Below are 56,731 nucleotides of genomic sequence, written 5' to 3'. Positions count from 1 at the left end.
TAAGGCGTCGTGTCCCCGCGAAGGCGGGGACCCATCTCCGATGGGTTCGAATTTGCACCGGCGGGAGATGGACCCCCGCCTTCGCGGGGGAAGGGGACAGGATTTGAAAGGTAGCTCTGAGCCAAGCCCTTCGCATCATTGGACACCACCCGCGCGCCCATCGCGGCAAAGGTCTCGCGCTCCAGTTCGGCGGCGCACCCGGTGACCACAACCTCGGCGCCCGGCCGCTCGCGCAGCGCGCGGCGTACCGCCTGCCGCGCCTGGCGCACCGCTTCGTCGGTCACCGCGCAGCTGTTGAAGACGATCGTGTCGCGCGCGCCCGCAGCCTTGACGGCCGCACGAACCCCTTCGCCCTCGGCGATGTTCAGCCGGCAACCGAAATTGACGACCTCTTGCCGGTCGGCGAGGGAAGCGCTCATCCGAACTGCGCCCAGTCGGTCTCGCCCTCATAGACGCGCGTCGCGGCGCCGCTCATCACGATCGGCTCGCCGGGCGCCCAGCGGATGACGAGGTCGCCGCCGGGCAGCGACACCGTCACCGGCGACTGGACGAGTCCGGCGCGGATCGCCGCGACCGCAGTCGCGCACGCGCCGGTGCCGCACGCCTGCGTCAGCCCGACGCCGCGCTCCCAGACGCGCAGCTGCAGCTGGTTTTCGCCGTCGAGGCTTGCGACATTGACGTTGACGCGCTCGGGGAACAGCGGGTCGGTCTCGATCCGCGGGCCGAGCTCGTCGAGCGCGACGGCGTCGGCCTCGGGCACGAAAAAGACGATGTGCGGATTGCCGACATTGACCCCGGCGCCATGCTCCAGCTCGTCCCACGCGACGGGCATGTCGCGCGTGTCCATCGGCATCGCGAGCGGGATATGCTCCCAGTCGAATTCGGGCTCGCCGAGCACGACCTCGGCGCCGCCATCGGCCGGAGTGACGCGCAGCATCCCGCCCAGCGTCTCGATCACCGCGGGTTTGCCGATCAGCGTCGCGACGCAGCGCGTTGCATTGCCGCACGCCTCGACCTCGCCGCCGTCGGCGTTGAAGATGCGCATCTTCACGTCCGCACTATTTGACGGTTCGAGCAGGATCAGCTGGTCGCACCCGATGCCATGGCGGCGGTCGGCGATCGCGTGCGCGCGCGCCGGCGTCATCTCGACGCTATGCTCGCGCGCGTCGATCACGACGAAGTCGTTGCCGAGGCCGTGCATCTTGGTGAAGCGGTCTGCCATAGTCCGCGCATGTAAGGGCGCGCGGGCGCGAAGTCTAGCGATGCGGCGGGATCAGGCCGTCTTGCGCAGCGGCGCGTCTTCGCGGGCGTCGGGGCCGGCGGGCGGCGCCATCGGCGTGCGCAGCAGGCCGCGGTCGGCGAGCAGCCGTTCGGTGTCGGCGGCCGACGAGGCGCGGCCGAAATACCAGCCCTGCCCCTTCGAACAGCCGAGGCGTGTCAGCTCGATCGCGGTCGCCTCATCCTCGACCCCCTCGGCGGTGATCGGCATCGCGAGGCTTTCGCCCAGCCGCACGATCGCGACGACGATCGCCTGCGCATCGGGGCTGCCGCGCATCGCGGCGACAAAGCTGCGGTCGATCTTGATCCGGTCGAACGGCAGCGCGCGCAGGTGCGACAGCGAGCTGTAGCCGGTGCCGAAATCGTCGAGGCTCAATGATACGCCCTGATTCTTGAGGCTGGTGACGATCGAGCGCACCAGCGGCAGATTTTCGAAGAGCGAGCTTTCGGTGATCTCGACCTCGAGCTGGCTGGCAGGAAAACCGACCTCGATCAGCAATTTGGTGAGCTTCTGGCTGAACCACGGATCCTTCAGCTGCTGCGGCGAGATGTTGACCGCGAGCATGATCGACGGGTCCCAGCGTTTGGCGGTCTCCATCGCCTCGCGGATCACCTGCAGCGACAATTCGCCGATCAGGCCGCTTTCCTCGGCGACGGGGATGAAACGTTCGGGCGGGATCATGCCATATTCGGGCGATTCCCAGCGCATCAGCATTTCGAAGCCGATCAGGCGCCCGCTGGCGATGTCGACCTGCGGTTCGAAATGCGGGACGAACTCGCCGCGCGGCATGCCGTCGCGAATGCCGGTTTCGATCTGGTTGCGCACCTGCACCGCCATCTCCATCCCGGCTTCGAACCAGCAGAAGCGGTTCCGGCCCTCGTCCTTGCAATTATACATCGCGATGTCGGCCTGACGGACCATCGTTTCCATCGTCACGCTGGCATCGCTGGCGAGCGATATGCCGAGCGACGCGCCGACGCGGATCTGCTGCCCATCGTGCGTGACGCTATTGTCGAGCGCCATGACGAGTTCGGCGGCGAGCGCATCGACGTCGGCGCGCGCCGCGGGTTCGAACACCAGCATCGCGACGAACTCGTCGCCGCCAAGCCGCGCCTTGGTCGCGTTGGGCGGCAGCACGGCCGAGATGCGCTCGGCGGCGACCTGCAGCACGCGGTCGCCCGCGGCATGGCCGTGGATGTCGTTGACGGTCTTGAAATGGTCGAGATCGAGCAGGAACAGGGCGACCTGGCGCTTTTCGGCGATCGCGCCCGCGATCTGCCGCTGCCCCGTCGCGAGCAGCGCCCGGCGGTTGAGAAAGCCCGTCAGCGGGTCGGTATCGGCGAGGTAGCGCGCGCGCTGCTCGGCCTCGGTACGCTCGAGGATTTCGCGGTTGAGGTCCTTGTAGCGGCGCCAGCCGAACAGGATCAGCGCGACATTGAGGATGACCGCCGTCGCCAGCGCGCGGTCGGGGCCGCCGCCGATGCCGATGAGGGCGCGAACGGCCGCCTGCATCACATTGCTGCCCGTCCCCACGAACAACAGGATCGCGGCGACGACGATGCCGCCGGCGATGATGTCGCGTTTGGCGCCCTCGCTGCGGTCGAATGGCTTCGGCGTCGATGTCATATGAATTTGTCCCACCCTTAGGGGCTCTATGCGGGCAAAGCGGTGAAATTTGGGTTAAGTGCGCCGCGGCCGTGCCCTTCGCGCGCGCAGGGCGCCCCACCGCTTGCTTTCGGCGGGGCTTTTGCGTAAAGGCCGCCGCGTCCGCGCGCATTTTGCGTTCGGGCATATCGACATCCGCGACGGAAACTCTGTCCACGGATACCGCTGGTTGGCGAGGTTTCGCTCACCGGCGTGTTTTGCGTTGCGGGCGTTGTAGGCAAGGATTTTGGCTGTGTTCGATAGTCTGAGCAACCGGCTTGGCGATGTTTTCGGGAAGCTCCGCGGCCGCGGCGCGCTGACCGAGGCCGACGTGCGCGCCGCGATGCGCGAAGTGCGAATCGCCTTGCTCGAGGCCGACGTCGCGCTGCCCGTCGTGCGCAGCTTCATCGATCAGGTCACCGACCTCGCGATCGGCGCCAATGTCCTGCGCTCGGTTACCCCGGGGCAGCAGGTCGTCAAGATCGTCAGCGACGCGCTGACCGAAATGCTCGGCTCCGAAACCGCCGAGCTCGACCTTGCCGTCACCCCGCCCGCCGTGATCATGATGGTCGGCCTGCAAGGGTCGGGTAAAACGACGACGACCGCGAAGATCGCGAAGCGGCTCAAGGAAAAAGAGCGCAAGAAGGTGTTGATGGCGTCGCTCGACGTCAATCGCCCCGCCGCGCAGGAACAGCTCGCCGTCCTCGGCACGCAGATCGACGTCGCGACCTTGCCGATCGTCGCGGGGCAGGGCCCGGTCGAGATCGCCCAGCGCGCGCTGCAGGCGGCGAAGCTCCAGGGCTTCGACGTCCTGATGCTCGACACCGCGGGCCGCCTCCACGTCGACCAGCAGCTGATGGACGAGATGCAGGCGGTGTCGCGCACCGCCAATCCCGCCGAAACCCTGCTCGTCGTCGACAGCCTGACGGGTCAGGACGCGGTGCAGGTCGCGCAGCGCTTCACCGATCAGGTGCCGCTGACCGGCGTCGTGCTCACCCGCATGGACGGCGACGCGCGCGGCGGCGCCGCGCTCTCGATGCGCGCCGTCACCGGCAAGCCGATCAAATTCGCGGGCACGGGTGAAAAGCTCGACGGGCTCGAACTCTTCCAGCCCTCGCGCATCGCGGGCCGCATCCTCGGCATGGGCGACGTCGTCAGCCTCGTCGAACGCGCCGCCGAGACGATCCAGGCCGAAGAGGCCGAGGCGATGGCGGCGAAGATGGCCAAGGGCATCTTCGACCTCAACGATTTGCGCACGCAGCTCAACCAGATGCGCCGCATGGGCGGCCTCGGTGCGCTCGCCGGCATGATCCCGGGGATCAAGAAGGCGCAGGCGCAGATGGCCGCGGGCGCCGCCGACGACAAGATGCTCATTCATTTCGACGCGATCATGGGCTCGATGACCCCGAAAGAGCGCGCGAAGCCCGAAATCCTGACCGCGAAGCGCAAGATCCGCATCGCCAACGGCTCGGGCACGACGGTGCAGCAGGTCAACAAGGTGCTGAAGATGCACCAGGAAATGGCCAGCGCGATGAAGAAAATCCGCAAGATGGGCGGGCTCAAGGGGCTCGGCGCGCTGTTCGGCAAGGGCGGCGGCATTCCCGGAATGGGCGGTATGGGCGGCGGCGGTGGTCTCCCCGGCCTTGGCGGGGGTGGATCGATCCCGCCTGAACTCGCCAATTTGATGAATAAAAAGAAGTGACGGCCCCGACAGGCCGTCATCCCGGCGAAGGCCGGGATCCAGTCAATTCAAGACCCAACTTTAAACGTTAAACTCTGAAGGAAAATATCATGGCAACCTCCATTCGCCTCGCACGCGGCGGTTCGAAAAAGCGTCCTTATTACAAGATCGTCGTCGCCGATTCGCGCAGCCCGCGCGACGGCCGCTTCATCGAACGTATCGGCAGCTACAACCCGCTGCTCGCCAAGGACAATCCCGAGCGCATCAAGCTCGACGCCGACCGTGCGAAGCATTGGGTTTCGGTTGGCGCGCAGCCTACCGACCGCGTCGCCCGCTTCCTCGACGCCGCGGGCGTCCTTGAACGCGCTGCGCGCAACAACCCGAACAAGGCGGTTCCGGGCGAAAAGGCCAAGGAACGCGCCGAAGAAAAGGCCCAGAAGCTGGCTGACGCCGAAGAAGCCGCAGCCGCCGCAGCCGCCGCTCCGGCACCCGAACCCGAAGTGGTCGAAGAAGCCGCTCCGGAAGTGGTCGCTGAAGAAGCGCCTGCTGCTGAAGAAGCTGCTGCTCCCGAAGCTGCTGAATCGGACGCAACCGGTTCGGTGAAGAGCGAAGCGACCGCCGAAGCGGTTGCCGAAGCCGTCGCCGACGAAACCCCCGCCGACGCGACCGCCGAAGACGCGACCGCGATCGCCGAGGAAGTCGCCGAAGGCGGCCCGGTTGCCGAAGCCGCCGAAGAAGCTCCGGCTGCTGAAGAAGCGCCCGCTGAAGAAGCCGGCGAAGAAAAGGCCGAAGGCTAAGCCTTGGCCGACGCGTCGCGCCCCGTCACCCTCGCCGCCATCGCCGGCGCGCATGGGGTACGGGGCGAGGTGCGCCTCAAATTATTTGGCGAAGGCGCGGAGGCTCTCCGCGCCTTTTCCGTTTTTGAGGCGGGGGGTCGCAAGCTGACCCTCAAATCGGTGCGTCCCGCCAATCAGGGCGCGGTCGCGACCTTTGCCGAGGTCACCGACCGCAGCGCCGCCGAAGCGCTGCGTGGCACCCTCCTCACCGTCCCGCGCTCGGCGCTGCCGCCCTTGGGCGAGGGCGAATATTATCACCACGACCTGCTCGGCCTGCCGTGCGTGTCGACCGATGGCACGGCGATCGGCCATGTCGCCGCGATCGAGAATTTCGGCGCGGGCGACATTCTCGAAATCGAGAAGGCGGCCGAGCCCGGCAAAAAGGCCGCGCGCTTCATGGTGCCGATGACCGCACGGGCGGTGCCGGCATGGAACGACGACGGCGTGACGATCGACGCGGCGTTCGTCGAGTAACGGATAGTCCCATCCTTCCATCGTCACCCCGGGCTTGACCCGGGGTCCCGCTTCTTCGGCACATCCGTGACCGAAGCGGGTTGACCTCAAGAGCGGGACCCCGGATCAAGTCCGGGGTGACGGACAAGGAAATGTCGCGTCAGCTTGTCCAGGGAGGATCGTCATGCGCTTGAAATCGGGTCTCGTTTTTGCCGTCATTCTTGGCGTTTCCGTACCCTCCACCGCGCAAGAACCAACTCCCAAAACCCTCGACCAGCTCGCCCCCGAAATCGACGCGCTTTTCGCCCGATTCCAGACCGAGCAGCATGTCCCCGGGGTGGTCTATGGCGTCGTCAAGGACGGCAAGCTGGCCTATGTGAAGGGCCTGGGCGTCCAGAACATCACTGATAAGCGCCCGGTCACCCCCGACAGCCTGTTCCGCATCGCCTCGATGACCAAGGCGTTCACCGCGCTCTCGATCCTCAAGCTGCGCGACGACGGCAAGCTCCGCCTCGACGACCTTGCCGAACAATATGTGCCCGAAATGAAGGGCTGGACCTATCCGACGAAGGACAGCCCGCGCATCCGGGTGCGCGACCTGCTCCAGCATGTCGGCGGTTTCGTCACCGACGATCCATGGGGCGACCGCCAGCAGGTGCTGCCGCAGGAGGACTTCACCCGGATGATCGCGGCGGGGGTGCCGTTCAGCCGCGTGCCGCAGAGCAGCCACGAATATTCGAACTTCGGCTACGCGCTGCTCGGGCGGATCGTGACCAACGCCTCGGGCATGCCTTACACCGACTATGTCCAGCGGACGATCCTGACCCCGCTCGGCATGACGAGCAGCGGCTTCGACGCGCCCAAAGCGCCCAAGGCGCGCTACGCGCTCGGTTATCGCTGGGAGAATGAGCGCTGGACCGCCGAGCCCGAGATGGTCGACGGCGCGTTCAACAGCATGGGCGGGTTGCAGGTCAGCGCGAACGACTATGCCAAATGGGTGGCCTTCCTGCTTTCTGCGTGGCCCGCGCGCGACGATGCGGACAATGGCCCGGTCAAGCGCGCTACCGTTCGCGAGATCGCACAGGGGTTGAACTTCGTTTCGGTCGTCAACCGCACCGGCGCGAGCGGTGCCGACGCGTGCAAGCTGTCGAGCGCCTATGGCATGGGCTGGCGCGTCGCGCAGGATTGCGATCTCGGCCTGACGCTCGCGCACGGCGGCGGTTATCCGGGTTATGGCAGCCATGTGATGCTGATGCCCGATCACGGCGTCGGGGTGTTCGCGCTGTCGAACCGCACTTATGCCGGCCCGTCGGGCCCCGCATGGGACACCGCGGTCGCAATGGACAAGGCGGGGCTGCTCGAAACGCGCGCCGTGCCGTTGTCGCCCGCGGTGGCGGACGCCTATGCGGCGGCAAGGGCGGCTTATGCCGCGGGCGATCTTGGCCCGCTGCAGGGCAAGCTCGCGATGAACTTCCTGCTCGACCGCTCGGCCGACAATTGGAGGGCCGAATTTGCGAAATTGAAGGCGGAGGTGGGCGCGTGCCCGACCGACGAACCGCCCATGCCAACCGGCGCGATGTCGACCACCTTCCGCCTCAATTGCGCGAAGGGCAAGCTCGACGGAATTTTGCTGCTCGCGCCCACGACGCCCGCCACGATCCAGGCGCTGCGTTTTCGCGTGGTGCCGCCCGAGGCGCGCTGATGTCGACGGGGTGGGGCCTTTAGCAAGGGACGGCCCCACCCCGTTTCGCCCTGGACCTTGAGGGGAGGGGCAGGGATTCTTATCGCGCCCGGCGCGGACGCACGCCGCAGCGTGCGGCGACGCGGGTGAAGACGCTGTCTTCGCCCGGCGCGCTCGGCACCGCGATCCATTCGCCGAGGCGGCGGAACGGGGTCGCGAGCCAGTGGAGGCCGCGGGCGATATCGGCGCTGAAATGATCATGACCGTCATTCCAAACGCGCATGAACTGCTCGTCTTTCATCGTTCATCTCCTTTCGCTTGATGTTGCCTAGATGCACTTCCCGGCATCGCTCCGCCAACAAAAGGCGTAGACCATATTATAAGCTGAGCTTATAAGGTGGCATGTCCCGCCTGCCGCCCCTCGCCGCCGTACGCACCTTCGAAGCCGCCGGTCGGCTGCAGAATTTCTCGCGCGCCGCCGAGGAGCTGGGGCTGACGCAGGCCGCGGTGAGTTATCAAATCCGCCAATTGGAGGACCGCCTCGGCCGCGCGCTGTTCGTGCGCGAGAAAGGCCGCGTGCGGCTCTCCGAAACGGGCCAGCGGCTGCTCCCCGCGATCAGCAACGCCTTCGCGACGATGGGCGACGCCTTCGCCGCGCTCGGCAGCGACGAGGCGGACGTGCTGACGATCAACGCCGCGACCAGTTTCGGCGGCACCTGGCTCAGCGCGCGCATCGGCAGCTTCCAGCTCCAATATCCCGAACTCGCGGTGCGCATGGCGATGAGCAACGATCTCATCGACTTCGATGCCTCGAACGTCGACGTCGCGATCCGCATCGGCAAGGGCGTCTGGCCCGGGCTGCGTGCCGATTTCCTGATGCGCCAATATCTCGCGCCGATCGCCTCGCCGGCCTTTATCGAAGAACATGACATTCGCGAGCCCGCCGATCTGCTGCGCGTCCAGCGGCTGGCGCCGAACGACAGCTGGTGGGCCGAATGGTTCGCCTTGGCCGGCGTGGCGAGGCCGCCGGCGTCGACACGGCGCGGGATCGAACTCGACAGCCAGTTGCAGGAAGGCAGCGCGGTACAGGCGGGCTTCGGCGTCGCGATGATGACCCCGCTCTATTGGCAGGGCGAACTCGCGAGCAGGCGGATGGTCCAGCCCTTCGACACGCTCTATGTCTCGGCCTCGTCGGGCATGTGGCTCGTCCATCGCGACAATCGCGTCGGGGTGCGTAAGATCGAGCGCTTCCGCGAATGGCTGCACGCCGAAATCGAGAAGGATCGCCACCTGCTCACCGACGCGCTATTGGAGCCGCCGTCGCCGCCCGAACTGCGCTAGCGCCTCGCGCGGCGTTTCAACATGCTCGGCGCCCGGCGATAGACCTGCTGGAAAGCCGCGTTGAACGACCGCACGCTGCCAAAACCCGCTGCCAGCGCGATGTCGGTCATGCCCAGGTCGGTGGTATCGATCAGTCGCTTCGCGCGCTGAATGCGCGCGGTGCGCGCGGCGGCCAGCGGTGTCGTGTCGAGATGGCGGCGGAACAGCCGCGTCAGGTGGCGGGCGCCGATGCCGAGCCGCCCGGCCAGCGCCTCGACGTCGGCCTCGTCGAGCGCGCCGTCCTCGATCAGCCGCAGCGCGCGATCGACGGTCGCGCGGGTGCCGTTCCACGCCGGCGAGCGCGGCGCCGTTTCCGGCCGGCAGCGGAGGCAGGGGCGAAAGCCCGCGCGCTCGGCCGCCGCCGCGCTGCGATAATAGCTGACGTTGCGCGAGAGCGGCTGGCGCACCGGGCAGACCGGGCGGCAATAGATGCCGGTCGATTTGACCCCGATGAAGACAACCCCGTCATAGGCCGGATCGCGCGCATAGCGGACCCGTTCGCACAGCGCGAAATCGAGGTCGGGTTCGTCGGGCGGCGTCATGTGCCCTCTATACGGGAATCGGCCGCGTTTGTCCGGGGGGTGTCGGTGATCGCGTCCGATTCCTGCCAGCGATGGTGCGGCGACGCCGCTATCATCGGCGGCATATCCAGAGCAGGAGCAAGCCAGATGGCCTCGATCCACCACGAAATCTTCATTGCCGCCGATCCCGGCACGATCTGGGACGCCGCGCGCGACGTCGGCCGGCTTCACGACCGGCTCGTCCCCGGGTTCGTCGCCGCCACCGAAATGATCGAAGGCGACGGCGCGCCGGTACGCCGCGTCACCTTTGCGAACGGCGCGACGGCCGACGAAACGATCGTCTCGGTCGACGATGACCGCCGCCGCCTCGTCTGGGCGATCAAGGCGTTTGACCATCATAATGGCGCGCTCGAAGTCGCCGGGGCCGAAGGCGGCGCGCGGGTGCGCTGGACCGCCGACATCCTGCCCGATGCGCTCGCGCAGCAGGTCGCACCGATGATGGCAGAGGGGCTGGCGCGCATGAAGGCGCATATGGAGCGCGTGCGCGTCGACAGCTGACGCTTGCCAAGCGGGGGCAGTGGGCGGCATGGGGTAGCATGACCTTCACTGCCGTCCCCCTGACGCTTTACCCAGGCATGTTTCCCGGCCCGCTGGGGCACAGCATGGCGGGGCGCGCGCTCGAGAGTGGAACGTGGCAATGCGCGCCGGTACAGATTCGCGACTTTGCGACCGACAGGCACCGCACCGTCGACGACACGCCCGCAGGCGGCGGCGCGGGCATGGTGCTCAAGGCCGACGTCCTCGGCGCCGCGATCGACCATGCGGTGACGGCGCATCCGGACCTTCCGATTCTTGCGATGACCCCGCGCGGCACCCCGATCACGCAGGCGCGCGTGCGCCAGCTTTCGGCGGGCCCGGGCGCGATCATCCTCTGCGGCCGGTTCGAGGGATATGACGAACGCATCTTCGACGCGCGGCCGATCGAAGAGGTGTCGATGGGCGACCTCATCCTGTCGGGCGGCGAGATGGGAGCGCTGTTGCTGCTCGACGCTTGCATTCGGCTGCTTCCCGGCGTAATGGGCGCGGCTTCAAGCGGTGACGACGAATCGTTCGAAAACGGTTTGCTCGAATATCCGCACTATACCCGGCCCGTAAATTGGGAAGGGCGCACGATCCCCGAAGTGCTGCGATCGGGGGATCATGCGAAGATCGCAGCCTGGCGGAAACAACAGGCGGAAGATCATACACGGTTACGCAGGCCGGACCTTTGGGAGCGTCATATCGATGCTCGGGCCCGACCTGCCTCTGGCGCGCGGCGAAAAGAAAAGGACTAGAGGACATGAACCTCATCCAGACGATCGAAGCCGAAGAAATCGCCAAAGCGGCGAAGACGATTCCGACCTTCCGTCCCGGCGACACGCTGAAAGTCGGCGTGAAGGTGGTCGAAGGCGAACGCACCCGCGTCCAGAATTTCGAAGGCGTGTGCATCGCACGCTCGAACAAGGGCATGGGCTCCAACTTCACCGTGCGCAAAATGTCGTTCGGCGAAGGCGTCGAGCGCGTGTTCCCGCTCTATTCGCCCAACATCGACTCGATTACCGTCATCCGCAAGGGTGCCGTGCGTCGTGCGAAGCTTTACTATCTTCGTGGCCGCACTGGTAAATCGGCGCGTATTGCGGAGCGCCGCGAATACCGGTCGGAAGCCGGCGAAGGCTAAGGAGAGCTTCTCTCACCCAAAGCCGAAACAGCTTTCAAAAACGACCGGTTCCGCCAACAGGCAGAGCCGGTCGTTTTCTTTTGGGCAAAGCGAATTTCATGCAGCAGTCCGTCCTCCCGTTCCAGCCGACGCGGCGCGCCTTTCTTGGCGCGGTGCTCGCATTCGGCGTGTCGGGCGAGGCGGTGGCGCTCACCAATGCGCAGCGCATCGTCGCGGCGGCGCGGCGGCAGGTCGGTGTGACGCTGTCCTATGATCCGGCGTACAGTGTCCTTCGCTTTCCGAACGGCGATGTCGACCGCGCGAAGGGCGTTTGCACCGATGTCGTGATCCGCGCCTTCCGCGATGCGCTCGGCGCCGACCTGCAGGCGCTTGTAAATGCCGACATGAGGGCCAATTTTGCAGCCTATCCGAAGAATTGGGGATTGGGGCGCCCCGACCGCAACATCGACCATCGCCGGGTGCCCAACCTCGCGACCTATTGGCGGCGGCAGGGCGCCTCGCTGCCCGTAACGACCAACCCCGCCGACTGGCGCCCGGGCGACATCTTCACCGCGATGGTGGGTGGCCGTCTGCCGCACACCGGCATCGTGTCCGACCGCAAGGATACGACCGGCGTGCCGCTCGTCCTCCACAATATCGGTGGCGGGACGCGCGAGGAGGATGCGCTGTTCGACCACAAGCTGACCGGCCATTTCCGCTGGAAAGTCTGAATTATCGTAACGTTTTCAACCGAGTTCTTGCCTTGAGGAGTGAGTAAATGGGTTATCGTATCGTTGTCGCCGGAGCCACGGGCAATGTCGGGCGCGAAGTGCTCGCCATTCTCGCCGAGCGCGAATTTCCGATCGACGAACTGGCAGCGGTCGCATCGTCGCGCAGCCAGGGCACCGACGTCGAAATCGGCGACAGCGGCCGCACCGTCAAATGCCAGAATATCGACAATTTCGACTGGGCCGGCTGGGACATGGCGATTTTCGCGATCGGCAGCGACGCGACCGCGATCCACGCGCCGAAGGCCGCTGCGGCGGGCTGCGTCGTGATCGACAATAGTTCGCTCTATCGCATGGATCCCGACGTGCCGCTGATCGTGCCCGAGGTGAACCCCGATGCGATCGACGGCTATACGAAGCGCAACATCATCGCGAACCCGAACTGCTCGACCGCGCAGATGGTCGTCGCGCTGAAGCCGCTCCACGACGCTGCCAAGATCAAGCGCGTCGTCGTCTCGACCTATCAGTCGGTGTCGGGTGCGGGCAAGTCGGGCATGGACGAACTGTGGAACCAGACGCGTCAGATCTTCGTCGGCGACGAGAAGGACATCCAGAAGTTCACCAAGCAGATCGCCTTCAATGTCATTCCGCACATCGACAAATTCCTCGACGACGGCTCGACCAAGGAAGAGTGGAAGATGGTCGTCGAAACGAAGAAGATCCTCGATCCGAAGATCAAGGTCACCGCGACCTGCGTCCGCGTGCCGGTGTTCGTCGGCCATTCGGAAGCGATCAACATCGAGATGGAAGACGAGCTGTCGGCCGAGGATGCGCAGCGCATCCTGCGCGAAGCCCCCGGCGTCGTGCTCCACGACAAGCGCGAGGACGGCGGTTACATTACCCCCGTCGAATGCGTCGGCGATTTCGCGACCTTCGTCAGCCGCGTGCGCGAAGACTCGACGGTCGAAAACGGCCTCAACCTCTGGTGCGTCAGCGACAACCTCCGCAAGGGCGCGGCGCTGAACGCGGTGCAAATCGCCGAATTGCTCGGCCGCCGGCACCTCAAGAAGGGGTAAGTCCTGGTCCTCCCCGTCGCGAAGCGATGGGGAGGGGGACCGTTCGCGAAGCGAATGGTGGAGGGGCCGCGACCTTGCGCCAAAGCCCCTCCGTCAGCGCTCCGCGCTGCCACCTCCCCATGCCTGCGGCACAGGGAGGATTGCCTTGGCGAGATCGAGGCATCCAAGCTATGCCCTCGGTATGACCAGCCCCTACGCCTTCACCCACGCCCTCTGCCGCGCCCCCGCCCGTTCGGCGGTCAAGGGTATCCGCGCCAACGGCGGTCCCGACCCCGACTTCGCCGTCCTCGCCGCCGAACATGAATCCTATGTTAGCGCGCTCCGCGACCTCGGCCTCGCCGTCGAAGTCCTGCCGCCGCTTGACGATTTCCCCGACGCGCTGTTCACCGAAGACGTCGCGCTGACCTTTCCCGAGGGCGCGATCCTGCTTCGCCCCGGCGCACCGAGCCGCGCGGGCGAAGTGGCGCATATCCGCGAGGCGCTCGCGGCGCGCCACGCCACTGTGCTCGAAATGACCGGCCCCGGCCATGTCGACGGCGGCGATGTGCTGCGCCTTGCCGACCGCGTGATTATCGGCCTGTCCGATCGCACCGACCGCGCGGGCGCCACCGAACTCGCGGCTTTGCTCGCGCGGCTCGGTTATCGCGCCCAGATCGCGGTCACGCCCGCGGGCGTGCTCCATTTCAAGACCGGCTGCAGCCTGATCGACGAAAGCACGATCCTCGCCGTACCCGCGATGCGCGATTGCCCCGAATTTGCGGGCCTCGAAGTCGTGCTGACCCCGCCCGGCGAGGGAGGGGCGGCGAATATCCTGCGCGTGCGCGATACCGTCCTCATCGGCGCGCGCTGGCTGGCGACGCAGGCGATGCTGGCGGCGCGCGGCGTATCTTTCCGCCCGATGGCGACCGACCAGATCGCGCGCATCGACGCGGGGCTCAGCTGCATGTCGCTGCGCTGGTGACGCATCGAAAATCGCTGTCCTACAATATCTTGCTGCATTAGGTCTTCGGCATGATGAAAGCCCTGACGCCGCGCCCGATACATGCATTTGCGAGTGAAGTTAGGCAGTTTTCCGCCATTTCTGCCTTGACGGATTTCGATCGATGACGGCCGGTTCGGCGCCCCCGAAAGCGCAAAGGCCGCTGATCGGCCTGCTCCTTGCGCTCCTCCTCCTCGCGCAGATCGACCAGCCCTATCCCGAGGTCGCGCTGCTCCAGCATATCCCGACGATGCTGCTGATCGTTGCGGCGCCCTGGCTGCTCCGCCGCTGGCCGCTATCGACGCCAGCCGTCGCGTGCATCGTCGCCTTCATGGTGCTCCACACGCTCGGCGGGCGCTACGCCTACAGCAATGTCCCCTATGACGACTGGGCGCGCGCGCTGACCGGCACCAGCCTCTCCGACACCTTCGGGTGGACGCGCAACCATTATGACCGGCTCGTCCATTTTGCCTTCGGCGCGCTGTCGGTGATCCCCGTCGCCGAAATCGCACGGCGCTGGGGTGGTCTCGGCCCGCGCGGTGCGGCCTTAACCGTGCTTGGTTGGGTCTTGGCGATCTCAAGCCTCTACGAAATCTTCGAATGGCTGCTCACCATCGTCGCGGCGGGTGAGACCGCCGATCGCTATAATGGGCAGCAAGGCGATATCTGGGACGCGCAAAAGGATATGGCGCTGGCAACGCTCGGTGCGATATTGGGGATGGCGATGGGGCCGATCGTCGGAAACAGGAGATAGGCATGCGCAAGTTCACGACCCTCGCGATGGTGGCGCTGCTCGCCGCGTGCAAACCCGCCGCCGAAAAGGCCCCGGTTGATGCCGACCCTGTCGCGCCGGCGGTGCCTGAGGCGAAGAACGACGGCCCGAACGCGGCGACCACCGCGGTCAGTCTCGATGGCGAAGGGCTGCGCTTCGTCGACACGAACAGCGGCAAGACCAGCCTGCTCGCCTTCGGCGTCCCGCGCGCACAGGCGGAGGCCGCGCTCGCCAATGTCGCGGGCAAGGAAGACGACCGCAGCACCAACGCCGAATGCGGCGCGGGATCGATGGAATTCACGCGCTACGACGCGATGACGCTCAATTTCCAGGACGGCAAATTCGCCGGCTGGTTCCTCGGCAACGAACCCGGCGCCGACAGCTATTCGACGATGAGCGGCATCGCCATCGGCACGACGCGCGCCAAGGCGAAGGAATCGGTGACGATCGTCGACCTCGAGGACAGCACGCTGGGCGAGGAATTCAGCATCGGCACCGGCGACAAGGTGATCGGCGGCATGTTCGCCGCGCCCGGCGACGCGGCAAAGATCGACGCGTTGTTCGCCGGCACCAACTGCTTCTTCCGCTGATATGGCGCGGGAAATCACCGGCGGCTGCCGCTGCGGCCAACTGCGTTACAGCTTCGAGCAGGACGGGCCGCTCCTCAACTATTGCTGCCACTGTCTCGATTGCCAGAAATCGACCGCGAGCGCCTTTGCCGATCAGCTGATCGTATCGACCGATACGCTGACGCTGACCGGGCGAAGCGTGACATTCTCGACCGAGCGCCCCTCGGGCGGCACCACGACCAACCAGCATTGCCCCGACTGTTTCAGCCGCGTGTGCAATGCGAACACCGTCTATCCCGCGATGACGATCGTGCGCGCGGGGACGCTTGACGATCCGTCGGGCCTCGAACCCTTCGCGCATATATGGACCAGCCGGAAACGTGGCTGGATCGCGATCGACCCGGCGGTGCCGACCTTCGCCGAAAGCCCCGATCCGACGGAGTTCATGCGGCTGGCGATGGCGCGACGAGAGGCCTGAGCGGCTGCTAATGACCGAAAGCCGTCGTCAGCAACGGACCACCTTAGGTCCGTCAGTTCGGTGGCGGTGGCCAAAATGTGGCCTGTTCAAACCGGACATTATCTACCCTGTCGATTTCCAGAACGTAGGGCATTTCGTCCATCGGAGGTAAGTGTGGGTCACCCGCTGTGGAGGTGTTTCGTTTCCGCAAAATGCCGGTGAAATCGGCATGATAATCATCGGGCCCGCCCATCCCGATCTTAAAGGCGCTTCGAGTGTCGCCTACCGACGAGTGTTTTGGATTCAAGAAACTACTGCGCAAATTCGGTCTGAAGTCGGGATCGATCGAAAAATTCCGGCACCGGTCTGACCCCATCAGTGAGCCATGATAGTTAAAACCATACCAGGCGCGTACAGTGACTGAGTCATTGATCCGCTTTTTACCAGATCGGGCCAGATCGCACACATCGATAGGAGCGTCTGCCGAGCTGCCTGAACAACCAGCGGCAAGATTGGCGGCGACCAGAATTAAAAGGGTTCGTACTGCAAACATGGAAGGAAATTGCATGGTGCAGCGCGCGATTGCAACGTCCGCTTCCCACGCCAAAGCAGACGCCTCGATTAATGCCCCATATCCGCCGCCGACGCCTTCGGCCCGCCCGGCTTCGGCGGCCGTAGCAGCAGCACCAGCGGCACCGAGGCCAGCGTCACCCACATCATCGCCCAAAAATCGTCGATATAGGCGACCATCGCCGCCTGCCGGTTGATCTCGGCATTGATCATCGCCATCGCCGTGTCGCCCGCGATGCCGAAGCGGTCGGCGGTCGACGGGTCGAGCAGGCTGACCGAGCTGTTGGTGACATGCGCCGCCAGATCCGCGTGGCTCCGCTGGATGTTCGAACCGAGCAGGGTGGTGACGATCGAGATGCCGACCGATGCGCCGAGGCTGCGGAACAGGTTGAGCAGGCTCGACCCGTCGGTGCGATACTGCGGCTGGATCGTCGCGAACGCCATGGTGTTCAGTGGAATGAAGATCAGCCCCATGCCGAGGCCCTGCACCAGCCCGCTGATGATCACGGGCTGCATCCCCATCGCGAGCGACCAGTGGCTCATCTGCCATAACGAATAGGCCGCGGTGAGGAGCCCGGTGCCGACCAGCCAGCGCGCGTCGATCTTGCCGAGCAATTGTCCCGCGACCCACATGCTCGCGAGGATACCGACACCGCGCAGCGCGAGCGCGACGCCGGTATCGATTACCGGCCAGCCGAACAGATTCTGCAGCATCGGCGGCAGCAGCGCCATCGACGCGAACATCACGACGCCGATCACGACCATGAACCCCATCGCGGTGACGAGGTTGCGGTCGGCGAGCATCTTGCGGCTGAACAGCGGCGCCTGCGCGGTGAACATATGGACGATGAACATCCACAGGCAGGAGACGGCGACGCCCATTTCGATCCAGATTTCGATGCTGTCAAACCAGTCCTGATGCGCGCCGCGGTCGAGCATCAGTTGGAGCGCGGCGAGGCCGAGCGCGAGCATCGAAAAACCGAACAGGTCGAAGCGCCGTGTGACGCTTCGCGTCTTGGGCAGCAGCGCCCACATCATCGCGAGCGTGATGAGCCCGACGGGCAGGTTGACGTAAAAGACCCAGCGCCAGTTGACGCTTTCGGTCAGCCAGCCGCCCAATATCGGGCCGAGGATCGGCCCGATCATGATCCCCATGCCCCAGATCGACATCGCGCGCGCGTGGCGTTCGGGCGGATTGATGTCGAGCATCACCGATTGCGACAGCGGCCCGATAAAGGCCGCGCTGACCCCCTGCAGGAAACGGAAGGCGACCATCTGCTCGAGCGTCTGCGCGGCGCCGCACGCCATCGACGCGACGATGAAGCCCGCGACCGCGGCCATGAACAATTCGCGCCGCCCGATGCGGTCGGCGAGCCAGCCGGTGATCGGCATCGCGACCGCCGAGGCGAGGATATAGCTCGTCAGCACCCACGTCACCGTCTCGCTCGTCGCGCCCAATGCCGACTGCATGTGCGGGATCGCGACGTTGGCGATCGTCGTGTCGAGGATCTGCATGATCGACGCGCCCATGACGGCGACGGTCAGCAGCCCGCGATAGCGCACGCGTTCGTGCAGCGGGATCGACTCGTCGTCGGGGAGCGCCGCGGCCGACGGCCGGCGGGGGAGGGCATTGCTCGCCACGGGACCTTACTTCGTAATCACCCGCACATCGGCCGACAGCCCCGCGATCATGTCGCGCGCGGGCTTTTCGTCGAAGGCGATGCGCACCGGCACGCGCTGCGTCACCTTGACCCAGTTGCCAGTGGCGTTTTGCGCGGGCAGCACCGAAAATTCGCTACCGGTGCCCGCGCCGATCGTCAGCACATGACCGCGCACCTTCACGCCGGGATAGGCGTCGAAGCTGATTTCGGCGCGCTGGCCGACACGCATATCGGCGAGGTCGGTTTCCTTGAAATTGGCTTCGACCCACGGATGCGCGGTATCGACCAAAGTGACCGCGGGAAGCCCGGCGACCATCATCTGGCCGACCTGCAGCCGGTCCGACTGCGCGATCCGGCCCGCGCTCGGCGCGCGAACCGTCGTGCGGCCCATGTTCACCTCGGCCTGCGAACGCTGGACGCGCGCCGCCTCGACCTGCGGGTTGATTCCGCTCGATGGGCCGGCGGCGAGCTTGGCGCGCGCTTCCGCGGCGGCGGCTTCGGCTTGACGTACGCTCTCGCGCGCCTGCTGGAGCGCGTGGCGCGACGCGTCATAGGCGGCTTTGGTCGTGAAGCCCTTTTCCATCAACGCTGCCTGCCGCTCGAAAGTGACCTGCGCGAACTTCACATCCTCACGTGCCGCGGCGATGTCGACGCTCGACGTGTTCGCGCTCGCCGAGAGGTTGCCGACCTCGACCTCGGCGGCGTCGATCGCCGCGGTCGCCTGCGCGACGGTCAGCGCATAGGGTTCGCCGTCGATGCGGAACAGCAGCTGGCCTTTCGCGACCTGCTGGCCGTCGCGCACGGCGACTTCGGTGATCCGTCCGCCGACTTCGGCGGCGACCGACACCTTGTCCATCTGGACATAGGCGTTGTCGGTCGACACCGACCCGCCGCTCGTCAGCCACCAGCCGGCACCGCCCGCGATCAGGGCCAGGGGCAGGCCGAACATCAGGATGCGCGTGCGCCAGCTCGCCTTGGGCGCGGCCTCGTTTTCGAGTGCCGGGTTCGGCAAGGGGTCGGCCTTTGGCGCGGCCTTGGGCGGCGTCACCTTTTCGGCCTTCGGGCGGGATGGGGAGAGCTGGTCCATCAAACGGTCTCTTCTTCTTTTTGGCATATACGGCGGGACAAATTGGCGCGAACGCGTTCGACAAGATCGATCAGCTGGTCGCGCTCGGCGTCGCTCAGCCCTTCGGTGGCTTCGCCGGTCAGCGCGTCGGCCATCTCGCGCATCCCGCCGAGCAGGTCGCCCGCGCGGGGGGTCAGATAGAGGCGCCACGCGCGGCGGTCGGCAGGGTCGGCGCGGCGCTCGACCAGCTCGCTTTCGACCAACCGGTCGACCATGCGCGACAAGGTAATCGGCTCGACCTCAATCAGCTCGGCGAGCGGCCCCTGACGGATGCCTTCGTGGCGCTTGAGATAGGTAATCAGCCGCCATTGCAGCGCGGTAATGCCGCTGCCCTTCGTGCGCGCGTTGAACGAACGGCGAAACAGCCGCGCCGTGTCGTTCAGCAGGAATCCGATCGTTTCACTCATGTCATACGATATAATAGCAATTGCTACTATTTTCAACATCCGGATTTTGCAGCCAACAATCTCGAATCCGGTGTAAATTTTCTTTACACTGCTTGCGTCGGCCGCGTTTTTCGGCAGGATGACGTCATGAGTTTGACCGCAGACCTCTTCTGGTCCTTTCGCTCGCCGTACAGCTATCTCGCTATCGGCCGTTATCGCGCGCTCGCCGCCAGCCACGATGTGACGATCAACCTGCGCCCCGTCTATCCACTCGCAATCCGCCAGCCCGACTTCTTCGAGCGCAACCACCCCAACTGGCTGAGCTATACGATGCGCGACATGATCCGCGTCGCGCAATTTCATGGCATTCCCTTCGGTCCGCCGCGTCCCGACCCGATCGTGCAGGACATGGCGACGCGCACGATCGCGGCCGAGCAGCCCTATATCTATCGCCTGACGCGGCTCGGGCAGGCGGCATCGCGGCGCGGCAAGAGCCTTGCCTTCGCGCACGAGGCGGCGCAGCTCATCTGGGGCGGCGCGCAGGACTGGCACCTCGGCGATCATCTGGCGGGTGCGGCGAAGCGCGCGGGCCTCGACCTGGCCGAACTCGATGCCGAAGCCGTCAGCGACGCCGAGCTACTCGACAATGAAATCGCCGCCAACCAGGTCGCGCTCGAAATCGCCGGTCATTGGGGCGTGCCAACCCTGGTGTTCGATGGCGAACCCTTTTTCGGGCAGGACCGCATCGAAATGGCGAAGTGGCGCATGGAGCAAAAGGGCCTGCGCCCACGCTGATCGGCGCTTGCCGAACCGGGCGTGAAGGGCGCATAGCGCGGCGCATGACGATCGAACCTCAATATTTCGAGGCGCGCGACGGCGTGCGGCTGGCGTGGCGCGAGATGGGTCCAGAAACGGGGGGCGGGCGGCCGCTGTTGCTGCTCCACGGCCTGTTTTCGAGCGGCGAGGTCAACTGGATCAAGTTCGGCACTGCCGCGCGCGTCGCATCCGAGGGCTATCGCGTGATCATGCCCGATCTGCGCGTCCACGGGTCGAGCGACGCGCCGCACGAGGAGGAATATTATCCGTCCGACGTGCTCGTGCGCGACCTTGAGGATCTGGTGGCACATCTGGGCCTGACCGATTTCGACCTCGGCGGCTTTTCGCTCGGCGCGCGCACCAGCGTCCGCGCGGTCGTCGCGGGGATGAAGCCGCGCCGGCTGATCCTCGGTGGCATGGGGCTGGCAGGGCTCGCCGGCTGGCAGCGGCGCGGGCAATTCTTCAAGCGCGTCATCGCCGAATATGAGACGGCAAAGCGCGGCGACGACACATGGCTGTCGATCCAGTTCATGAAAACGATGAAGGTCGATCGCATCGCCGCGGGGCATCTGCTCGACAGCTTCACCGACACGGCGCCCGCGATGCTGGCGGCGATCACGATGCCGACGCTCGTCGTGTGCGGTGCTGACGATCAGGACAATGGTTCGGCGCCCGAACTCGTCGCCGCGCTCGCCGACGCGCGGCTCGCAACGATCCCGGGCACGCATATGTCGAGCGTCACCCAACCCGAGCTGGGCGATGCGATCGCCGCCTTTCTCGCGGCTTGACCGGACTCGCGCGAAGCGCCTAGCTGTTGCCATGTGCCGCAGAGCGCTGACAAAATATTCCAGAGGACGCACCCCATGAAAGCCATGATTTCGACGCTGTCGCTTGCCTTGTCGCTCGCGGTGGCAACCCCCGCTTTTGCCCAAACTGCGCCGACGGCGGCCCCCACCGCCGCTGACGCCGATGCCTTTATCGCGTCGGTCGAAAAGGACCTGTTCGACTATACGGTCGAGGCGAGCCAGGTGAACTGGGTCAACAGCACCTATTTGACCGAAGATACCGATGCGATGGCGTCGAGGATCAACGCCGTCGGCACCGAGAAATCGGTCAAATATGCGCTCGAAGCCGCCAAATATAAGGATGTGGCGGGGCTCGGCGCCGACACCAAGCGCAAGCTCGACATATTGCGCACCGGGATTGTGCTGCCCGCGCCGACGACGCCGGGCGCCGCGACCGAGCTCAACACGATCGCGACCGACCTGCAGTCGCAATATGGCAAGGGCCGCGGCACGCTGGACGGCAAGGAAATCTCGGGCTCGGACATCGAGGCCGCGATGGGCGACCTCAAGCACACGCCGGCGCAGTTCGCCGAAATGTGGACGAGCTGGCACGACAAGGTCGGCGCGCCGATGAAGGACGATTATGCCAAGCTGGTCGGCATCGCGAACGCCGGCGCGAAGGAACTCGGCTTCGCCGACACCGGCGCGATGTGGCGTTCGGGTTACGACATGCCGCCCGAGGAATTCGCCAAGGTCACCGAGAAGATCTGGCAGGATATGAAGCCGCTCTATGTCGCGCTCCACACCTATGTCCGCTGGAAGCTGAACGAGAAATATGGCGACGCGGTGCAGGCCAAGACCGGTCCGATCCGTGCCGACCTGCTCGGCAATATGTGGGCGCAGGAATGGGGCAATATCTACCCGCTCGTCGCGCCCGCGGGAACCGGCGACCTCGGCTATGACATCGGCGACCTCTTGACCGCGCAGGGCAAGACCCCGCTCGACATGGTCAAGGCGGGCGAGAATTTCTATTCGTCGCTCGGCATGGCGCCGCTGCCCGAAACCTTCTGGAAGCGCAGCCAGTTCCTGAAGCCCGCCGACCGCGAAGTCGTCTGCCACGCCTCGGCGTGGGATATCGACAACAAGGACGATATCCGCATCAAGATGTGCATCAAGGTGAATGCCGACGACTTCATCACGATCCACCACGAACTCGGCCACAATTATTACCAGCGCGCTTATAACAAGCAGCCATTCCTGTACCTCAACGGTGCCAACGACGGCTTCCACGAGGCGATCGGCGATTTCGTCGCGCTGTCGATCACCCCGCAATATCTTGTCGACATCGGCCTGCTCGACAAGGCGAAGGTGCCCGCCGCCGACAAGGACATCGGCCTGCTGCTCCGGCAGGCGATGGACAAGGTCGCCTTCCTGCCCTTCGGCCTGCTCGTCGACCGCTGGCGCTGGGGCGTCTTCGACGGTTCGATCCAGCCCGCCGACTACAACAAGAAATGGACCGAGCTGCGCACGCAATATCAGGGTATCGTCCCGCCGGGCGCGCGGCCGGCGAACGCGTTCGATGCGGGTGCGAAATTCCATATCCCGGGCAACACGCCCTACACGCGCTATTTCCTCGCGCGCGTGCTGCAGTTCCAATTCTATCAGGCGGCGTGCAAGCAGGCGGGGTGGAAGGGGCCGCTCCACCGCTGCTCCTTCTATGGCAACAAGGAGGTCGGCGCGAAATTGAACGCGATGCTCGAAATGGGTGCGTCGAAGCCGTGGCCCGACGCGCTGCAAGCCTTCACCGGCAGCCGCGAGATGTCGGGCAAGGCGATGGCCGATTATTTCGCGCCGCTGAAGACGTGGCTCGACCAGCAGAACAAGGGCAAGCCGCAGGGCTGGTGAGCCGGGCGATCGACGACAAGCAGAAAGGCCGGGGCGTCGCCGCCCCGGCCTTTTTCATTGCGCCTCGACCGCCTGTTTGAAGCGCGCGAGCCGCGCGCTCGCGGCGGCGGCGTGCGGACCGATCCAGCGGTCGTGGATGTCCTGGATCGGCACCGCGTTGAGGTGGTTCCAGCGTTCGCGGCCGCGCCGCTCGGCGATCACCAGCCCCGCATCCTCCAGCACCTTCAGATGTTGCATCACCGTGCAGCGGTCGATGTCGGCAAAATGGGCGCACAGCGCGCCAGTCGTCAGCGGCTGGTCCTTCAGATCGTCGAGAATCTGGCGCCGGATCGGCGAGGCGAGCGCCTTGAAGGTCGCGTCGAACTGGTCGTGAATTGACATGTTACATAAATATAACATAAAAGAGTGCGACTCAAGCGGAGAATGGACATGGAACTGAAATTCAGGGTCGCGGCGCGGATCGCGAAGCCGGTGCACGAGGTGTTCGAGGCGGTCGCAGACCCCGCGAAGCTGTCGAACTATTTCACCACGGGCGGCGCAAAGGGCCGGCTCGAGACCGGCGCTACGGTCGAATGGGACTTTCACGACTTTCCCGGCGCCTTTCCGGTCTGGGTGATCGAGGTGGTGCCCGACGAGAAAATCGTCCTCGAATGGCAGGCGAACGAAGGCGAGCCGCCCAATGTGGAAGGCGGCGCGCACAAGGACGCCGATTACCGGACGCGGGTGACGATGAGCTTCAAGGGGCTCGACGACGGGCGCACGATGGTCGAGATCGCCGAGGAAGGCTGGCGCGAAAATCAGGGTGCGCTCGGCGCCTCCTATGGCAATTGCCAGGGGTGGGCGCAGATGCTCTGCGCGCTCAAGGCGTGGACCGAGCATGGGATCAACCTGCGCGAGGGCATGTATATCTAGCCGCGCGATCGCCGACAGAACGGCCATTGCGGGCGGCGTTGCGAACGACGCGGCCGGGCGATAGGCTGGCCGCATGACAAGCGCACCGCCGGTGATGGTCCTCGGTTGCGGCCGAAGCGGCACCTCGATCTTCGGCGAGCTGTTCGACGGCCTCGATCGCTACATCTATCAAAGCGAACCGGCGTTCGAGGCGGTGTTGGCGGCCGACTACAGCACGCCGCAGGCGTTCAAGGTGCCGCGCGAAAGCGACCTTCATCCGGCAAGGCCGGGCCTGTCCTTTCCGCTCGACCGCTTTCTGGAGGTGGCGCCCCGCGCCCGCCTGTTCTGGATCGTGCGGAATCCGCTCGACGCCGTCTGTTCGCTGCGCGTCGGAATCGCGAAGCAATGGGGGCATCATCCGAGGCCGCCCGACTGGAAGGACTGGCTTGCCGAGCCCCTGATCGCGCGATGCGCGCATCATTGGGCTTTCCTCAATATCGCGGGATATGCGCAGGTCGAACATTGCGCCACGCTGGTCCGGTTCGAGGAGATGATCGCCGATCCGGTGCAGTTTTTGGCCCGGATATGCGAGGTTCTGGCGATCGATCCCGCCGCCAATGCCCCGCATCTCGCGAGGTGGGCGAAGCGGGTGCAGAACAGCAACAACAAGGACTTTATCGAAGCGCAGACCTCGCGGAGCTATTCACGGCCGGACCATAGGGTCCGCGTCGACCGCTGGCGCGAGAATCTGACCGACGAAGAGGCCGCTGCGATCTGGGATATGGTCGGCGAGACGGCGCAGGCGCTGGGCTACCGCGCCCCGGCTTGAAATCGGCGCTGAGGACGGGCGTCAGCCCGGGGTTTCGAAGCGCAGTGGCCGCGAGCCAATCGGGGCACCGGTGTTGGCGTCGACCACCACCGGGCGCACGGCCTCACCCGTTTCATCGTCGAGGTGGCGGCTGAGCGCGCCGGCGCCGTTATATTTGCGCCCCCACGCGCCGATCGCCATCAGGATCGGCAGGAAGTCGCGCCCCCCCTCGGTGAGCAGATATTCGTCGCGCGGCGGGCGCTGACTGTAGCGCCTCTTCTCGATCAAACCAGCATCGGCAAGCGCCGACAAGCGCCGCGACAAGATGTTCGGCGCGATGCCGAGGCTGGTGCGCAATTGCTCGTACCGCGTCAGCCCGCGCTCGATATCGCGGAGCACCAACATGCTCCAGCGGTCGCCGACGCGCATCAACCCGCGATCGACGGGGCAGGTGCCCAAATTATTTTCGTCGCTGCTCATTGAAGTCACATAAGGCAGTCACTATCATTTTGCAAGCGACTCGCGGCGGGCTTTTCTCGTCCTCGGGGCCGCCTCACAAGGAGCAATGATTTGACTATCCCGAGTGGAACGGCCCTGATCACGGGCGCTTCGACCGGCCTTGGCGCCGTCTATGCCGACCGCCTCGCCAAGCGCGGGCACGACCTGATCCTTGTCGCACGCAACGGCGCGCAGATGGAAGAACTCGCCGCAAAGCTGCGCGCCGAAACCGGCGCCCAGGTCGATGTGATCGCCGCCGACCTTACCCACGGCGACGATGTGACGCGGATCGAGCAGCGGCTGGCGGGCGATGCCGCGATTACGCTGTTCGTCAACAATGCCGGCATGTCGCTGAACGGCGGCACGCTGGAGAATAGCCCCGCCGAGATCGAGACGATCATCGCCCTCAACATCGCCGCCGCCGCGCGGCTCGCGATTGCGGCGGGCAAGGCGTTCGGCGCGCGCGGCAAGGGGGCGATCGTCAACATCGCCTCGGTCCTTGCGCTCGCTCCCGAAGCCTATGAAGGCGTCTACAGCGGTTCGAAGGCGTTCCTGCTCAACCTCAGCCTTTCGCTCGCGAACAGCCTGCGCGAACAGGGCGTGACGGTGCAGGCCGTGCTGCCCGGTGCAACGCGCACCGAAATCTGGGAACGCTCGGGCAAGGACATCGATGCCTTCCCGGCCGAGATGGTGATGGATGCCGGCGATCTTGTCGATGCTGCACTGCTCGGACTCGATAGCGGTGAGGACGTGACGATTCCGCCGCTTGCCGATGAAAGCCAGTGGGGTGCCTATCACGCGGCGCGGCTGGCGATGGGGCCGGGACTGTCGCGGCGTGACGTCGCCGAGCGCTATCGGGCAACAGAAGCGGTTTGAAACCCCGTTGGGTCAGTGACGTTCCCAACATTCGTCATTCCCGCGAAAGCGCGAACCCAGTGGCTATGGCAGCTCGCTGGGTCCCCGCTTTCGCGAGGATGACGAAGTAGGAAATTGAGCGGCAACTACGGGTCGAAAGCCGCCGTCAGCGGAACGGCGGCTCGTTGAACGCGCGGAGTTTGCGGCTATGGAGCTTGGCGCCCTCGTCGCGCATCGTCTCGCACGCGCGGATGCCGATCTGGAGATGCGCGGCGATCGCTTCCTCGTAGAAGCGGTTCGCCTGTCCGGGGAGCTTGAGTTCGCCGTGGAGCGGCTTGTCGCTGACGCAGAGCAGGGTGCCGTAGGGGACGCGGAAGCGATAACCCTGCGCGGCGATCGTGGCGCTTTCCATGTCGATGCCGATCGCGCGCGACTGCGAGAAGCGGAGCGCGCTGTCGGTATAGCGCAGCTCCCAATTGCGGTCGTCGGTGGTGACGACGGTGCCGGTGCGCATGCGTTTCTTGAGGTCGGCGCCGGTCGCGCCCGACACCGTTTCGGCGGCGCTTGCCAAAGCTTGTTGCACTTCGGCGATCGGCGGAATCGGAATGGCGACCGGCAGCACCGCGTCGAGGATATGATCGTCGCGGAGGTACGCGTGCGCGAGAACATAATCGCCGATGCGCTGGCTGGGGCGGAGGCCGCCGCAGTGGCCGATCATCAGCCACGCTTCGGGCCGCAGCACCGCGAGATGGTCGCAGATCGTCTTGGCGTTCGACGGGCCGACGCCGATGTTGACAAGCGTGATGCCGCCGCCGTCGGGCGCGATCAAATGATAGGCGGGCATCTGGTGCCGCCGCCACGCGCTGTCGGCGACGAGCGCGCTGGCGTTGACGCCGGGCTGGTCGACGTAGAGGCCGGCGGCGCCCGCGAGCGCGGTGTAGCGGCCCTGGCCGACCTGCGCCCCGGCCCAGGCGACGAATTCGTCGACATAGCGGTGGTAGTTGGTGAACAGGATGTAACGCTGGAAATGCTCGGGCGCGGTGCCGGTGTAATGGCGGAGGCGCGCGAGCGAAAAGTCGGTGCGCAGCGCATCGAACAGCGCGAGCGGCTGCGCCGCCGAGGGATCCTGTCCGAACAATCCGTCGGCGAGTTCGTCGCCGATGTCGGCCAATTCCGTGGTCGGGAAATGGCGTGCGAGTTCGAGCGGGGTGACCCCGCCCATGTCCGACCCGTCGCTGGCGTCGAGCACGTAAGGGAAGGGGATCTGCTGTCCGGTGCGCGTGACTTCGAGCGTGATGTCATAGTGGCGCGCGAGGAGCATGAGCTGGTCGCGCAGATAGTCGGCGAACAGGTCGGGGCGCGTCACCGTGGTTTCGAAGGTGCCCGCGCGTTCGAAGCGGCCGAAGGAGAGATTATGCCCCTTCTGTCCCTCGCGCTGTTCGCCGGTGGTGACGAGGCGGATCGCGGGATAGTCGAACAGGCCCTTCGCCGCGGCGTCGGCCGGCGGCAGCGTGCGATCGCGGACATAGGCGGCGATGGCCGATTTGAGATTGGAGACCGACGTCCGGAACGCGGTTTGAAGTTCGGCGATGATGTCGTCGACGAGCGCGGTGGGGTCGGTGGTGTCTTGCGATGAGTTGGATGTCATCGCGTCGCTGTTGCATGAAAATGTGACAAAAGGGAAGGGGGCAGCCCGTTGGCTGCCCCGCCCCGGATTCTTACAGCTGCTCGAGCATATGGTCGGCGCTCGACACCTTGAATTCGCCGGGAGCTTCGACGTTGAGCTGTTCGACGACGCCGTCGTTGACGATCATCGAGAAACGCTGGCCGCGCTTGCCCATGCCGAACGCCTTGCCGTCCATGGTCAGGCCGACCGCTTCAGCGAAATCGCCATTGCCGTCGGCGAGCATCGTCACCGCGTCGCCGGCATTCGCATTCTTGCCCCATGCGCCCATCACGAAAGCGTCGTTGACTGCGGTGCAGACGATTTCGTCGACGCCCTTGGCCTTCAGTTCGCCCGCCTTGTCGACATAGCCCGGCAGGTGCTTGGCCGAGCAGGTCGGGGTGAAGGCGCCGGGAACCGAGAAGAGCGCGACGCGGCGGCCCTTGAAATAATCGGCGGTGTTGACCTGTTCGGGGCCGCTTTCGGTAACCTTTACGAAAGTGGCGTCGGGCAGCTTGTCTCCGGTCTGGATCGTCATGGTCGGCATCCTTTCACTCGAGGGGATTTTGATGGCGGTGACATCGGGTGCGCCGGTCGCCAAGTCAAGCGCGGCGCGGCGGTTGATCGAAAAGCTGGACCGCGCCGCCGCGACGCGGCATGGTGGCGCTTATGAGCACAGACCCCACCTGGTTCACCGGCCAGCTGCTGCTTGCGCTGCCGGGCATCGGCGATCCCCGTTTCGAACATTCGGTGATCGCGATGATCAGCCATGACGAAGAGGGTGCGATGGGGATCGGCATCGACGATCCGATCGAGGGCATGACCGTCGGGGCGGTGCTCGACCAGCTCGAAATCGCGCACGAAGTGCCGCTCGACCAGCCGGTGTTTCTCGGCGGACCGGTCGAGCCGTCGCGGGGCTTCGTCCTCCATAGCCTCGACTGGGGCGGGCAGGAGGCGGTGCAGGTCGGCGATCGCTGGATGGTGTCGAGTTCGCACGATATCCTGCGCGCGATCGGCGAGGGACGCGGCCCGTCGCGCTGGCTGGTCGCACTCGGTTATGCCGGATGGTCGCCGGGGCAGCTCGAAGGCGAAATGGTTCGCCACGGCTGGCATGTCACGCCGGGCAGCGACGGCCTGTTATTCGAAACGCCGCCCGCCGAGCGATGGCAGGCGGCGTTTGCCGAAGCGGGAGTGGACGCCCGCTTGCTCACGACCGAAGGCGGCGAGGCTTAGCGCGCGAGCGCGAGCAGCGGGCGGCCAGTGTCGAGATTGGCGCGCGCGGTGCGTGCGGCCCAGCGCGAATCGACATAGCGGCCGTCGGCGAGTTCGAGATCGTAGCGGATCGGGCTGCCGATTGCGTTGTCATAGGCGGCGGCGGCTTCGGCGGTGCGACCCAGACGAGCGTAAGCGGTGCCAAGATTGATCAGCCGCGACGGGTCGCGGGCATCGAGGCCGGTGTCGCCGGTCAGCTTTTCGACAGCAGCCCGATTTTCGCCGGCCTTCAGCTCGGCATAAGCGACCGGAAGAACCTCCGAATCAGCTTGCGGCGCGGTAACAACGACGATCGATTGCGCCGCAGCGGGGTTCGCGAAAGCCAGTGCGAAGAGCGGCAGCAGAATTTTTTTCATCTTTCGTATCTCCCCGAAAACTTTCGCCGATTTTCTCGCGCGCCGGGCAAAAAGTCAATATTTTCGGGGGTTTGTAACACTGTTGTCACAATAGCGAATTAAGCTGAACGCAAGGCGCATTATAAGTCAGGATTTTCAGAATCTTGGCGATAGCGACTCGTTGTCACAAAGTCGTGGCAGCGAATGTCACAATTGCGTCCGCTAAAAATTATTTTCGTGAGGCCGGTGCATTTTGCGCCGCCGATTCGTGCGTCCGGCATCCGGGCGGGCGGTGTCGATATTGCGATATAAAGAAAAGTTTATATTTGATCGGCGGCGACGTTTCGGCTAGGGCGCCGGGCATAATTACCTGACTTTTCGTGGCCGCTCGCCTGCGGCCGAACTCGCCTACAGGAGACTTAACCGTGGCCACTCTCGCCGCCGATACCCGTGATTATGTGATCGCCGACATCGGCCTCGCCGACTTCGGTCGCAAGGAAATCAATATCGCCGAAACCGAAATGCCGGGCCTGATGGCGCTGCGCAGCGAATTCGGCGCGGCGCAGCCGCTCAAGGGCGCACGCATCGTCGGTTCGCTCCACATGACGATCCAGACCGCGGTGCTGATCGAGACGCTGACCGCGCTCGGCGCCGACGTCCGCTGGGCGACGTGCAACATCTTCTCGACCCAGGATCACGCCGCCGCCGCGATCGCCGCGACGGGCGTGCCGGTGTTCGCGGTGAAGGGCGAAAGCCTCGCCGATTATTGGGACTATGTCGGCCGCATCTTCGACTGGGGCGTGGAAGATGGCACGACCTGCAACCTGATCCTCGACGACGGCGGCGACGCCACGATGTTCGCGCTGTGGGGCGCGAAGCTCGAAGCCGGGCAGGAAATGCCCGCGCCCGAGAATGAAGAAGAGATCGAGATGCAGCGCGCGCTGAAGGCGTTCGTTGCGGCGAACCCCGGTTACCTCACCAAGACGGTCAAGGCGATCAAGGGCGTGTCGGAAGAAACGACGACCGGCGTCCACCGCCTGTACCACATCGCCAAGAAGGGCGAGCTGCCCTTCCCCGCGATCAACGTCAACGACAGCGTCACCAAGTCGAAGTTCGACAACCTCTATGGCTGTAAGGAATCGCTCGTCGACGCGATCCGCCGCGGCACCGACGTGATGCTCGCGGGCAAGGTCGCCACGGTTGCCGGCTTCGGCGACGTCGGCAAGGGCTCGGCCCAGTCGCTCCGCAACGGCGGCGCGCGCGTCCTCGTCACCGAAATCGACCCGATCTGCGCGCTGCAGGCGGCGATGGAAGGCTTCGAGGTCGTCACGATGGACGAAGCCGTCAAGCGCTCGGACATCTTCGTCACCGCGACCGGCAACGCCGACGTGATCACCGCCGAGCATATGGCGGCGATGAAGAATATGGCGATCGTCTGCAACATCGGCCACTTCGACAGCGAGATCCAGATCGCGGCGCTCGCGAACTACAAGTGGACCGAAGTGAAGCCGCAGGTCGACCTGGTCGAATTCCCCGACGGCAAGCAGATCATCATCCTGTCGAAGGGGCGCCTCGTGAACCTCGGCAACGCGACGGGCCACCCGAGCTTCGTGATGTCGGCGAGCTTCACCAACCAGACGCTCGCGCAGATCGAGCTGTGGACGCGGAGCGAGCAGTATAAGAACGACGTCTACGTCCTGCCCAAGCATCTCGACGAAAAGGTCGCGGCGCTTCACCTCGAAAAGCTGGGCGTAAAGCTCAGCCAGCTGAGCCAGAAGCAGGCCGATTATATCGGCGTGCCGGTCGCAGGCCCGTTCAAGCCCGACCATTATCGTTACTGACCGGTCGAGGGCCTCGCCCTCTTCGCAACGATAAAAAACTGTGGACGGCGCGCCCATCGGACGATGCGGCGCGCCGATCCGTAATGACATGCGATTGAAACATGACTCTATCGCCTTTAGGGCTGGCGATCATGCGCGCGGGACATCCGGACAAGCGAGGACATAAGACGGGATGAGCGGATCGCTTTCCCCGACCTTTTTGTTCGCCCTCGGTCTGTTCGCCGCACTCTGGCTGCTCGCCGGATTTTGGGCGACCGTGCGTGGGATCGCGATGCAGCGGCGCGCGGCGTTCGTTGCGGGGCAGGCCGAACGGCTTGCAAGCCTTGTCGAAGCGTCGCCCCAGCTTCCCGTCATCGTCCGCGCCGACTGGCGGATCGAGGCGAGCGAGCGGCTCGGCCGCTGGTTGGGGCTCAGCCAAGGCCCGCGCAATTTCGACGAGCTGCGGGGGTTGGGCAGCGGGCTCGACGCGGCAGGCCATGATGCGCTGCGGCAGGCGATCCTCGGCGCGCAGCGCGGCGCCAAACCCTTTACGCTCAGCCTGAAGCCCGAGGGCGGCGACCGGGCGATCATCATCCATGGCGCCGCGGCGCCGAACGCGGTCTGCGGATCGGGCGGGGTGCTGCTCTGGCTGAGCGACGCGACCGACGGGCAGCGCGCGCTGGCGCATGCGCGCAGCGAGCGCGACGAGGCGATGGCGGCGTTCGAGGCTTTGTCGGGACTGATCGAGGCAGCGCCCTTTCCGATGTGGTTCCGCGACACCGATCTCCATCTCGCGCTCGTCAACACCGCCTATGTCCGCGCGGTCGAGGCAAAGAGCGCGGTCGCGGTGATCGATGGCGGGGTCGAGCTGTGCGAGACCGTGGCCGGCGTGAGCGCCGCCGAAGCCGCCGACGAAGCGCGCATTGCGGGATCGGCGCAGGTACGCACGATTCCGGTGACGATCGAAGGCGAACGCCGCATCATGCGCGTCGTCGACGTGCCGCTGGCACCGCAGGGCGGCCGCGTGATCGGGATCGCGGGCTATGCGATCGACATTCAGGAACTCGAAACCGAGCGCGGCGCGCACCGCCGCTTCGTCGACACGCAGCGCGAGCTGCTCGACCGTTTGTCGGCGGCGGTTGCGCAATTCGGTCCCGATCAGGGGCTCAATTTCGCCAATCTGCCGTTCCGCCGCCTGTTCGGGATCGAGTCCGACGATGTCGCCGAGGCGCTGCCGTTCGCGCGGCTGCTCGATGCGTGGCGCGAACGCGGGCGGACGCCCGAGGTGCGCAACTATCCCGAATGGCGGCAGGTCCATGTCGACTGGTTCGCGCAGCCGGGGGCGAGCGAAGAGGATTGGCTGTTGCGCGACGGCACGCACCTCCATGTCGTTGCGCAGCCGACCCCCGATGGCGGGCTGTTGCTGATCGCCGAGGACAAGACCGAGCAGGTGCAGCTTGCGGGCGCGCGCGACACGCTGCTGCGCGTGCGCACCGCGACCTTCGACAATCTGTTCGAGGCGGTGGCGGTTTTCGCGCCCGACGGGCGGCTGCATCTGTGGAACCAGCGTTTCCGCCGCCTGTGGGGCATCGACGAGGGGACGCTCGCGGCGCATCCGCGTGTCGATGCGTTGATGAGCGGGCTGGCCGACCGACTCGCGAAGCCGAACCAGATCAGCATCGTGCAGGAAGTCATCCGTGCCGCGACGCTCGAACGCCAGCAGCGCGTGGGCGAGGTTCGCTTCGCCGACGGGCGCCATTTCGATTTCGCGTCGATCCCGCTGCCTGACGGCAATGCGCTGCTCATCATGCTCGACATCACCGCGAGCCGGAAGATGGAAGGAGCGCTGCGCGAACGTAACGAAGCACTCGAAGCCGCCGACAAGGCCAAGACCGCCTTCCTGTCGCGGATGAGTTATGAACTCCGCACGCCGCTGACCTCGATCGGCGGCTTCGGCGAGATGCTGCAGGCGGGCTATGCCGGCAAGCTCGGCGATCAGCAGCGCGCCTATATCGATGCGATCATGGATTCGGTGGCGGTGCTCTCCCGCCAGATCGACAATGTGCTCGACCTTGCGCAGGGCGAGGCGGGGACGCTCGCGGTCGAGCGTGCGCCGGTCGATATCCGCGCGCTGCTCGAAGGCGCGCTCGCCGACGCCAAGTCCCTTGCCGACAGCGAGAAGGTCGAACTCGTCGGCAATATCGCAGCGAACCTCGGCAGCATCGACGGCGACGCGCCGCGGCTGTCGCGGCTCGTCGCGGGGCTGCTCGACAATGCGGTGCGCTTCACCGCTCCGTCGCGCAAATCGGGCGCGCGCGTGCTGCTCCACGCCGATGGCGACGCGCGCGGCGTCGATATCATCGTCTCCGATAACGGTCCGGGCATGCCCGAGGCCGCCGTCGCGGTCGCCAAGGGGCAGCAGGCGGGGACCGCGACGGGCGGCATCGGCCTCGCGCTCGCGCGCCAGCTCGTCGCGGCGCACGGCGGGACGATGGAAGTGGTGAGCGAGCAAGGCCAGGGCACGCTCGTGCGGATCAGTCTGCCGCGCGGCGCATGACGGTTTTTACCTGCAACTATGGCTTGGACGATGCCGGGCGGATTGGCGCTGCGATCGGGACGGCGCTGATCGCGGGCGACGTCGTTTTATTGTCGGGCGGCCTTGGCGCGGGCAAGACGACGCTGGCGCGCGCGATGCTGAAGGCACGCGGGCTCGCGGGCGAGGCGCCGAGCCCGACCTTTGCAATCGTGCAGCCCTATGCGCCGCCCGAGGTCGATCTGCCCATCGCGCATGTCGACCTCTATCGCATCGACGATAGTGAAGAGCTGATCGAGCTGGGGCTCGACGATTATCTTTATGACGGCGCACTGCTGATCGAATGGCCCGAACGGCTGGGCGGCGAAGGCTGGCCGGACGCGCTGCTGCTCACGATTTCGGGTGAGGGCGGCGCGCGCGTCTTGACAGCCGATGTGCCTGCCGCTTGGGGAGCAAGATGGCCGCTCCGATGATTCCGCCCCCCCATGCGCCCGCCTTTCTCGCCGCGCATGGCTGGGGCGACGCCCAGATTTTGCCGCTCGCCGGCGACGCGTCCTTCCGCCGCTATTTCCGGATCGTCGACGGCGACCGGCAGGCGGTGCTGATGGACGCGCCGCCGCCGCATGAGGACCCGCGGCCGTTTATCGCGGTCGCCGAATTCCTTTGCGAACAGGGACTGACCGCGCCGACGATCCTCGCGCGCGATCTGGAGCGCGGCCTGCTGCTGATCGACGATTTCGGCGACGTGCGGCTGCGCGAAACGGTCGATGAGGCGCCGCATACCGAGGCCGGTTATTATGCCGGGGTCACCGACCTGCTCGTCCACCTCCACGCGCGGCCGCCGATGGAGGGGCTGCCGGTGCACGGGCTCGACCAATGGCTCGACGAGGTGATGCTGTTCAGCGACTGGTATTGCCCGGCCTTCGACATCGACGTCGACCGCGACGCGTTTCGCGCCGCGTGGGCGGAAGTGCTGACGCCGGTCGAAACAGACGGCCTGCCGCGCGTCACGGTGCTGCGCGACTATCATGCCGAAAATATCATGCTGGTGCCCGGCAAGGACGGCATCGCGCATTACGGCCTGCTCGATTTCCAGGACGCGCTCGTCGGCCACCCTGCCTATGACCTCGCCTCGGTGCTTGAGGATGCGCGGCGCGACGTCAGCCCGGCGGTCGAGGCCGCGATGCTCGCGCGCTACATGCAAGCGACGGGGCAGGACATCGAGAATGCCTATTGGGCGCTCGCGGCGCAGCGCAACACGCGCATCCTCGGCGTATTCGTCCGGCTGTGGAAGCGCGACAACAAGCCACATTACAAGAGCTTCCAGCCGCGCATGTGGGGGCTGCTCGAACGCGATCTGACGCATCCGGCGCTTGTCCCCGTTCGGCAATGGTTCGACGCCAATGTCCCCGCTTCGAAACGGGCGGAGGCTTGGTTGTGAGCGTGAAGATCGAAAGCGCGATGGTGATGGCGGCCGGGCTCGGCAAGCGCATGCGCCCGCTCACCGCGACGCGTCCGAAACCGCTGGTGCGCGTCGCGGGCAAGGCGTTGATCGACCATAGCCTCGACCGGATCGAGGCAGCGGGGGTCGAGCATGTCGTCGTCAACGTCCATTATCTCGCCGACGCGCTCGAAGCGCATCTGGCGGCGCAGAAGCGCCGTTTCAGCATCGCGATTTCGGACGAGCGCGACCTGCTGCTCGAAACCGGCGGCGGGATGGTCAAGGCGCTGCCGCAGCTTACGGGCGACCCGATCCTGATCGTCAACAGCGACAATATCTGGACCGACGGGCCGCAGGACAGCATCCGGTACCTCGCGCGCCACTGGGATGGTGAGCGGATGGACGCGCTGCTGCTCCTGATCCGGCAGGCGAGCGCGACCGGGCACGGCGGGCGCGGCGATTTCCACATGGACGGCGATGGCAAACTCAGCCGCCGCAAGCCGGGGCGGATTGCGCCCTTTGTCTATACCGGCATCCAGCTCATCTCGCCGCGGCTGCTCGACGATGCGCCCGAGGGGGCGTTTTCGACCAACATATTGTGGGACCGCGCGATTGCGGCGGGGCGGCTTTTCGGTCTGTCGCACATGGGGCAGTGGTTCGACGTCGGCACCCCGGCGAGCATCGCGCCGACCGAAGCCGCGCTGACGGATGGCTGATCGCTCGATCCTCCCTGTGCCGAAGGCATGGGGAGGTGGCAGCGGCGGAGCCGCTGACGGAGGGGCGATGACGCGACGTCGCACCCCCTCCACCACCCTTCGGGTGGTCCCCCTCCCCACGGCTGCGCCGCAGGGAGGATCGGCTTGCGTATCGAAGCCCTGCTCTAGATAGGGAGAGGATGACCCCGCATCCCACCGTCTTTTCCATTCCCGTCCAGCGGGCCTTCGCCGATGCGCTCGCCGCCGGATTGATCGCGCGCTACGCCGACGGTGCGCTGGGGCTGGCACAGGGCCTGATCATACTGCCGAGCAATCGCGCGCGGAGCGCGGTGCAAGCCGCGTTCGTGCGCGCGGGCGGCAACGGGCTGCTGATGCCACGGCTCGCGGTGATCGGCGACGCCGACCTCGATGAAAGCGTCGCGCTCGCGCTCGACCCGATCGACGAGAGCGATGCGATCCCGCCCGCGATCGATGCGCTCAAGCGGCGGCTGATGCTCGCGGGGTTGATCGAGAAGCATAATCCGGCGGGCGAGGAACCGATCACCGGCGCCGCGGCGTTCCAGCTCGCCGAGGGGCTGGGGCGCGTGATCGACCAGCTCCATTATGAAGAGATCGCGCCCGCGCGGCTCGCCGATATCGAAAGCGCGCTCGGCGACCTTGCCGGGCATTGGCAGGCGTCGTGGCGGCGGTTGTCGCTGCTCGTCGATCAGTGGCCGAAGCGGCTCGCCGCGACGGGGCATATCGACCGCGCCGATCGCCGCAACCGTCTGCTCGGCCGGGTGACCGAGGGGTGGCGCGTCGCACCGCCCGCGCGGTTCGTGGTCGCGGCCGGTGTCGCGACGGCCGCGCCCGCAATCGCGCGGCTGCTGCGTACCGTCGCCGATCTGGCCGACGGCATGGTCGTCCTGCCGGGGCTCGACCTCGGCATGGCGGGCGAGGAATGGGATGCGCTGGGGCCGGTCAAGCCCGACCCTGAGAGGCCCCATGAACGTCCGCTCGAGACGCACCCGCAATATCATCTGAAGCTGCTGCTCGGGCGCATGGGGGTGGCGCGCGACGAGGTGCAGGCGTGGGACGCGACGTCGCCCTTCGATGGCCCCGATGCGCGCGCGCCCTTCGCCTCGCTGCTCTTTGCGCCCGCCGCCTATACCGCGCGCTGGCAGCGGGCGGGGGATTTGGGGGCCGGCATTGCTGGAGTCACGGCGGCGGTGTTCGCCGACGATGGACAGGAGGCGCAGGGGATTGCGCTGATGATGCGCCACGCGCTCGAAACGCCCACGCGCACCGCCGCACTGGTGACCCCCGACCGCGCGCTTGCCACCAGGGTCGCGGCGGCGCTCGCGCGCTGGGATATTTCGGTCGACGACAGCGCGGGGCAGCCGCTCGGGCAGACGCCGCCGGGGGCGCTGCTGCTCGCGCTCGCCGAATTCGCCGCGGCGTTCGATCCGGTGCGGCTGGTCGCGCTGCTCGGACATCCGCTCGTGCGCGCGGGTGCGGCGCGGCTTGGCTGGCTCGATCAGGTACGCCGGCTCGACCTCGTGCTGCGCGGGCCGGGGCTGGTGCCCGGCTGGGGCGGAGTCACCGCGCGCATCGCCGAACGCGCCGATGATTCCAAAGGGCGCGGCCATGCCGAAGCTGAGGCGATCGGCGACTGGTGGGGCGATGTCGCCGCCGGTCTGGGCACGGCGCTTGCGCCCTTCGCGGCGGGCGTTCCCGCGCCGCCTTCGGTCCTGCTCGGCGCGTTGCAGGCGGCGCTCGGCTGGCTGACCGGCGAAGGGGCGTGGACGGGGCATGCGGGGCGGGCGCTGTCCGAATTGTTCGACCGCTGGGCGCTCGCGAAGGGCGACGGCCCGGCGCTCGTCGCGCCCGCGGATTTCCCGGCGATGCTGGCCGATCTCTTGTCGGGCGAGAGCGTCCGGCCGCCCTATGGCGGGCACCCACGCCTGTTCATCTGGGGCCTGCTCGAAGCGCGGCTGCAGCGCGCCGATGTGATGATCCTCGGCGGGCTCGACGAGGGCCGCTGGCCGCAGCAGCAAAGCCCCGACCCTTGGCTCGCGCCGGGCATCCGCCGGATGCTCGGCCTCGCGGCGCCCGAGCGTCAGCAGGGCGCGGCGGCGCATGATTTCGCGGGCGCCTTTGCAGCGCGCGAGGTGGTGGTGACGCGCGCGCAGCGCAGCGGCGGTGACCCGGCGGTGGCGTCGCGCTTCTGGCTGCGGCTCGCGGCGCTTGCAGGCGAATTGCCCGAGGCGCGGCTGGGCGAGCAATCGGTGGTGGCGCTTGCTGCGATGCTCGACGTGCCGCCGGGCGTCAGCGCGCCGGCCGAAAAGCCGCATCCGGCGCCGCCGCTCGCGGCACGCCCCGACCGGATTAGCGTGACCGGGGTCGACCAGCTCGCGCGCGATCCCTTTGCCTTTTATGCGGCAAAGATCTTGCGGCTGAGCGAACTCGATCCGCTGAGCAGCGGCCCCGACGCGAAGTGGTTCGGCATTCGCGTCCATAAATTCCTGCAGGACTGGCAGACGGCCGGACTGACCGAGGCCGCGTTCGATGCCGAATTGGCGGCGCTGCGGGCCGACCCGGCGCTCGATTCGCTGGCCAGCGCTTTCTGGTTGCCGCGGATCGAGCCGTCGCTGCGCTGGGCGGCCGAGCGCGTCTGGGCGTCGCGCGACGAACGCTGGCCGGTCGCCAACGAGGTGCGCGGCGAACATATCGTCGATGGCATCCTGCTTTTCGGGACCGCCGACCGCGTCGACCAGACCGCCGACGGCACGCTGGCGATCGTCGATTACAAAACGGGCGCGGCGCCGTCGGCCAAATCGACGGGCGAAGGGCTCAATAGCCAGCTTGGCCTTCTGGGCTTGCTCGCGCAGGAGGCGGGCCTCGGCGACCTGGCGCCCGAAATCGTCGACGCATTCGAATATTGGGAATTGAAGCGCGACCGGAAAAAGGATGTCGATGGCGCCGTGAAAGCGATCCGCGGGCAAAAACCCAAACCCGCGACGGCCGCGGCGGTCGTCGAGCGCGCGCGCGAAGTATTCGGCGATCTGATCGCGCGTTACCTGTTGGGGCAGGAGCCCTTTGTTCCGGGCGATACGGGCAAGCGCTATGCCGATTTCGACCATTTGATGCGCCGCGACGAATGGTTCGGGCGCGGCGACGCCGACGATCGCGGAATGGAAGCGGGGGCGGTATGATCGACCCTGACAAGCTGCTGAAGATGCTCGACAACGGGCAACGCGCCGCGGCGCAGCCCGACGATCATGTCTGGCTGGGCGCGTCGGCGGGGACGGGCAAGACGCAGGTGCTGTCGGCGCGCGTGCTGCGCCTGATGCTCGAAGGCGTATCGCCCGAGGCGATCCTGTGTATCACCTTCACCAAGGCGGGCGCGGCCGAAATGGCGCATCGCATCCACGAGCGGCTCGCGATGTGGGTGCGGATGGACGACGGCGACCTGCGCACCGAACTGGGGGCGCTGGGACTGGACCTTGAATTCATCGGTTATGACCGCGGCGTCCCGGCGCTGATCGAACGCGCGCGATCCTTGTTCGCGACGGTGATCGACAGCCCCGGCGGCGCGGTTCGCGTCCAGACGATCCACAGCTTTTGCCAGACCCTGCTCGCCAGCTTCCCGCTCGAGGCGCGGATATTGCCGGGGTTCCGCGCACTCGAAGATAGCGAGGCGCGCGCGCTGCAGCGCGAGGTGCTGGGCAAGCTTTTGTCGCAACCGGGGGACGACGGCGATCATATGCGAAGCATCGCCGCGATGCTGTCGCGCCGGCTGGGACAGGATGCCGCCATCGCCTTCCTCGCGCGCTGCGCGAGCAGCTTTACCGCGGCGAATGCCCCGCGCCTCGCGCCGCGGGCGACCGACCTGCGAACCGCGCTCGGCCTGCCGCAGGGCGACCCCGCCGACTGGCGCGCCGCGGCGATTGCCGGCGGCGCCGTCGCCGATGCCGATATCGCGGCCGTGGCCCTCAGCGGCCGCGACTGGGCGACCAAGACCGGCGATGCGCGCGCCGACATCATGGACGACTGGCACCGCGCCGATCCGCATGGGCGCGCGGCGATGCTGGCCGCGGTGCGCGGCTGCTTCCTGACCGGGACGGGCGATCTGCGCGCCGACTACACCAAGGAAAAGGGCGCGATGCGCGGCTGCCTGGGCGCCGCCGAACGGATCGTTGCCGCCACCGGCGATCTTTTGGCAACCGCCACCGCGATGCAGGTCGCCGACGATCTGGCGGCGGCGTGGGACCTCGGTAGCCGCTTTGCCGAAGCCTACGCCCTCGCCAAGCGCGACAAGGGTTATGCCGATTTCGACGACCTGATCAGCATCGCCGGTCACCTGCTCGCCACCGGCGATTTCGGCGACTGGGTGCGCTTCAAGCTCGACCAGCGCACCGATCATATCTTGGTCGACGAGGCGCAGGACACCAACGCGCGGCAATGGGCGATCATCCTGTCGCTCGCGGCGGAGTTTTTCGCCGGGCTGGGCGCGAAGGACGACCGCGTCCGCACGATGTTCACCGTCGGCGACCGCAAGCAGGCGATCTTCGGCTTTCAGGGCACCGAACCCGCGGCGTTCGAGGCGGCGCGCATTCGCTTTGGCGAGCGCGCGATGGCGGGCGGCAGGCCGTTCGAGGATGTCGATCTCGACACCAACTACCGCTCGAGCCCCGCGATGCTCGACGTCGTCGATGCATGGATCGCGGCGGGCGCGCCCGAATTGATGGGGCTGGAAAGCGACGAGCCGCCGCACATCCCCGCCGATTTCAACCGCGACCGTGCGGGCCGCGTCGAGCTGTGGGAGCCGCTCCCGGTCGGGAAAGCGCTCGATGCCGCTGCCGACGACGAGGGCGATCGCGAGGACGGCGACGAAGACACCGGACCGGGCGACTCCTCCGCGGCGGCGAGCGACCCCGCGAGCCTGCGCCTGTCGCGCGCGATTGCCGACGAGGTGCAGGACTGGATCGAACATGGCAAGGACGGGCGGAGCGTCGCGCCGGGCGACATATTGATCCTCGTCCGCCGCCGCCGCGACCTTGCGGCGCGGATCGTCGCGCGGCTGCAATCGCGGCACGTGCCGGTCGCGGGGGTCGATCGTTTTTCGTTGACGCAGTCGCTCGCGGTGCAGGATCTGCTCGCCGCGATGCGCTTCGCGGTCCAGCCGCTCGACGACCTCAACCTCGCCGGCTTGCTGGTCTCGCCGCTGCTCGGCTGGACGCAGGACGACCTGTTCGGCTTTGCCTATGGCCGCAAGGGCCGCGCCTTGTGGGAACAGCTTCGCGCACGCGAAAGCGATGCGCCGCCCGAAACGATGGCGGCCTTGCGCGGATTGCTCGGCATGGCCGACTTCACCACGCCCTTTCGTTTCCTCGACGCCATCCTGTCGGGGCCGCTGGGCGGGCGGCGGAAGCTGTACCGCCGGCTGGGCCGCGAAGCGCGCGATCCGATCGACGAATTGCTCGGCCAGGCGCTCGCCTTCGAACGGCGGGAAGCACCATCGCTGCTCGGCTTCCTCGCCCACATCGCCGCCAGCACCGCCGAGATCAAACGCCAGACCGAGGCGCGCAGCGACGTTGTGCGGGTGATGACGGTGCACGGGTCGAAGGGGCTGCAGGCGCCGATCGTCATCCTCGCCGATGCGACCGACGACCCGCGGCCGCGGCGGCTGACCTTCGACGTGTCGATGGGCGCGTGGGAGAAATTGCCGGTATTCGGGCTGGGCAAGGACGAACGGCACGGCGCGATCGCCAAGGCGCATGACGACAAGGAAGCGGCCGAGCGCGAGGAGCATTGGCGATTGCTCTATGTCGCGATGACGCGCGCCGAGGAATTGCTGGTGGTCACCGGGATCACCAAGACCGCCGACCGCAGCCTGCCCGACAATAATTGGCACAGCGCGGTCGATGCGGTGATGGCCGACATGGGCGCCGATTGGCAGGACGCCGGGCCGCGCTGGGGCCGCAAGCGCGTGTATGCGGTGCAGCCGAAGAAATGGGCGCGTCCGCCGAAGGACAGGACGAGGCAGGTGGCGCCGCCGGTTGTCGTGCCGCCCTGGGCGACGAAGCCCGCCCCCGAGGAGGCGCGCCCGCCGCGGCCGCTCGCGCCGTCGGCGCTGGGCGAGGACGATGTGGCATCGCCGCCGCAGGGGGGCGAGCGTGCGGTCGCGGTCGAGCGCGGTTTGCTGCTCCACGCGCTGTTCGAGCGACTGCCGCCGGTGCTGGCCGGGCGGCGTCGCGCGGCCGCATTGCACTGGCTCGCGGTACAGGCGGCGGCGCTCGACGAGGGGGCGCGCGCGGCGATGGTCGACGAAGTGCTCGCGGTGATCGAGGATCCGGCGCACGCCGCGCTTTTCGGTCCCGGGTCGCTGGGTGAAGCGCCGCTGTCGGCGGTCGTCGACGGCGTGGTCGTGGCGGGGATCGTCGACAGGCTGCTCGTCACACCCGACACGGTGACGGTGATCGACTATAAGACCGGGCGGCATGTGCCGGCGCATGCGGCCGATGTCGCGCCCGCATACCTGCGGCAGATGGCGGCCTATCGCGATGCGCTGCGGGTGATCTTTCCCGGTCGGCGCGTCGAGGCGGCGTTGCTCTACACGGCCGGGCCCCGGCTGATCTTGCTCGGAGACAACCTGCTCGACGCTTACAAGCCGGGCTTGCCCGCAACCAAGGCGAATTTGCCGGGTTGAGCCCTTGAGCCGGACGCGCCGACGCCTTAGCTTGGCGGCAACGATATTTCAGGAGTTCAGACTATGAGTACCAAAGCGATCACCGATGCGAGCTTCCAGTCGGACGTGCTCGACAGCGATACCCCCGTGCTTGTCGATTTCTGGGCCGAATGGTGCGGTCCGTGCAAGATGATCGGCCCGTCGCTCGAGGAAATCTCGGACGAGCTCGCGGGCAAGGTGGTGATTGCCAAGATCAACATCGACGAAAATCCCGATGCGCCGGGCAAATATGGCGTGCGCGGAATCCCGACGATGATCCTGTTCAAAAATGGCGAGATCGCCGACACCAAGGTCGGCGCGGCGCCGAAAAGCGCGCTCAAGGGCTGGCTCGAAGGCGCGCTCTGACCCTATTTTCGTCATCCCGGACCAAGTCCGGGGTGACGATATTATTGAGCTCAGCCATCGAGCTTACACCCGGTCGATCTGGAGATGCAGGACTTTCGTGACAAGCGCTAGCTCCGCAGCACCGATTGCCGACCAGCCCATGGCCTTTTGCGCGACGATCCTCCGGGTATGGAACGACGGGATGCTCGATACGAGCAATATCGATTGCACGCGCGATTCGGCCGACACGTCGGGCTCCGACTTGATCCGCGATATCAGCCGCGCGTTGCGTTCGATGCCGGGCAGCCACAGGCGATCGTAAAAGATATCGAAAGCCGGGCCCGGTTCGGCGAGTTCGCGGGCGATGATTCCGCTGCCGAGCCCATAGGTCGCGTTGCCCAATATCAGTTCCACCGATGCGGCCATCAGCTTTTTGAGCGCGTCGCGCGCCTCTTCCGGGCCCGATGCCGCCTCGATGGTCCGCCTTGCCCCGGCCACGGCATCATGGTTCGCGCGTTCGAAACGCGTCACGATCTCCTCCGCGCACGCGCGGTATAGCCCTTCCTTGCTGCCGAAATAATAGTTTAGCGGCGGAAGCGTCGTTTTCGCCCGTTCGGCGATGCGGCGCGTCGTCGCGGATTTGAATCCCGCCGCCCCGAATTCGATCAGCGCCGCCTCCAATATGCGCTGGCGCGATTGGTCGCCCTTGCGCGACGCGTTCGACACCGCGTCTCTTCCGGGCTGCGCAACGGGCCCTTCGTCCGTATCTCCCATCGTCATTATCAACCTCAAAGCTCTTCGCCGCAATCGATCTGCCATGCGTAAAGCAAATGCCCGCAGGTTGGCAAACATCCGATTTCCGGCGGAATATGGAGCTTTTGGCGGCCTTCCAAAAAATACTTAGAATACTATTGATTTTGGTCATTCCGAAATATATCATTTGATACATAATATGGGAGGCCGCGGAGTCGAGGGCGCTGGGAACGCGTCTGCGGGGGCGTTGGCCGTGAACATGGGAGAGAGATGGATGACACGCCACCACCGGGCCTTGACGGCGCTCGCCACCGGAAGCTTGATGATCGCGGTTGCCCATCCCGCGGCGGCGCAGGAGGCCGAAGCGGCCGCGACGACAGGGACGGCGGGCAGCGAAGACATCATCGTCACCGCCTCGCGCCGCCCGCAAACGCTTCAGGAAGTGCCCATTTCGGTGGGCGTCGTGACGGGCGACGCGATCGAGCAGCAGGGGCAGCGCCTGTTCACCGACCTCCAGTCGTCGGTTCCCAACCTCCAGATCGACAACACCAACGGCAATTACGCGATCACGATCCGCGGGCTCGGCTCGGGCGCGAACAATCTGGCGTTCGAGCAATCGGTCGGGCTGTTCGTCGACGGCGTCTATTCCAGCCGCGCGCGGTCGTTGCAGGTGCCGTTCCTCGACGTCGAACGCATCGAGGTCGTTCGCGGACCGCAGGGCGCGCTGTTCGGAAAGAACACCAATGCCGGTGCGATCAGCATGATAACGCGCCGCCCGACGCGCGATTTCGAGGCCGAGTTCCGCGCCGGAACCGAACTGGCCGAAGGCGGCATGAATTTCAGCGGCTATCTGTCCGGACCGATCAGCGACACGCTGAGCGTCCGGCTGAGCGGCGGTGCAGGGCAGGCCGACGGCTATATCGAAAACCGGCTGACGGGTTTCGACGACAATGGGTCGAAATATCGCTCGGGGCGCGCCCAATTGCTGTGGGAGCCGAGCGAGGATTTCGAAATCCTGCTCAAGGCCGAGGGGTTCCGAAACGAAATCAACGGGTCGAACGCCGTCTACAACAATATCGGCAATCCGAACTGCAACCTCTGCAACATCGTCCGTAATGCCAGCGGCGGTGCCGACGCGCAGGACAAGCCCGGTTTCTGGCGGTTCAGCCGCGGTTTTCCGGAGGAATATGACGTCACCAAGTCGCGCACCGGCGCGATGACGATGAACTGGACCCCGGGCGACTGGTCGGTCACCTCGATCACCGCTTATCAGGCGGTGGATTCGGAGCGCACGTTCAACACCATTCCCGGCCCGATCAACCTGCTCAACACGCTGCAGGCCGAAGAGAGCAGCCAGTTCTTCCAGGAACTGCGCGTCTCGCGCGACGTCGCCGCCGGGATCAACCTCGCGTTCGGCGCGACTTACACCGACGCCGACCTCGATATCCTGCAGCTCATCAGCTACAACGGCAATCTGGTGGGGACGACGCTGCCGCAGGCCGAGGGGAAGCGCGGCTTCACCCAGTCGTCCTGGTCGCTATCGCCCTTTGCGATCGTCGAGGCGGAACTGACCGACGCGCTGACCTTCAGCGGCAGCCTGCGTTACAGCCATGAAAAGAAGGAAGCGCGCGGGACGAGCACCAACGTCGGGCCGCGTATCCCCGCGAACAACCTCGATTTCGACATCAGCGGCAACCGGACCGAGAAACTCTGGGATTATTCGCTCCGCCTCCGCTACGAATTCAGCCCGGCGGTGTCGGCCTATGTCAGCTATGCGACGGGAACGAAGGGCGGGGGCTTCCTGTCGAACGATGGACTGCTCCTCTATAATATCCGCAACAACAACGGCCGTTTCGACTTCGACGACGAACGCGCGCGCGCGTGGGAACTCGGCACGAAAATGCGCCTGTTCGACCGCAAGCTCGACCTCGACATCGCGCTGTTCCGCACGCGCTTCGCCAATCTGCAGGTGTCGTCGTACAATGGCACTGCCTTCATCACCGGCAACGCTGCCAAGGCAACCGCGCAGGGCGTCGAGGTCGAGGCGCGCTACCGGCCGAGTCGGGTCGTCAGCCTCGGCGCTACGGGGGCGTATCTGGACGCGAAATATAACGATTATCCGGGCGGCCCCTGCCTGTACAACGCGCCGGCCGGCTGCACGCCCGCGACGAACAATCTGTCCGGCGTGCGCCTGACCCGCGCGCCCGAATGGAAGGCATCGGGCTATGTGCAGTTCGATGTGCCGGTGAGCGATGACCTGATCGTCAGCGCGCGCGGCGCCGCCGACTACACGTCGAAATCCTATTTGCAGGGCGATCTGAACCCGCTCAATACGCAGCCGGGTTACGCGAAGTTCGACGCGCGCCTGGCGATCCGCAAGGAAGATGGCGCGTGGGAACTCGCGCTCGTCGGGCGTAACCTGACGAATGAGGTAACGTTCAGCCAGGCGATCAACACGCCGCTGCTCGGCGGCAACAGCCATGTCGTGATGATCAACGCGCCGCGGACGGTCAATCTGGAAGCCGTGTTGCGCTTCTAGGCACGGTATCGATTGGACACGGAAAGGCCCCGAGATGGTTTGGACTGTTGACCGCCGGACATTCGTAGGCGGGCTGGGCGGCGCCGGGGCGCTCGCGGCGTCGGGCGCGCGGGCCAGCGTGTCCGCGGCGGACGGGCGCAAGCTCAACATCCTGATGATCGTCACCGATCAGGAGCAGAGTATCGCGAGCTTCCCGCCCGGATTGCTCGAAAAGCTGCCGGGGCACCGCGAGTTGATGGCGCGCGGCCTGCTCGTCGAAAATTACCATGTCCAGACGACGCCGTGCAGCCCGTCGCGCTCGACGATCTTCACCGGGCATCATACGCAGCGTACGGGCATCTATCTGAACTCGAGCGGTGCCGACGATCCGGTGCTGCCGACCGACCTGCCGACGCTGGGGCATATGATGCGGTCGGCGGGCTATTATACCAGCTACAAGGGCAAATGGCACCTTTCGCCGATCAACGAAAAGCGGAACTGGAACCAGGTGTCGGGCATGATTTATCCCGCCACCGAAAAGGCCATGGAAGAATATGGTTTCGACGATTACGGCTTCGATGGCGAGGCGGTCGGCCTGACGTGGGACGGGTATCGGCACGACCAATATATCGCCGCCGACGCCTCGCGCAGCATCCTCGATTTCAAGGAGCGCGACAAGGCGGCGGGCAAGCCATGGTTCATGGTCGTCGGCCTGCTCAACCCGCACGACATCATGTTTTATGATGCGACGGGCAAGCAAACCGAGACACGCGCGCATCCCTATCTGCTGGGGCCGCTCCGCCGCGAACCGGGCGACCCGCTCTATGCCGAGGATAATGGCTTCGAGCTGCCCGCGAGCTTTTATCGCGACGATTTGAGCGGCAAGCCTGAGGCGCATCGCGGCATCGCCGCGTCGAACGTCCGCACCTATGGCGCGCTGGATCATGGCGACGAAGCGTCGTGGCGCCGTTTCCGCAATTATTATTACAACTGCATCCGCGACGTCGACCGGCGGATCGGCCAGTTGCTGTGGGCGCTCGAGACGAGCGGCCAGCTCGAGAACACGATCATCGTCTATACCGCCGACCATGGCGAACGCGCGGGCGCGCACGGCATGCGGCAAAAGGGCGGCACGATCTACCGCGAAGAGACCAATGTGCCGATGATCATCGTCCATCCCGATGCCGCGGGCGGGCGCCGCTCGCGCCGCCTGATGAGCGCGGTGGACATCGCGCCGACCCTGCTCGCGCTGGGCGGGAAGGATGTCGGCTGGCGGAAGGAGCATTATCCCGATCTGCCCGGCGTCGACGTGACGCCGTTATTGACCGACGCCAATGCGCGCACCGAACGCGACGTCAGGGGGCATTTGTTCAACTATGCCGTGGCCTATGGCTGGGCGCCGAAGGCGGGACAGCCCGCGACGGCTCCCTTCACCGACCGTTTCGACCTGTCGCGACGCCGGCTGCACCGCGGCGTGCATGACGGCCGCTGGAAGTTCGCGCGCTATTTCGCGCCTGCGCATCACCAGCACCCGCAAAACTGGGCCGAATTGTCGGCGAACAACGACCTCGAACTCTACGACACGCAAGCCGATCCCGACGAGATCGTCAATCTCGCCGCGCGGCCCGAGCAGCGACGCAACATGACGCGGCTCAATGCGATGGTGAACGCGCTGATCGCGCGCGAGGTCGGAACGGACGATGGCAGCGAATATCCCGGGCCGACCGAGACATATAATCGGCCTTGGCCGGGCTGAGCGAGGATTCTCAGCCTTGGCTGGCTTCGGCGCGGGCTGGCGGGTCGACGCGGGTCATCGCAGCGATTGCCAGCAGCAGGGCAAAGGCGGCGAAGGCCATCGTATAGATGGGCTCCCCCGGAAACAGGGCTTTCATGATCGAGCCCATCACCGTCGCCACGAGCAATTGCGGGACGACGACGAAGACGTTGAAAAGCCCCATATAGATGCCGAGCTTCGCTTGCGGCAGGCTGGAGGCGAGGATCGCATAGGGCATGGCGAGGACCGAAGCCCAGAAAATGCCGATGAAGATTTCGCTGACGATCAGCTGCATGGGATCGCGCAGCAGGAAGAAGCTGGCATATCCCGCCGCGCCGCACGCGAGGCCGACCATATGCGTGCGCGCCTGTCCAAGACGACGTGCAAGCCAGGGGAGCAAGGTCAGCGCCGCGACTGCGGCGACGCCGTTGTAGATGGCGAACAATTGGCCGACCCAGTTGCCGGCGTCCTGATAGGCGGCGCTCGCAGCATCGGTCGTCCCGAAATGATATTGGGCGACGATCGGGGTGGTGTTGATCCACATGATGAACAGCGCCGACCAGCTGAAAAACTGGACGAGCGCGAGCCGCTTCATCAGCGGCGGCATGCCGGCGAAATCGCCGACGATGCTCGACAGCATGTTGCGGTCGTTCCCCCGGCGCGCCAGCGCGATTGCGGCGATGCTCGCGAGGCCGTAGCCGATGAGCAGCGCGCCGAGCAGCAGCACTTCGCGAAGCAGTGCGAAATGCTGCTGGACGAACAGGACGAGGAGGCCCGCGGCGGCCCAGATGAGGCCGCCGCCATAGCCACGCGACGCGAGCGCGCGGCTGGCCTGACCCGCGTCGGGTGCGGCGCGTTCGAAGGCCGCCATCTGTTCGGGGCTATATTCGCCCGTTGTGACGACGGTCCACAGCACCGCGAGGAACAGCGCGATCCCTCCGAACCAGAAGGCATAGCGGACGGTATCGGGGATCTGCCCCGCCGGTGCGACGTTCGCGACGCCCATCGCCTCCATCAGCGAAGGAAACAGCGACCCGACGACGGCGCCCGCGCCGATGAAGGCGGTCTGCACCGCATAGCCGACGCTGTGCTGGTCCTTGCGCAGCATGTCGCCGACGAAGGCACGGAAAGGCTCCATCGAGATGTTGAGCGAGGCGTCGAGAATCCACAGCATCATCGCGGCGAACCAGATCGCCGGGCTTTCGGGCATCACGAACAGCGCGATCGCGGCGAGGATCGCACCGGCGAGGAAATAAGGACGGCGGCGTCCGAGCCGGCCGAGCCATGTCCGGTCGCTCATATGCCCGACGATCGGCTGGACGAGCAGCCCGGTCAGCGGCGCCGCGACCCACAGGCCGGGGAGGCGTTCGATATCCTCGCCCAGCGACTGGAATATCCGGCTCATATTCGCATTTTGCAGCGCGAAGCCGATCTGGATGCCGAAAAAGCCGAAGCTGATATTCCATAGGCCGGCAAAGCCCTGCTTCGGTTTTTCCATCATGCGTCTCCCGTCGGGGCCGTCGGTCGCGGCTTCCGTTGCGTCGGGGTGTTGCAGCGAGCGGGGAAGAGAGCAAGCGCGGGGCGGTTACGTATACGAATACGTGAAGAGGCGGCGTTCGGCGGATTGCGGACTCCAGCACTATCGTCACCCCGGACTTGATCCGGGGTCCCGCTTGAGGTCGGAGCCAGCCGATGCCTCAAAACGCGGGATCCCGGATCAAGTCCGGGATGACGAAGGGTAAGCTAGACGGCCGTGCTCTGGCGCCGGATCAGCCGGGCCGGCAATATCCGCTGTTCGACCGGGCGGTCGTCGATGCGTGCGAGCAGCGCGTCGACGAGCAAGCTTCCCGCGCCCTTCATATCCTGCATCAGCGTGGTCAGCGTCGGTGTGGTCAGGCTGGCGGCGGGGATGTCGTCGAAGCCGATGATCGCGACGTCGTGCGGCAGCCGTAGTCCCGCTTCGGTCAGCGCGCGCATCGCGCCGATCGCGATCAGGTCGCTCGCGGCGAAAACGGCGTCGAAACGCTGGCCGCTTTCGATCAGCGACCGCGCGGCAGCATAGCCCGAATCCTCGGACGACACCGCATCGCGTTGCAGCGCCGGATCGGGTTCGAGGCCCGCGGCGCGCATTGCGCGGCAGAGGCCGTTGTAGCGATCTTGGAATTCGGGCGCATGGTCCGACGCGTCGCCAAGGAAGGCGATGCGCCGCCGCCCGATCTCGACCAGATGCGCGCCCGCCTGCTCGCCCGCGCCGACATTGTCCGATCCGACGGTCAGCCCGATCCCGTCGTCGGACACCGATCCCCAGCGCACGAACTTGGTCCCCATCTCGACCAGATGCTCGAGCTTGGTGAGGTAGAGCTGATAATCGCCATAGCCGAGCAGGATGATGCCGTCGGACCGGTGGCTGTCCTGATAGGTGACGTGCCAGTCATTGTGCATCTGCTGGAAACTGATCAGCAGATCATAGCCGCGCCGCGCGCATTCGCGCGTGATCGACCCCAGCATCGACAGGAAGAAGGGGTTGATCATCGATTCGTCGGGGTTCGGGTCCTCGAAGAAGAGCAAAGCGAGCGTGTGGGTGCGCTGCGAGCGCAGGCTCGAGGCGTTCTTGTCGACGGTGTAGTTGAGTTCCTGCGCGATGCGCTGAATGTTGGCGCGGGTCGCGGCGCTGACCGATTTGCTGCCGCGCAACGCGCGCGACACCGTCGGCTGCGAGACGCCCGCCAGATAGGCGATGTCGAAACTCGTCGGCTTGGCCGAGGGCTGGCGCCCCATGTCTCTCTCCCGGCGCCGCGGCCTTCCAGGTGGCCGCCGCTCGCACCGCAGAGTAGCGATTGGTCCGGTGGATGCCAAGAAATTGCATGGGGCCGAGTCCCGCAGTTTTCGGCCCCGAAAGCGTTGCATTTCTGCGACAGGGCGCAGCGCTGCATATTATGCGTATACGTATACCCTATGGCGGCGCGGCGTGATTGGTTTCAATTGCGCGGCTCAAGATGGGAAAGCCCACGTGCCGGAGAGGAGCCTGACGGACGCCACGCGTTCCCCTCCCGATGCATGGGCAAGACCACCCGTCCGTGCCAGGGGAGCCACATATGACCATGCCGACCAATCTTCGCCGCGGTGCCAGCGCTATCGCGCTTGGCCTTGCCTTGACCGCCGTGCTGCCCGGCGCCGCGATGGCGCAGGACGCGAGCACCGCGCCGGTCGACGAGGCGCCGGCCGACGGCGAAATCATCGTCAGCGGTATCCGCAGCGCGATCGCCAATTCGGTCCAGGCGAAGAAGAACAGCACCTCGATCGTCGAGGTCGTTTCGGCCGAAGACATCGGCAAGCTGCCCGACCTATCGATCGCCGAATCGCTGTCGCGCCTGCCGGGCCTTGCGACGCAGCGCCTCGACGGCCGCGCCAATGTCGTGTCGATCCGCGGCCTCGCCCCCGATTTCACCACGACCCTGCTCAACGGCCGCGAACAGGTTTCGGCGAGCAACAACCGCGGCGTCGAGCTCGACCAATATCCGTCCGAACTGCTGAACGGTGCCATCGTCTACAAGACCCCCGACGCCTCGCTGATCGGGCAGGCGATCGGCGGCACGATCGACATGCGCACGGTGCGGCCGCTCGCTTATGGCAAGCGCACGATCGCCGCCGGTGCGCGCTTCGAGGTTAACGACCTCGGCAAGCTCAACCCCGATATTTCGAACAAGGGCTACCGCGCCAACATCTCCTATATCGATCAGAATGCCGACGGTACGCTCGGCTGGGCAATCGGTTACGCGCGCATGCAGTCGCCGACCGCCGAGGAACGGTTCAACGCGTGGGGCTATCCCGAAGCGACCGACGGCACGAACACCGCTTTCGTCATCGGCGGCGCCAAGCCCTATGTGAAATCGAATGAGCTGAAGCGCGACGGCGTGATGGCGGTCGTCGAATGGGAACCGAGCGACAAGTTCCACACGACGATCGACGGCTATTGGTCGAAGTTCAAGGACGAACAGCGCCTGCGCGGCATCGAGTTTCCGCTCTTCTGGGGCAATTCGACGCTCCAGCCCGGCTTCACGATCGAGGACGGTCTGGTGACGAAGGGCGTCTGGACGGGCACCGAGGCGGTGATGCGCAACGACGTCGTCCACCGCAACTCGACGATCATCGCGGGCGGCTGGAACACGCAGTTCAAGCCCAATGAGAAACTGACGCTTGAACTCGACCTTGGCTATTCGCGGATCAAGAAGACCGAGGAAAATCTCGAAATCTATCTCGGCACCGGCCGCGGCGCGGGCGTCGGCGCGCGCGAAACCGCGCTCGGCTTCGAGATGCGCCCGAACGGCGGGATCATGTTCGACCCGTCGCTCGACTATTCCGATCCCAATTTGTTCGTGATCACCGATCCGCAGGGCTGGAACAGCTGCGGCGGCGCGGTTGCCAACTGCCAGGACGGCTTCGTCAACACGCCGCGCGTCAAGGACCAGCTGAAATCGCTGCGCCTGCAGGCGACGCAGGAACTCGACGGCGTGCTCAGCAGCATCCGCGTCGGCGCCAATTATTCGGACCGCAAGAAGAGCCTCGACGACCGCGGCTTCGTGCTGACGAGCAAAAATTATCCCGCGAACACCCCGGTGCCCGCCGATTATCTCTATGACCCGGTGTCGCTCGACTTCATCGGCATCCCAGGCATGGTCGCGTTCGACAGCTGGCGTTTCTACAATGACGGCAATTATAATCTGACCGACGGCGCGGGCTTCGACCCGGCGCGCGTGTTCAACGATTATACGATCCACGAAAAGATACTGACGGGCTTTGTGCAGGCAAATTTCGACGCCGATGCGGGAAGCACCCCGATCCGCGGCAACGTCGGCGTCCAGGTCATTCATTCGGACCAGACGGGATCGAGCTTCTATGCGCAGGTCGTCGGCGGCGTCACCCAGTCGACGCCGGTCACCGACGGCGACAAATATACCGACATCCTGCCGAGCATCAATTTGTCGATCGAATTCGCCGACAATAGCTTCCTGCGCTTCGGTGCCGCGCGCGTGCTGGCGCGCGCGCGCATGGACCAGCTGAAGCCCGGCGGCGGCGTCAATTTCGACACGTCGAAGCGCAACAACACCGACGTCAACGCCTCGCCCTGGTCGCTCGACCTCGGCAATGCGAAGCTGCGTCCGCTGATGGCCGACACGGTCGATATCGGGCTCGAGAAATATTTCGGGCAGGGCGGCTATGTCTCGGTCGGCGGTTTCTACAAATATCTCGAAAATTACATCTACCGTCAGATCAATCCGTTCGACTTTACCGACTTCGAGGTTCCCGACGGCGGAACGGCCGGAACACGGGCCGGGCTCAGCAAGCAGTGGCTGAACGGCAATGCCGGTCGCGTCTACGGCGCCGAGGCCTCCTTCTCGCTGCCCTTCGCGAACTTCACCCAGGCGCTCGACGGCTTCGGGGTTCTGGGCAGCGCCTCCTATACCAAGAGCCGCGTGCGCGAAGGTACGGAGGATGCGATCTCGATGCCCGGCCTGTCGAAATGGGTCATCAACGGAACCGCCTATTTCGAAAAGGACGGCTTCCAGGTGCGCGCGTCGGGCCGCTACCGCTCGAAATTCCTCGCCGAAGTGTCGACGATCAGCCTCGCGCGCGACATGTTCATGGCGAAGAGCGAGTTCGTCGTCGACGCGCAGGTCGGCTATACCTTCCAGAGCGGCGCGCTCGAAGGGCTGGGTGTCCTGCTCCAGGCGTCGAACCTGACCAACGAGCCGTTCGTAACTTATTACAACAACGACCCGCGCCAGATCCGCGACTATCAGAATTATGGTCGCAACTTCATGGCCGGTATCACTTACAAGTTCTGACGGAATGAGCGGGCTGGCCTGCAAGGTCGGCCCGCTTCCGGACGAGAGGAAGGAACAGGGTGGGCGACAGTCGCATCACGAAGGTGGTGATCGTCGGCGGCGGAACCGCAGGCTGGATGGCCGCCGCGGCGCTCTCGCGCACGATGGACAACCTGTCGATCCGGCTCGTCGAAAGCGACGAGATCGGCACCGTTGGGGTCGGTGAGGCGACCATCCCCGCGATCCGCCTGTTCAATGCGCTGATCGGCATCGACGAGAATGAGTTCATCCGCGAGACGCGCGGGACGTTCAAGCTCGGCATCCAGTTTCACGACTGGGGCCGGATCGGCGACACCTACATGCACGCCTTCGGGCAGATCGGGCGCAGCCTCGGCATGCTGCCGTTCCAGCAATATTGGCTCCGCGGCCGGAACGAAGGCGTCGCGGGCCGGCTTGGCGATTATTCGCTGAACGAAACCGCGGGGCGGCAGAACCGCTTCGCGCGACTGCCGCAAATCCCGAACACCAGCCTCGACGGCATCGCTTACGCCTTCCATTTCGACGCCGCGCTCTATGCGGCCTATCTGCGCAAGGTTTCCGAAGCCGCCGGGGTCGAACGGACCGAAGGCAAGATCGCCAGCGTCCGGCGGGGTGGCGAAAGCGGCCATGTCGAAGCCGTCGTGCTGGAAGATGGCACCGCAATCGAAGGCGAACTCTTCATCGACTGTTCGGGTTTCCGCGCGCTGCTGATCGAGGAGGCGCTCGAAACCGGCTTTGAGGACTGGACGCACTGGCTTCCCTGCGACCGCGCGATCGCGGTGCCGAGCGAAAATGCCGGCCCGGCGCGGCCCTATACGCAGGCGATCGCGCACAAAGCCGGCTGGCAATGGCGCATCCCGCTCCAGCACCGGACGGGCAACGGCCATGTCTTTTGCAGCGACTTCATCAGCGAGGATGAGGCGACCGCGATCCTGCTCGCCAATATCGAAGGGCGGCCGCTCGCAGAACCACGGACGCTGCGCTTCCGCACCGGCATGCGCAAGCAGGCGTGGAATGGCAATGTCGTCGCGCTGGGCCTCGCCTCGGGATTCCTCGAACCGCTTGAATCGACCAGCATCCACCTGATCCAGAACGGCATCGCCAAGCTGCTCGCGCATTTTCCCGATCGCGATTTCGATGCCGCCAATATCGATGCCTATAATCGGCGCGTCCGCTTCGACTACGAACGCATCCGCGACTTCGTCATCCTCCACTATCACGCCAACCAGCGCACCGACGCGCCCTTCTGGATCCGGTGCCGCGAGATGGGCATTCCCGAGACGCTCGCCCAAAAGATCGCGCTGTTTCAGAGTCAGGGCCAAGTTGTTCGCGAAGGCGACGAATTGTTCATCGAGATCGGCTGGTTTCAGGTGCTGACGGGGCAGAATATCATGCCCGGCAGCTATCATCCGATGGCCGACCAGCTCACGCATGACGAACTGGCGGGCTTTTTTGCCGACATCGAGACGATCGTCGCGCGCACCGCTTCGCATCTGCCGACCCACGAAGACTTTATCGCGCAGCATTGCGCGGCAGGAGTGCCCGCATGAGCCTGTTCGCTTCGATCCTCGCGCTGAGTCTGGCGGGTGCCGCGCCCGCCGAGGATTATCGCCAGCGGCCGCCCGAGGATGAGATCATCTATTTCGTCCTTCCCGACCGCTTCGAAAATGGCGATCCGAAGAATGACCGCGGCGGGCTGAAGGGCGACCGGCTCCAGACCGGCTATGACCCCACCGCGAAGGGCTTTTTCCACGGCGGCGACCTTGCGGGGCTCACTAGGCGGCTCGACTATATCCAGGGGCTGGGGACGACCGCGATCTGGTTCGCCCCGATCTTCAAGAACAAGCCTGTGCAGGGGGCGAAGGGCGACGAAAGCGCGGGCTATCACGGCTATTGGGTCACCGATTTCACGCAGGTCGACCCGCATTTCGGCACCAATGCCGAATTCAAGGCGTTTGTCGACGCGGCGCATGCGCGGGGGATGAAGGTCTATATGGACATCATCGCCAACCACACCGCCGATGTGATCACCTACAAGGAGGGCGCAGACGGAGGCTTCCGCTATCGCAGCCTCGCCGATTATCCCTTCTCGCGTCGCGGCGGCACGGGCGGCGCGCCGATCAATCCGGGCTTCGCGGGCGATCAGGTCGCCGATGCCGACAACTGGAAAAAGCTGACCGATCCGGCTTTCGCCTACACGCCTGTCGTGCCGAAGGGCGAGGAGCGGGTGAAGGTGCCCGCGTGGCTCAACGATCCGATCTATTACCACAATCGCGGCAACAGCGACTGGGTCGGCGAATCTTCGCTCTATGGCGACTTTGCCGGGCTCGACGATCTAGCGACCGAGCATCCGCGCGTCGTGCAGGGCTTCATCGAAATCTATGGCCGCTGGATCGACGAATTCGGGATCGACGGCTTCCGCATCGACACGGCGAAGCATGTGAACCCCGAATTCTGGCAGGCCTTCGTCCCCGCGATGCAGGCGCGCGCGAAGGCGCGCGGCATTCCCAATTTCCACATCTTCGGTGAAGTCTATGTCGATGCGGTCGATCCGGGGGCGCTCGCCTGGTACACGCACGCAGCAGGCTTGCCCGCGGTGCTTGATTTCGGTTTCGCACGCGCCGCGATCGATGCGGTAAGCGGCACCAAGGGCACCGGCGAATTCGCGCGGCTGTTCGACGGCGACGCGCTCTACAAGGGCGGGGCAGGGGCGGCGCAACAGCTGCCGACCTTCCTTGGCAACCATGACATGGGCCGTTTCGCGATGTTCGTGAAGGCGGCAAACCCGAAGGCAAGCGAAGTCGAGCTGCTCCAGCGCGTGATGCTCGGCCATTCGATGCTGCTGACGCTGCGCGGGGTGCCGACGATCTATTATGGCGACGAGCAGGGGTTCGTGTCGGACGACAAGGATCAACTCGCGCGCGAGGACATGTTC

General features: G+C 65.8%; 50 protein-coding genes and 1 pseudogene (2 of these 51 only partly in view). 34 read left to right on the top strand and 17 right to left on the bottom strand.

The features are described from left to right. The 3 genes in view from ACTJI5_RS14595 to ACTJI5_RS14585 are tightly spaced (at most 51 nt apart) and all read right to left on the bottom strand, a layout consistent with a single transcriptional unit that may run on beyond the window. Window positions 1-419 carry the beginning of a MiaB/RimO family radical SAM methylthiotransferase gene (locus ACTJI5_RS14595; protein WP_440860834.1) on the bottom strand. The gene continues 895 nt to the left of window position 1, outside the view, so only the first 419 of its 1,314 coding nucleotides appear in the window; the start codon lies at window positions 417-419; the stop codon falls past the left edge of the window. After that, entirely contained in the window at window positions 416-1,222 is an 807-nt protein-coding gene (gene dapF / locus ACTJI5_RS14590; protein ID WP_192647223.1) for a diaminopimelate epimerase, read from the bottom strand. The genes ACTJI5_RS14595 and dapF overlap by 4 nt, the downstream gene beginning before the upstream one ends. A gap of 51 nt (window positions 1,223-1,273) precedes the next feature. After that, window positions 1,274-2,905: a putative bifunctional diguanylate cyclase/phosphodiesterase gene (locus ACTJI5_RS14585; protein ID WP_440860833.1), complete on the bottom strand. Its 1,632-nt coding sequence runs from the start codon at window positions 2,903-2,905 to the stop codon at window positions 1,274-1,276. Window positions 2,906-3,176: 271 nt separating this feature from the next. Here ACTJI5_RS14585 and ffh point away from each other — a divergent pair, with 271 nt between their 5' ends. The 4 genes and pseudogenes from ffh to ACTJI5_RS14565 all read left to right on the top strand — a co-directional run bounded on the left by ffh (window position 3,177) and on the right by ACTJI5_RS14565 (window position 7,595). Then, a complete protein-coding gene (gene ffh / locus ACTJI5_RS14580; protein ID WP_197411425.1) occupies window positions 3,177-4,625 on the top strand; it encodes a signal recognition particle protein in 1,449 nt (482 codons plus the stop codon). An 89-nt stretch (window positions 4,626-4,714) separates the two neighbouring features. Beyond that, window positions 4,715-5,188: pseudogene (rpsP, locus tag ACTJI5_RS14575) on the top strand (30S ribosomal protein S16); the annotation flags it as partial. 216 nt (window positions 5,189-5,404) lie between these two features. Then, window positions 5,405-5,914 carry a ribosome maturation factor RimM gene (gene rimM, locus ACTJI5_RS14570; RefSeq protein ID WP_440860832.1) on the top strand — a complete coding sequence of 170 codons (510 nt, stop codon included), beginning with the start codon at window positions 5,405-5,407 and terminating at the stop codon, window positions 5,912-5,914. Between the two features lie 163 nt (window positions 5,915-6,077). Next, a complete protein-coding gene (locus tag ACTJI5_RS14565; RefSeq protein WP_440860831.1) occupies window positions 6,078-7,595 on the top strand; it encodes a serine hydrolase domain-containing protein in 1,518 nt (505 codons plus the stop codon). Window positions 7,596-7,674: 79 nt separating this feature from the next. Here ACTJI5_RS14565 and ACTJI5_RS14560 read toward each other — a convergent pair whose 3' ends face one another. Next, a complete protein-coding gene (locus tag ACTJI5_RS14560; protein ID WP_058537761.1) occupies window positions 7,675-7,875 on the bottom strand; it encodes a hypothetical protein in 201 nt (66 codons plus the stop codon). A 101-nt stretch (window positions 7,876-7,976) separates the two neighbouring features. Here ACTJI5_RS14560 and ACTJI5_RS14555 point away from each other — a divergent pair, with 101 nt between their 5' ends. Then, window positions 7,977-8,915 carry a LysR substrate-binding domain-containing protein gene (locus ACTJI5_RS14555; protein WP_440860830.1) on the top strand — a complete coding sequence of 313 codons (939 nt, stop codon included), beginning with the start codon at window positions 7,977-7,979 and terminating at the stop codon, window positions 8,913-8,915. On the opposite strand, the gene ACTJI5_RS14550 is transcribed toward ACTJI5_RS14555, so the two are convergent. After that, on the bottom strand, window positions 8,912-9,496 hold the full coding sequence (locus tag ACTJI5_RS14550) for a bifunctional transcriptional activator/DNA repair enzyme AdaA (RefSeq protein WP_440860829.1): 585 nt from the start codon (window positions 9,494-9,496) through the stop codon (window positions 8,912-8,914). The genes ACTJI5_RS14555 and ACTJI5_RS14550 overlap by 4 nt on opposite strands. 126 nt (window positions 9,497-9,622) lie before the next feature. Between ACTJI5_RS14550 and ACTJI5_RS14545 the strand changes: the two genes are divergently transcribed. The 9 genes from ACTJI5_RS14545 to ACTJI5_RS14505 all read left to right on the top strand — a co-directional run bounded on the left by ACTJI5_RS14545 (window position 9,623) and on the right by ACTJI5_RS14505 (window position 15,773). Continuing rightward, entirely contained in the window at window positions 9,623-10,033 is a 411-nt protein-coding gene (locus ACTJI5_RS14545; protein ID WP_440860828.1) for an SRPBCC family protein, read from the top strand. A gap of 38 nt (window positions 10,034-10,071) precedes the next feature. After that, complete coding sequence (trmD, locus tag ACTJI5_RS14540) at window positions 10,072-10,809, top strand: tRNA (guanosine(37)-N1)-methyltransferase TrmD (RefSeq protein WP_440860827.1); 738 nt, start codon at window positions 10,072-10,074, stop codon at window positions 10,807-10,809. 5 nt (window positions 10,810-10,814) lie between these two features. Then, the gene (gene rplS / locus ACTJI5_RS14535; RefSeq protein WP_037513643.1) at window positions 10,815-11,192 is read left to right on the top strand and encodes a 50S ribosomal protein L19; all 378 of its coding nucleotides are present in this window, start codon (window positions 10,815-10,817) and stop codon (window positions 11,190-11,192) included. Window positions 11,193-11,290: 98 nt separating this feature from the next. Beyond that, window positions 11,291-11,902 carry a DUF1287 domain-containing protein gene (locus tag ACTJI5_RS14530; RefSeq protein WP_325545289.1) on the top strand — a complete coding sequence of 204 codons (612 nt, stop codon included), beginning with the start codon at window positions 11,291-11,293 and terminating at the stop codon, window positions 11,900-11,902. A 47-nt stretch (window positions 11,903-11,949) separates the two neighbouring features. Next, entirely contained in the window at window positions 11,950-12,975 is a 1,026-nt protein-coding gene (locus ACTJI5_RS14525) for an aspartate-semialdehyde dehydrogenase (protein ID WP_440860826.1), read from the top strand. Window positions 12,976-13,156: 181 nt separating this feature from the next. Next, window positions 13,157-13,936, top strand: a complete 780-nt coding sequence (locus ACTJI5_RS14520; RefSeq protein WP_440860825.1) for a dimethylarginine dimethylaminohydrolase family protein — start codon at window positions 13,157-13,159, stop codon at window positions 13,934-13,936. A gap of 142 nt (window positions 13,937-14,078) precedes the next feature. Continuing rightward, a complete protein-coding gene (locus ACTJI5_RS14515; RefSeq protein ID WP_440860824.1) occupies window positions 14,079-14,708 on the top strand; it encodes a DUF2238 domain-containing protein in 630 nt (209 codons plus the stop codon). Between the two features lie 2 nt (window positions 14,709-14,710). Next, window positions 14,711-15,316, top strand: coding sequence for a hypothetical protein (locus ACTJI5_RS14510; protein ID WP_440860823.1), 606 nt, complete (start codon window positions 14,711-14,713; stop codon window positions 15,314-15,316). Window position 15,317: 1 nt separating this feature from the next. After that, window positions 15,318-15,773 carry a GFA family protein gene (locus tag ACTJI5_RS14505; protein ID WP_440860822.1) on the top strand — a complete coding sequence of 152 codons (456 nt, stop codon included), beginning with the start codon at window positions 15,318-15,320 and terminating at the stop codon, window positions 15,771-15,773. Between the two features lie 52 nt (window positions 15,774-15,825). On the opposite strand, the gene ACTJI5_RS14500 is transcribed toward ACTJI5_RS14505, so the two are convergent. The 4 genes from ACTJI5_RS14500 to ACTJI5_RS14485 are packed head-to-tail and all read right to left on the bottom strand — an operon-like array spanning window position 15,826 to window position 19,516. Next, entirely contained in the window at window positions 15,826-16,359 is a 534-nt protein-coding gene (locus ACTJI5_RS14500) for a hypothetical protein (protein ID WP_440860821.1), read from the bottom strand. A 14-nt stretch (window positions 16,360-16,373) separates the two neighbouring features. Then, window positions 16,374-17,963, bottom strand: coding sequence for an MDR family MFS transporter (locus ACTJI5_RS14495; protein WP_440860820.1), 1,590 nt, complete (start codon window positions 17,961-17,963; stop codon window positions 16,374-16,376). A gap of 6 nt (window positions 17,964-17,969) precedes the next feature. Continuing rightward, window positions 17,970-19,070 carry an HlyD family secretion protein gene (locus ACTJI5_RS14490; RefSeq protein ID WP_440860819.1) on the bottom strand — a complete coding sequence of 367 codons (1,101 nt, stop codon included), beginning with the start codon at window positions 19,068-19,070 and terminating at the stop codon, window positions 17,970-17,972. After that, window positions 19,070-19,516 (bottom strand): MarR family winged helix-turn-helix transcriptional regulator, encoded by a 447-nt coding sequence (locus ACTJI5_RS14485; RefSeq protein ID WP_440860818.1) that lies wholly within the window; start codon window positions 19,514-19,516, stop codon window positions 19,070-19,072. Before ACTJI5_RS14485 ends, ACTJI5_RS14490 begins: the two co-directional genes overlap by 1 nt. A gap of 126 nt (window positions 19,517-19,642) precedes the next feature. On the opposite strand from ACTJI5_RS14485, the gene ACTJI5_RS14480 reads away from it, so the two are divergent. From ACTJI5_RS14480 to ACTJI5_RS14470, 3 genes are all read left to right on the top strand, one after another. Further along, the gene (locus tag ACTJI5_RS14480) at window positions 19,643-20,290 is read left to right on the top strand and encodes a 2-hydroxychromene-2-carboxylate isomerase (protein WP_440860817.1); all 648 of its coding nucleotides are present in this window, start codon (window positions 19,643-19,645) and stop codon (window positions 20,288-20,290) included. A gap of 44 nt (window positions 20,291-20,334) precedes the next feature. Further along, the gene (locus tag ACTJI5_RS14475) at window positions 20,335-21,099 is read left to right on the top strand and encodes an alpha/beta fold hydrolase (RefSeq protein WP_440860816.1); all 765 of its coding nucleotides are present in this window, start codon (window positions 20,335-20,337) and stop codon (window positions 21,097-21,099) included. Between the two features lie 75 nt (window positions 21,100-21,174). Further along, window positions 21,175-23,001 carry a M2 family metallopeptidase gene (locus tag ACTJI5_RS14470; RefSeq protein ID WP_440860815.1) on the top strand — a complete coding sequence of 609 codons (1,827 nt, stop codon included), beginning with the start codon at window positions 21,175-21,177 and terminating at the stop codon, window positions 22,999-23,001. A 54-nt stretch (window positions 23,002-23,055) separates the two neighbouring features. Here ACTJI5_RS14470 and ACTJI5_RS14465 read toward each other — a convergent pair whose 3' ends face one another. Then, window positions 23,056-23,382 (bottom strand): ArsR/SmtB family transcription factor, encoded by a 327-nt coding sequence (locus ACTJI5_RS14465; RefSeq protein WP_058537775.1) that lies wholly within the window; start codon window positions 23,380-23,382, stop codon window positions 23,056-23,058. Window positions 23,383-23,430: 48 nt separating this feature from the next. Between ACTJI5_RS14465 and ACTJI5_RS14460 the strand changes: the two genes are divergently transcribed. Both ACTJI5_RS14460 and ACTJI5_RS14455 read left to right on the top strand, forming a co-directional pair. Beyond that, the gene (locus ACTJI5_RS14460) at window positions 23,431-23,913 is read left to right on the top strand and encodes an SRPBCC family protein (protein ID WP_058537776.1); all 483 of its coding nucleotides are present in this window, start codon (window positions 23,431-23,433) and stop codon (window positions 23,911-23,913) included. 73 nt (window positions 23,914-23,986) lie between these two features. Then, the gene (locus ACTJI5_RS14455; protein WP_440860814.1) at window positions 23,987-24,721 is read left to right on the top strand and encodes a sulfotransferase; all 735 of its coding nucleotides are present in this window, start codon (window positions 23,987-23,989) and stop codon (window positions 24,719-24,721) included. Window positions 24,722-24,742: 21 nt separating this feature from the next. Here the strand turns inward: ACTJI5_RS14455 and ACTJI5_RS14450 are convergent, their stop codons facing one another. Next, the gene (locus ACTJI5_RS14450; protein ID WP_440860813.1) at window positions 24,743-25,180 is read right to left on the bottom strand and encodes a winged helix-turn-helix transcriptional regulator; all 438 of its coding nucleotides are present in this window, start codon (window positions 25,178-25,180) and stop codon (window positions 24,743-24,745) included. Between the two features lie 90 nt (window positions 25,181-25,270). Here ACTJI5_RS14450 and ACTJI5_RS14445 point away from each other — a divergent pair, with 90 nt between their 5' ends. Further along, the gene (locus ACTJI5_RS14445) at window positions 25,271-26,074 is read left to right on the top strand and encodes an SDR family NAD(P)-dependent oxidoreductase (protein ID WP_440860812.1); all 804 of its coding nucleotides are present in this window, start codon (window positions 25,271-25,273) and stop codon (window positions 26,072-26,074) included. Between the two features lie 145 nt (window positions 26,075-26,219). Here ACTJI5_RS14445 and ACTJI5_RS14440 read toward each other — a convergent pair whose 3' ends face one another. Beyond that, the gene (locus ACTJI5_RS14440; RefSeq protein WP_440860811.1) at window positions 26,220-27,701 is read right to left on the bottom strand and encodes an AMP nucleosidase; all 1,482 of its coding nucleotides are present in this window, start codon (window positions 27,699-27,701) and stop codon (window positions 26,220-26,222) included. Window positions 27,702-27,771: 70 nt separating this feature from the next. Further along, on the bottom strand, window positions 27,772-28,254 hold the full coding sequence (locus ACTJI5_RS14435; RefSeq protein WP_248455136.1) for a peroxiredoxin: 483 nt from the start codon (window positions 28,252-28,254) through the stop codon (window positions 27,772-27,774). Window positions 28,255-28,385: 131 nt separating this feature from the next. Between ACTJI5_RS14435 and ACTJI5_RS14430 the strand changes: the two genes are divergently transcribed. Next, a complete protein-coding gene (locus ACTJI5_RS14430) occupies window positions 28,386-28,949 on the top strand; it encodes a YqgE/AlgH family protein (protein WP_058537851.1) in 564 nt (187 codons plus the stop codon). Here the strand turns inward: ACTJI5_RS14430 and ACTJI5_RS14425 are convergent. Then, entirely contained in the window at window positions 28,946-29,344 is a 399-nt protein-coding gene (locus tag ACTJI5_RS14425; protein WP_310257276.1) for a hypothetical protein, read from the bottom strand. The genes ACTJI5_RS14430 and ACTJI5_RS14425 overlap by 4 nt on opposite strands. 404 nt (window positions 29,345-29,748) lie before the next feature. On the opposite strand from ACTJI5_RS14425, the gene ahcY reads away from it, so the two are divergent. From ahcY to trxA, 8 genes are all read left to right on the top strand, one after another. Continuing rightward, entirely contained in the window at window positions 29,749-31,164 is a 1,416-nt protein-coding gene (ahcY, locus tag ACTJI5_RS14420; RefSeq protein ID WP_439512419.1) for an adenosylhomocysteinase, read from the top strand. 172 nt (window positions 31,165-31,336) lie between these two features. Next, complete coding sequence (locus ACTJI5_RS14415) at window positions 31,337-33,700, top strand: PAS-domain containing protein (RefSeq protein WP_440860810.1); 2,364 nt, start codon at window positions 31,337-31,339, stop codon at window positions 33,698-33,700. Next, on the top strand, window positions 33,697-34,149 hold the full coding sequence (gene tsaE, locus ACTJI5_RS14410) for a tRNA (adenosine(37)-N6)-threonylcarbamoyltransferase complex ATPase subunit type 1 TsaE (protein WP_440860809.1): 453 nt from the start codon (window positions 33,697-33,699) through the stop codon (window positions 34,147-34,149). The genes ACTJI5_RS14415 and tsaE overlap by 4 nt, the downstream gene beginning before the upstream one ends. Next, window positions 34,146-35,117 (top strand): aminoglycoside phosphotransferase family protein, encoded by a 972-nt coding sequence (locus ACTJI5_RS14405; RefSeq protein ID WP_440860808.1) that lies wholly within the window; start codon window positions 34,146-34,148, stop codon window positions 35,115-35,117. Before tsaE ends, ACTJI5_RS14405 begins: the two co-directional genes overlap by 4 nt. Next, window positions 35,114-35,833 (top strand): nucleotidyltransferase family protein, encoded by a 720-nt coding sequence (locus ACTJI5_RS14400; protein ID WP_440860807.1) that lies wholly within the window; start codon window positions 35,114-35,116, stop codon window positions 35,831-35,833. Before ACTJI5_RS14405 ends, ACTJI5_RS14400 begins: the two co-directional genes overlap by 4 nt. A gap of 179 nt (window positions 35,834-36,012) precedes the next feature. Continuing rightward, window positions 36,013-39,027, top strand: coding sequence for a double-strand break repair protein AddB (addB, locus tag ACTJI5_RS14395; protein ID WP_440860806.1), 3,015 nt, complete (start codon window positions 36,013-36,015; stop codon window positions 39,025-39,027). Then, the gene (addA, locus tag ACTJI5_RS14390; protein ID WP_440860805.1) at window positions 39,024-42,524 is read left to right on the top strand and encodes a double-strand break repair helicase AddA; all 3,501 of its coding nucleotides are present in this window, start codon (window positions 39,024-39,026) and stop codon (window positions 42,522-42,524) included. The genes addB and addA overlap by 4 nt, the downstream gene beginning before the upstream one ends. Before the next feature lie 63 nt (window positions 42,525-42,587). Continuing rightward, window positions 42,588-42,908, top strand: a complete 321-nt coding sequence (gene trxA / locus ACTJI5_RS14385; RefSeq protein ID WP_037513673.1) for a thioredoxin TrxA — start codon at window positions 42,588-42,590, stop codon at window positions 42,906-42,908. Between the two features lie 63 nt (window positions 42,909-42,971). Here trxA and ACTJI5_RS14380 read toward each other — a convergent pair whose 3' ends face one another. Further along, window positions 42,972-43,667 carry a CerR family C-terminal domain-containing protein gene (locus ACTJI5_RS14380; protein WP_058537788.1) on the bottom strand — a complete coding sequence of 232 codons (696 nt, stop codon included), beginning with the start codon at window positions 43,665-43,667 and terminating at the stop codon, window positions 42,972-42,974. Between the two features lie 247 nt (window positions 43,668-43,914). Between ACTJI5_RS14380 and ACTJI5_RS14375 the strand changes: the two genes are divergently transcribed. Further along, window positions 43,915-46,179: a TonB-dependent receptor gene (locus ACTJI5_RS14375; RefSeq protein ID WP_058801255.1), complete on the top strand. Its 2,265-nt coding sequence runs from the start codon at window positions 43,915-43,917 to the stop codon at window positions 46,177-46,179. A gap of 34 nt (window positions 46,180-46,213) precedes the next feature. Next, window positions 46,214-47,914, top strand: a complete 1,701-nt coding sequence (locus ACTJI5_RS14370; RefSeq protein WP_440860804.1) for a sulfatase-like hydrolase/transferase — start codon at window positions 46,214-46,216, stop codon at window positions 47,912-47,914. 10 nt (window positions 47,915-47,924) lie between these two features. On the opposite strand, the gene ACTJI5_RS14365 is transcribed toward ACTJI5_RS14370, so the two are convergent. Continuing rightward, window positions 47,925-49,430 carry an MFS transporter gene (locus ACTJI5_RS14365; RefSeq protein ID WP_440860803.1) on the bottom strand — a complete coding sequence of 502 codons (1,506 nt, stop codon included), beginning with the start codon at window positions 49,428-49,430 and terminating at the stop codon, window positions 47,925-47,927. Between the two features lie 245 nt (window positions 49,431-49,675). Further along, entirely contained in the window at window positions 49,676-50,710 is a 1,035-nt protein-coding gene (locus tag ACTJI5_RS14360; RefSeq protein WP_440860802.1) for a LacI family DNA-binding transcriptional regulator, read from the bottom strand. 317 nt (window positions 50,711-51,027) lie between these two features. On the opposite strand from ACTJI5_RS14360, the gene ACTJI5_RS14355 reads away from it, so the two are divergent. The 3 genes in view from ACTJI5_RS14355 to ACTJI5_RS14345 are tightly spaced (at most 59 nt apart) and all read left to right on the top strand, a layout consistent with a single transcriptional unit that may run on beyond the window. Then, entirely contained in the window at window positions 51,028-53,778 is a 2,751-nt protein-coding gene (locus tag ACTJI5_RS14355; protein WP_440860801.1) for a TonB-dependent receptor, read from the top strand. 59 nt (window positions 53,779-53,837) lie between these two features. After that, a complete protein-coding gene (locus tag ACTJI5_RS14350; protein ID WP_440860800.1) occupies window positions 53,838-55,346 on the top strand; it encodes a tryptophan halogenase family protein in 1,509 nt (502 codons plus the stop codon). Next, window positions 55,343-56,731 carry the 5' portion of an alpha-amylase family glycosyl hydrolase gene (locus tag ACTJI5_RS14345; RefSeq protein ID WP_440860799.1) on the top strand. 405 nt of this gene lie beyond the right edge of the window, so the window shows 1,389 of its 1,794 coding nt (coding positions 1-1,389); the start codon lies at window positions 55,343-55,345; its stop codon lies off the right edge, out of view. The genes ACTJI5_RS14350 and ACTJI5_RS14345 overlap by 4 nt, the downstream gene beginning before the upstream one ends.

Source organism: Sphingopyxis sp. 22461 (assembly GCF_052044915.1).
In the GTDB taxonomy this organism is placed as follows: domain Bacteria; phylum Pseudomonadota; class Alphaproteobacteria; order Sphingomonadales; family Sphingomonadaceae; genus Sphingopyxis.
This window is presented reverse-complemented; position numbering and strand designations above follow the sequence as displayed.

What these genes read in the sequence shown, in the direction of transcription:
- ACTJI5_RS14380 (WP_058537788.1), bottom strand. Translation starts at nt 43,667, where the DNA reads ATGACGATGGGAGATACGGACGAAGGGCCCGTTGCGCAGCCCGGAAGA.
- ACTJI5_RS14360 (WP_440860802.1), bottom strand. Translation starts at nt 50,710, where the DNA reads ATGGGGCGCCAGCCCTCGGCCAAGCCGACGAGTTTCGACATCGCCTAT.
- ACTJI5_RS14505 (WP_440860822.1), top strand. Translation starts at nt 15,318, where the DNA reads ATGGCGCGGGAAATCACCGGCGGCTGCCGCTGCGGCCAACTGCGTTAC.
- ACTJI5_RS14430 (WP_058537851.1), top strand. Translation starts at nt 28,386, where the DNA reads ATGAGCACAGACCCCACCTGGTTCACCGGCCAGCTGCTGCTTGCGCTG.
- ACTJI5_RS14355 (WP_440860801.1), top strand. Translation starts at nt 51,028, where the DNA reads ATGACCATGCCGACCAATCTTCGCCGCGGTGCCAGCGCTATCGCGCTT.
- ACTJI5_RS14470 (WP_440860815.1), top strand. Translation starts at nt 21,175, where the DNA reads ATGAAAGCCATGATTTCGACGCTGTCGCTTGCCTTGTCGCTCGCGGTG.
- ACTJI5_RS14405 (WP_440860808.1), top strand. Translation starts at nt 34,146, where the DNA reads ATGATTCCGCCCCCCCATGCGCCCGCCTTTCTCGCCGCGCATGGCTGG.
- ACTJI5_RS14510 (WP_440860823.1), top strand. Translation starts at nt 14,711, where the DNA reads ATGCGCAAGTTCACGACCCTCGCGATGGTGGCGCTGCTCGCCGCGTGC.
- ACTJI5_RS14425 (WP_310257276.1), bottom strand. Translation starts at nt 29,344, where the DNA reads ATGAAAAAAATTCTGCTGCCGCTCTTCGCACTGGCTTTCGCGAACCCC.
- ACTJI5_RS14585 (WP_440860833.1), bottom strand. Translation starts at nt 2,905, where the DNA reads ATGACATCGACGCCGAAGCCATTCGACCGCAGCGAGGGCGCCAAACGC.
- ACTJI5_RS14475 (WP_440860816.1), top strand. Translation starts at nt 20,335, where the DNA reads ATGACGATCGAACCTCAATATTTCGAGGCGCGCGACGGCGTGCGGCTG.
- ACTJI5_RS14460 (WP_058537776.1), top strand. Translation starts at nt 23,431, where the DNA reads ATGGAACTGAAATTCAGGGTCGCGGCGCGGATCGCGAAGCCGGTGCAC.
- ACTJI5_RS14530 (WP_325545289.1), top strand. Translation starts at nt 11,291, where the DNA reads ATGCAGCAGTCCGTCCTCCCGTTCCAGCCGACGCGGCGCGCCTTTCTT.
- addA (WP_440860805.1), top strand. Translation starts at nt 39,024, where the DNA reads ATGATCGACCCTGACAAGCTGCTGAAGATGCTCGACAACGGGCAACGC.
- ACTJI5_RS14455 (WP_440860814.1), top strand. Translation starts at nt 23,987, where the DNA reads ATGACAAGCGCACCGCCGGTGATGGTCCTCGGTTGCGGCCGAAGCGGC.
- ACTJI5_RS14415 (WP_440860810.1), top strand. Translation starts at nt 31,337, where the DNA reads ATGAGCGGATCGCTTTCCCCGACCTTTTTGTTCGCCCTCGGTCTGTTC.
- ACTJI5_RS14485 (WP_440860818.1), bottom strand. Translation starts at nt 19,516, where the DNA reads ATGAGTGAAACGATCGGATTCCTGCTGAACGACACGGCGCGGCTGTTT.
- ACTJI5_RS14520 (WP_440860825.1), top strand. Translation starts at nt 13,157, where the DNA reads ATGACCAGCCCCTACGCCTTCACCCACGCCCTCTGCCGCGCCCCCGCC.
- trxA (WP_037513673.1), top strand. Translation starts at nt 42,588, where the DNA reads ATGAGTACCAAAGCGATCACCGATGCGAGCTTCCAGTCGGACGTGCTC.
- ACTJI5_RS14375 (WP_058801255.1), top strand. Translation starts at nt 43,915, where the DNA reads ATGACACGCCACCACCGGGCCTTGACGGCGCTCGCCACCGGAAGCTTG.
- ACTJI5_RS14555 (WP_440860830.1), top strand. Translation starts at nt 7,977, where the DNA reads ATGTCCCGCCTGCCGCCCCTCGCCGCCGTACGCACCTTCGAAGCCGCC.
- ACTJI5_RS14565 (WP_440860831.1), top strand. Translation starts at nt 6,078, where the DNA reads ATGCGCTTGAAATCGGGTCTCGTTTTTGCCGTCATTCTTGGCGTTTCC.
- ACTJI5_RS14515 (WP_440860824.1), top strand. Translation starts at nt 14,079, where the DNA reads ATGACGGCCGGTTCGGCGCCCCCGAAAGCGCAAAGGCCGCTGATCGGC.
- ACTJI5_RS14450 (WP_440860813.1), bottom strand. Translation starts at nt 25,180, where the DNA reads ATGAGCAGCGACGAAAATAATTTGGGCACCTGCCCCGTCGATCGCGGG.
- tsaE (WP_440860809.1), top strand. Translation starts at nt 33,697, where the DNA reads ATGACGGTTTTTACCTGCAACTATGGCTTGGACGATGCCGGGCGGATT.
- addB (WP_440860806.1), top strand. Translation starts at nt 36,013, where the DNA reads ATGACCCCGCATCCCACCGTCTTTTCCATTCCCGTCCAGCGGGCCTTC.
- rplS (WP_037513643.1), top strand. Translation starts at nt 10,815, where the DNA reads ATGAACCTCATCCAGACGATCGAAGCCGAAGAAATCGCCAAAGCGGCG.
- ACTJI5_RS14480 (WP_440860817.1), top strand. Translation starts at nt 19,643, where the DNA reads ATGAGTTTGACCGCAGACCTCTTCTGGTCCTTTCGCTCGCCGTACAGC.
- dapF (WP_192647223.1), bottom strand. Translation starts at nt 1,222, where the DNA reads ATGGCAGACCGCTTCACCAAGATGCACGGCCTCGGCAACGACTTCGTC.
- ACTJI5_RS14440 (WP_440860811.1), bottom strand. Translation starts at nt 27,701, where the DNA reads ATGACATCCAACTCATCGCAAGACACCACCGACCCCACCGCGCTCGTC.
- trmD (WP_440860827.1), top strand. Translation starts at nt 10,072, where the DNA reads ATGACCTTCACTGCCGTCCCCCTGACGCTTTACCCAGGCATGTTTCCC.
- ACTJI5_RS14365 (WP_440860803.1), bottom strand. Translation starts at nt 49,430, where the DNA reads ATGGAAAAACCGAAGCAGGGCTTTGCCGGCCTATGGAATATCAGCTTC.
- ACTJI5_RS14490 (WP_440860819.1), bottom strand. Translation starts at nt 19,070, where the DNA reads ATGGACCAGCTCTCCCCATCCCGCCCGAAGGCCGAAAAGGTGACGCCG.
- ACTJI5_RS14560 (WP_058537761.1), bottom strand. Translation starts at nt 7,875, where the DNA reads ATGAAAGACGAGCAGTTCATGCGCGTTTGGAATGACGGTCATGATCAT.
- ACTJI5_RS14550 (WP_440860829.1), bottom strand. Translation starts at nt 9,496, where the DNA reads ATGACGCCGCCCGACGAACCCGACCTCGATTTCGCGCTGTGCGAACGG.
- ACTJI5_RS14370 (WP_440860804.1), top strand. Translation starts at nt 46,214, where the DNA reads ATGGTTTGGACTGTTGACCGCCGGACATTCGTAGGCGGGCTGGGCGGC.
- ACTJI5_RS14465 (WP_058537775.1), bottom strand. Translation starts at nt 23,382, where the DNA reads ATGTCAATTCACGACCAGTTCGACGCGACCTTCAAGGCGCTCGCCTCG.
- ACTJI5_RS14525 (WP_440860826.1), top strand. Translation starts at nt 11,950, where the DNA reads ATGGGTTATCGTATCGTTGTCGCCGGAGCCACGGGCAATGTCGGGCGC.
- ACTJI5_RS14545 (WP_440860828.1), top strand. Translation starts at nt 9,623, where the DNA reads ATGGCCTCGATCCACCACGAAATCTTCATTGCCGCCGATCCCGGCACG.
- ACTJI5_RS14435 (WP_248455136.1), bottom strand. Translation starts at nt 28,254, where the DNA reads ATGACGATCCAGACCGGAGACAAGCTGCCCGACGCCACTTTCGTAAAG.